Origin of the sequence: Pseudomonas sp. P7759, assembly GCF_013386445.1 — a bacterium.
In the GTDB taxonomy this organism is placed as follows: Bacteria; Pseudomonadota; Gammaproteobacteria; order Pseudomonadales; family Pseudomonadaceae; genus Aquipseudomonas; species Aquipseudomonas azotoformans_A.
On the sequence record NZ_JACART010000003.1, the window covers coordinates 629952 to 686947 of the forward strand.

Here is a 56996-nt window from a genome sequence, read left to right on the forward strand (position 1 = left end):
CGGTGGCCGAGTTCTACCCGGCACCGATGTTGCAACTCGAGGGCTGGACCGAGCCTCGGCCGCTGAGTGACATGTTGTATGAGAATGGGTGGGGAGTGAGTCAATGAGTGTGGCCTTGCTGTGTGTCGCTGCAGTCGCGCTGGATGCGCTGCTGGGCGAACCCAGGCGCTGGCATCCGCTGGTGGCGTTCGGCAATTTCGCCGGGCGCATCGAGCAACGTTTCAATACCGGTGGCCGCGGCTGGCGCAGCCATGGCGTGACCGCGTGGTTTATCGCCGTGGTGCCGCTGACCCTGCTGGCCACGGCGTTATCCTGGGCACCTTACATCGGCTGGGTATTGGAGATCCTGGCGCTGTATTGCGCCCTTGGCATGCGCAGTCTCGGTGAGCATGTGATCCCGGTGGCCCAGGCCTTGCGCAGTGATGACCTCGAGGAAGCACGCAAGCGCGTGAGCTACCTGGTGAGCCGTCAGACCAGTGAGCTGGACCGCACCGAAGTCGCCCGCGCCGCTACCGAGTCGGTGCTGGAAAACGGCAGCGATGCGGTGTTTGCTGCGATTTTCTGGTTTGTCGTCGCGGGTGTGCCAGGCGTGGTGCTTTACCGCCTGAGCAACACCCTCGACGCCATGTGGGGCTATCGCAACGAACGTTTCGAGCGCTTCGGCTGGGCGGCGGCAAAGATCGACGATGTGCTGAACTATATTCCTGCACGCCTGGTGGCGTTGACCTACGCCGCACTGGGCAAGACGCGCCTGGCGTTTAAATGCTGGCGCAGCCAGGGCCCGACCTGGGACAGCCCCAACGCGGGCCCGGTCATGGCGGCCGGTGCCGGTGCGCTTGGCGTGGAGTTGGGCGGTGCCGCGATCTATCACGGCGAAGTGCATCAGCGTCCGCAACTGGGCGAAGGCCCTCCGGCGGATGCCGATTCCATCGACCGAGGCTGGCAACTGGTGCAGCGCGGCGTATGGTTGTGGCTGCTGATCCTATGCGCGGGGGCGCAATTCTATGCTTGAGCACGGTGGCCGGCTGCGTAAGGCGGCGATTCAGTACGGGATTGCCGAGGCCGATTGGCTCGACCTGTCCAGCGGCCTCGCGCCCTGGCCCTGGCCGATCCCCGAGATTCCATTGCGGGCCTGGGCGCGCCTGCCAGAAACCGACGATGGTCTGGAGCAGGCCGCCAGCGAATACTACGGCGCTGCGCACCTGTTGCCGGTGCCCGGTTCCCAGGCGGCCATCCAGTTGCTGCCACGCCTGCGCCGCGCGGGCAAAGTCGGCGTGCTGTCGCCGTGTTATGCCGAACACGCCGAAGCCTGGCGTCGTGCCGGCTACGTGGTGCGCGAAGTGCAGGAGCAGGAAGTCGACTTCTTTCTTGAGGGTCTCGACGTGCTGGTGGTGGTCAACCCCAACAATCCCACCGGCCTGAGCCTGACCCCGCAACGCCTGCTGGACTGGCACTCGCGGCTGGCCCAGCGCGGCGGTTGGCTGGTGGTGGACGAAGCGTTCATGGACGTCACCCCCCAACTGAGCCTGGCGGGTCAGGCCCACCAGGTCGGCCTGATCGTGTTGCGCTCGTTCGGCAAATTCTTCGGCCTGGCCGGGGTGCGGCTGGGCTTTGTGTTGGCCGAGCGCAAGCTGCTCAAATTACTGGCCGAACAGGTCGGTCCTTGGGCAGTCAGCGGACCGACGCGGGTGTTGGGCCAGGTGTGCCTGCGCGACACGGCCGGGCATGTGCGGCAACGCACGCGGTGCATCGAGGCCGGCCAGCGGTTGTTCGCCTTGCTGGAGCGCCACGGCTTCCAGCCCCAGGGCGGCTGCGCGTTGTTTCAATGGCTGATCACGCCCCACGCCGAACGCATGCACGAATTCATGGCCCAGCGCGGCATCCTGCTGCGGCTGTTTGTCCACGACAGCAGCCTGCGCTTTGGCCTACCCGATACCGAAGCCGACTGGCTGCGCCTGGACCAAGCCCTGGTCGCCTATAAGGACGCCACATGAGTACGCTGATGGTGCAAGGCACCACCTCCGACGCCGGCAAAAGTACCTTGGTGACCGCGCTGTGCCGCTGGTTGGTCCGCCAGGGCGTGGCGGTGGCGCCGTTCAAGCCGCAGAACATGGCGCTCAACAGCGCCGTGACCGCCGAAGGCGGCGAGATCGGTCGTGCCCAGGCCGTGCAGGCCCAGGCCGCCCACCTGGCGCCGCACACCGACATGAACCCGGTGTTGCTCAAGCCCAACAGTGACACCGGCTCCCAAGTCATCATCCACGGCCGCGCCGTCACCAGCATGAACGCGGTGGCCTATCACGACTACAAAGCCATCGCGATGCAGGCGGTGCTGGCCTCCCACGCCCGGTTGAGCCAGGCCTACCCAGTGGTGATGGTCGAAGGCGCGGGCTCTCCGGCGGAGATCAACCTGCGCGCCAATGACATCGCCAACATGGGCTTCGCCGAGGCGGTGGATTGCCCGGTGTTGCTGATCGCCGATATCAATCGTGGCGGCGTGTTTGCCCATCTGGTCGGCACCCTGGAATTGCTGTCGCCCACGGAACAGGCGCGGGTCAAAGGCTTTATCATCAATCGTTTTCGCGGTGATATTGCGCTGTTGCAGCCCGGCCTGGACTGGCTGGAAGCGCGTACCGGCAAACCGGTGGTCGGCGTGTTGCCCTATGTGATGGACCTGCACCTGGAAGCCGAAGACGGTATCGACAGGCGCCAGATCGACAAGGCGGCCCAGGTACTCAAGGTGGTGGTGCCGGTGTTGCCGCGCATCAGCAACCACACGGATTTCGACCCACTGCGCCTGCATCCCCAAGTGGATCTGCAATTTATCGGGCCTGGCCAGTCGATCCCTGGCGCCGACCTGATCATCCTCCCTGGCTCGAAAAGCGTGCGCAGCGACTTGGCGTACTTGCGCGCCAACGGCTGGGACGCGGCCGTGGCGCGGCACTTGCGCTATGGCGGCAAGGTGCTGGGTATTTGCGGTGGCCTGCAGATGCTCGGTGAGCAGGTGCATGACCCGTTGGGCCTGGAAGGGGTTGCCGGTTCCAGCGATGGCCTTGGGCTGCTGGCGTTCAGCACTACGCTGGAAGAAGAGAAGCAGTTGCGTAATGTGCGTGGGCGTTTGGTGCTGGAGGATGCCGAAGTCAGCGGTTATGAGATTCATGCGGGCGTGACGACGGGGTATGCGTTGTCGAATGCTGCTGTGATCCTGGAAGACGGTCGCCGGGATGGCGCGCAAAGTGCTGATGGGCAAATTCTCGGGACCTATCTGCATGGTTTGTTTGAAAACCCGGCGGCGTGTAGCGCTTTGCTGCGTTGGGCGGGGTTGCAGGATGTGCAATCTGTGGATTACCACGCTTTGCGTGAGCGCGATATCGAGCGCTTGGCGGATTTGGTGGAGAACCACTTGGATACCGATTTGTTACGCAAGCTGTGTGGGGTTTGACGGTGAGTACGCGGTGCCAATGTGAGAGCGGGCTTGCCCGCGAAGGCGGCCTGATGGCCGATACATTTCAGCCAAATCAAGGTGCCATCCCATGCTTCAACTGATCCTTGGCGGTGCCCGTTCCGGCAAAAGTCGTCTCGCCGAAAAACTCGCCAGCGACAGTGGTTTGCCCGTCACTTACATCGCCACCAGCCAGCCGTTGGATGGTGAGATGAATGAGCGCGTCGCGCTGCATCGCCAGCGTCGACCCGAGCATTGGGGGCTCATCGAAGAACCCGTCGAACTGGCTCGCGTGCTGCGCGAAAACGCGGCGCCTGCGCAGTGTTTGCTGGTGGATTGCCTGACGCTGTGGCTGACCAATCTGCTGATGCTTGAAGACGCTAATCGCCTGGCGTCCGAACGCGATCAACTGCTGGAAACCCTGGCCACGCTGCCGGGTGAAATCATTTTTGTCAGCAACGAGACCGGTCTGGGTGTCGTGCCGCTGGGCGAATTGACTCGCCGCTATGTGGATGAAGCCGGTTGGCTGCATCAAGCCTTGGCCGAGCGCTGTCAGCGTGTTGTCCTGACGGTCGCCGGCCTGCCCCTGACTTTGAAAGGTACTGCGTTATGACTGACACCTGGTGGCTCAACCCTTGTAAGGCGATTGACGCTCAAGCGTACGAACACGCCCTGGCTCGCCAGCAGCAATTGACCAAGCCAGCCGGCTCCCTCGGGCAGTTGGAGGCGCTGGCGGTGCAATTGGCGGGCTTGCAGGGGCAGGTCAAACCGTTGGTGGATCACGTGTGGATCGCCATCTTTGCCGGTGACCATGGCGTGGTTGCCGAGGGCGTGTCGGCGTTTCCCCAGGAAGTCACCGGGCAGATGCTGCACAACTTTGTCAGCGGTGGCGCGGCCATCAGTGTGTTGGCGCGGCAGTTGGACGCGCAGTTGGAAGTGGTCGACCTCGGCACGGTCACGCCGTCTCTGGAGCTGCCCGGTGTGCGTCACCTGAGTATCGGCGCGGGCACCGCCAATTTCGTCAACGGCCCGGCGATGACTGAGGCCCAAGGGCAACTCGCCCTGCACGCCGGTCGCGACAGTGCGCGGCGTGCGTTGGCAGGTGGGGCGCAGCTGTTTATCGGCGGCGAGATGGGCATCGGCAACACCACCGCCGCCAGTGCGTTGGCGTGTGCTTTGCTCGATTGCCCGGTCAGTGACCTCACTGGGCCGGGGACGGGGTTGAATGCCCAGGGTGTCAGCCACAAAGTGGCTGTGATCGAGCGCGCCCTTGCGCTGCACGCCGGCCAGCGTGGTGATGCGTTGCAGACGCTGTTCAATCTGGGCGGCTTTGAAATTGCCGCGCTGGTGGGCGCGTACCTGGCCTGCGCCCAGGAAGGCATCGTGGTATTGGTGGATGGCTTTATCTGCAGCGTCGCGGCGCTGGTCGCGACACGCTTGAATCCGGCCTGCCGTGACTGGCTGGTGTTCGGCCATCGCGGCGCCGAGCCGGGGCATCGCCATGTGTTGCAAAGTCTCGACGCACAGCCGCTGCTGGAACTGGGCCTGCGCCTGGGCGAAGGCAGCGGCGCGGCGATGGCGGTTCCGTTGTTGCGTCTGGCTTGTGCATTACACGGGCAGATGGCGACCTTCGCCGAAGCCGCCGTGGCAGACCGCCCGGCATGACCTTGCGCCTGGACTTGCTGCGCCACGGTGAAACCGAGCTGGGCGGCGGACTGCGTGGCAGCCTGGACGATGCTCTCACCGCCAACGGCTGGGCGCAGATGCGCACGGCCGTGGTGGCGCAGGGGCCGTGGGACCGTCTGGTCAGCTCGCCGCTGCAACGCTGCGCGCGGTTTGCCGAGGAACTGGGGGCTCAACTCAAGCTGCCGGTGAGCCTGGAAAAAGATCTGCAAGAGCTGCACTTCGGTGCCTGGGAAGGGCACAGTGCGGCGGCCTTGATGGAGACCGACGCCGAAGGGCTGGGGTTGTTCTGGGCTGACCCCTACCGCTTTACACCACCGGAGGGCGAGCCTGTCAGCGCCTTTTCCGACCGGGTCTTGGGAGCTGTCGCACGCTTGCATCAGGCCTATGCCGGTGAGCGTGTGCTGTTGATCAGTCATGGCGGTGTGATGCGTCTGTTATTGGCGCGAGCGCGTGGTCTGCCGAGGGAGCAACTGTTGAATGTCGAAGTGGGCCATGGCGGGTTGTTCAGCCTGCACGTCGATGCTGACGGCACACTGACGGAAGGCGTGTAGACATGCTGCCCTTTTGGATCGCCCTGCAATTTCTCAGCAGCCTGCCGATTCGTCTGCCGGGTATGCCGCAGCCTCAGGAGTTGGGACGCTCACTGCTGTTTTATCCGTTGGTGGGTTTGTTGTTCGGCGTGCTGTTGTGGGGCTTGAATTCGGTATTGATGGCCGCCCCGTTGCTGCTGCATGCCGCATTGTTGCTGACGGCCTGGGTGTTGCTCAGTGGTGGCCTGCACCTGGATGGCTTGGCGGACAGCGCCGATGCCTGGCTCGGCGGTTTTGGCGACCGCGAGCGCACGCTGACGATCATGAAGGACCCCCGCAGCGGTCCGATTGCCGTGGTCACGCTCGGGTTGGTGCTGCTGCTCAAATTCACTGCGTTGGTGGCCTTGATCGAGCAGCATAACGGCGCCGCATTGATCCTGGCGCCGCTGATCGGCCGCGCATCGATGCTGGCGCTGTTTCTTACCACGCGCTATGTGCGTGCTGGTGGATTGGGCCAGGCATTGTCGGATCATTTACCGAGAATCGTCGGCCAACAGGTACTGATCCTCAGCGGTTTGGCCTGTATTCTTATCGGCGGCTTCAGCGGTGGGATGGCTGTATTGCTCGCTGCGATCTGCTTTATCGGGCTGCGCCAATTGATGGTCAACCGCCTGGGCGGCACCACGGGTGATACCGCTGGCGCCTTGCTGGAGCTGCTGGAAGTCGCGGTTCTGGTTGGCGTGGCGCTGTAACACTTTCTTGCATTCCCTCAATCGCGGGTATATACACCTTCCATGCTTGCCTCCCAATGTTTGTGTACCAACCTGCGACGTGCCGCCCGTGGCGTCAGCAGGCATTACGACGGCGCTCTTGATGGCTTCGGGATCAACGTCGCCCAGTATTCTTTGCTGTGTAACTTGCAGCGCCTTGATCAGCCGAGCATTTCCAGCCTGGCGGAAGCCATGGGCCTGGATCGCAGCACGTTGGGGCGTAACTTGCGGGTGCTGGAAGGCGAGGGCCTGGTGCGGTTGGTGGAAGGCGATGACCTGCGCAACCGTCTGGTGATGTTGACCGAGGACGGTGAAGCACGACTGGCCGCGGCATTACCTGCCTGGGAAGCGGCGCAGCAGAAATTGATCGATCAACTCGGCGCGGAAAAACGCGAAACCTTGTTGGCCTTGCTGGACGAACTCGCCTGAGCGCGGGTTGGTTCGAATACAAGCGGGTATATACCCGCGAGCGGAGAATAAGAAATGACCTCGATGTGGCGCACCAGTGGCTGGATTCTTGTAGGGAGTGCGCTGATCCTGGCGTTGTCGTTGGGCGTGCGGCACGGTTTTGGCCTGTTCCTGGCGCCGATGAGCAGCGAGTTCGGCTGGGGCCGTGAGACCTTCGCCTTTGCCATTGCCTTGCAGAATCTGATTTGGGGTCTGGCGCAGCCGTTCACCGGCGCCCTGGCCGACCGTTTTGGCGCGACTAAAGCGGTGTTTGTCGGCGGCGTCCTGTACGCGGCGGGCCTGGTGTTGATGGGCATGTCCGACTCGGCGTGGTCGTTGTCCCTCAGTGCCGGCTTGCTGATTGGTATCGGTCTGTCCGGCACCTCGTTCTCGGTGATTCTTGGCGTGGTGGGCCGGGCCGTGGCGCCGGAAAAACGCAGCATGGCGATGGGTATCGCGAGCGCTGCGGGTTCGTTTGGTCAGTTCGCCATGGTGCCGGGCACTCTGGGTTTGATCAGTTGGTTGGGCTGGTCCGCGGCACTGCTGGCACTGGGCCTGATGGTGGCGCTGATTCTGCCGCTGGTCGCCATGCTCAAGGATCGGCCATTGCCGGTACTGGCGGGCCAGCAAACCTTGCGTGAAGCCTTGAAGGAAGCCTGTTCCCATTCCGGTTTCTGGCTGTTGGCCTTCGGCTTTTTTGTCTGCGGTTTCCAGGTGGTGTTTATCGGCGTGCATTTGCCGGCCTACCTGGTGGACCAGCACTTGCCGGCCACCGTCGGTACCACGGTGCTGGCGCTGATTGGCCTGTTCAATATCTTCGGCACCTACACCGCCGGCTGGCTCGGTGGGCGCATGTCCAAACCGCGCTTGCTGACTGGGCTGTACCTGTTGCGGGCGGTGGTGATCGTATTGTTCCTATGGGCGCCGGTCACCGAAGTCACGGCCTACCTGTTCGGTATGGCGATGGGCTTCCTGTGGCTGTCCACCGTGCCGCTGACCAACGGTACCGTCGCAACGTTGTTTGGTGTACGAAACCTCTCCATGCTCGGTGGGATCGTGTTCCTTTTCCACCAGCTCGGTTCGTTCCTGGGCGGCTGGTTGGGCGGGGTGGTCTATGATCGAACCGGCAACTACGATTTGATCTGGCAGGTGGCGATCCTGTTGAGCCTGCTCGCTGCGGCCCTGAATTGGCCGGTACGCGAGCGGCCAGTGGCGCGATTGCAGGCGCAGATGGAGGCGGCATGAGCATAGCGGTACGCGGGTTGATACTCGCCGCAGTCTTGGTTTTGATGTTGCTGGCCTGGTGGGGCTGGCAAAACGGCGGGCTGGCATTGATGCAACTGGGCATGTCGATCTGTTAAGTTCGTGGTCTGAATAATTTCAAGGACACACGACATGCAGATGCGCTGGCTCGCTGTACCCGTCCTGATGGCCATTGGCACTGCCGCCTTGGCCGCCAGTTGCCCGCCGCTGTTGGAAGGCCAATTGCCCAAGCTGCGCGCCAAGGAATCCATCGACCTGTGCCAACGCTTCGCCGGCAAGCCACTGGTCATCGTCAACACCGCCAGCTTTTGCGGGTTCGCCCCACAGTTCAAAAGCCTCGAAGCCTTGTACCAGCGCTACAAGGGCGAAGGGCTGGAAGTGATCGGCGTGCCGTCAGATGACTTCAAGCAGGAAGCCAAGACCGGCGAAGAAACCGCCAAGGTCTGCTACGTGAATTACGGCGTGACCTTCACCATGACCGAGCCACAAAAGGTCAAGGGACCGGATGCGGTGAACCTGTTCAAGGTGTTGGCGCAGCAGACCGACGCGCCGCCGAAGTGGAATTTCTACAAGTACGTGGTGGATCGGCAGGGCAAGGTGATTGCCAATTTTTCCAGCCTTACCAAGCCGGACAGTCCGGACATGATCAAGGCAGTGGAAGAGGCGATAGCGTCCAAGCCTTGATCGTCTGCCATTAAAAAGCCCCGCTTCCTTTGCAGGAGAGCGGGGCTTTTTTACACCCGTCTGGATCAGAAGGTGTAAGTCATGCCCAGGCCGAAACCGTTGGCGCTGTTTTCATACTTGGCGCGGTAGCTGGCAGTGGAAGGTGGGTTGGCCGTGTTGTTGACCTTCACATCTTCTTCTTTCAGGTACGAGTAGGCCAGGTCGATGGTCATGTTATCCATGACTTTGTAGCCCAGGCCCACGCTGAAGATCGTGCGATCGCCAGTAGGAATGCGCGGCGAACGATCGGTGTTGTTGGTAGGCGACTGGTCGAAGGTCAGGCCGGTACGCAGTACCACTTGTTTGGTCAGCTGATACGAGGTACCCACGGCGTAGGCCCAGGTGTCGTGCCAGTCTTGTTTCTCGGTGATGGCACTGAGTTGGCTAGGTGCCAAAATGCCGCCCGCGCCGGTTACGCCGTCGTTGTTGACGGTGATTTCCTTCAGGCGGCTCCAGCGTGTCCAGGTTGCACCGCCATACAGTTTCCATGCGTCAGTCAGGTCTTGTGTCACCGACAGGTCATAGGATTCTGGAGTGTCGATTTTCAAGGAGGCGTCGTAACGGTTATTACGCAGGACCCCTTGAGTCTGGGCTGGGCCGCTGACGGTCGTGTGACCTTCCAGCTTGTACTTGACCTTCGAATGGTAGGTCAGGCCGACGCGGGTGGTATCAGTGGCCTGGACCAGCACGCCGATGTTGAAACCCAGCGCGGTGTCATCACCCTTGATCTTGACGTTGGTGTCGGAAAAACGAGGGTCGAGGGTTTTGTCCGATTCCAACACACCGGAAATCCGGTTGATGGTTGGGCCGAAACCGACCGATACGCGGTCGTTGAACGCATAGCTGACAGTTGGCTGGAAGGTCATGACCTTCACTTCGCTCTTGCTGCCGAAGCCACGGCCCTGGAAGCCGTTTTCATAGTCGGTCACCAGGCCAAACGGTGCGTAGACACCGAAGCCGATAGCCCACTGGTCATTGAGTTTGTTGGTGTAGAAACCAAATGGCACCGCGGTGAACGGAACCATGTCACCTTTGTTGGAGCCGCGAGAGTTGCCACCTGTGCTGCTGATGTCAGTCGAGGCGTCAATCGCTGCAACACCACCGGTGATTTGCTGGCCATTCAGGCGAGACATACCGGCAGGGTTACCGTAAACAGTGCTTGCATCATCGGCAGAAGAAGAGCGACCTGCGAAACCCGTACCCATCCCGCTGACGCTCTGTTCGTTCAGTGCAAAACCGCTTGCGAACAGGTGGGAGGATGCCATGGCAACGGCGAGGCTAAGTGTGGTCTTGAGCATTACTTTTTTCATTATTAGAACTCCGTGGTGATCACCGCTGCGGAAAGTAACAATAATTTTAAGATCGCGCTATAGGCTGTAATGTAGGAGATAGAGCGGTTTTGTAGGACAATCCGACCAAATTCCGGGGTTTTTGGCGAATCTTGCAAATTGCCCGGTTAGCAAACCACGTGATTCATGGGTGAAACACAGGTTTGCCAGGCTTGAGTGAAATCGCGCAGCCGTCCTTGTGGATGAAAAATTTCTTTCCAGATACGCGCCATGGCCAGCACGTCACCGGGCGGAGGCAGAGCGGGGGTGTGTTGTTCCACCAACAACCAGGCAATCGCGGTGGCGTAGCGCAAGTTGACGGTGAGCTCCAATTGCGGGGCGCTGAGGAACGCGTGCTGGCTCGCGAGCCCGCGTACCAGGCTGGCGCGCTCGGGGTCCAGCGCCAGGTAGTTATCCCATAAGGCGCGGTGGCGCGGTTCGGTGATGCTATACAGGCCATGCCCACGGCGGTCGTGCAGCGCGGAACCGAGTTCCGACTGGCTGGCGGCAATGCCCAGCAGCAGGGACTCGGCCGTCGGGTTATGGCGGCCGAGGTACATCAAGGTCGGCCGGATCACATAACGACACAATTCGCTGGCAGCGATACCCATACACGCCTCAATCCGTGAAAGTGGTCGACGAAGCCTGAGAAGGTGGGGGCTTGGCAGCAGTGGATCGGATCTCAGGCTCGCCGGAAGCGGATCATGCCGCTTGAGTTGAAGTGTAGTGTCATATTTGTGATGTAAAGGACTGTTTTTAAAACATCTTCTTCATTTAGTTATAACGTTTATATCTATTCGAACTTAGTACAAAAGCTCAATAGGCAAATTCCGGGCAATAAAAAACCCTGCTTTTTAAACAGGGTTTTTGTGTTTCAGCGACTCGGGTCGATCAGGCAGTCAGTGCCTGACGGGTACGCTCGATCACGGCCTGCAGCGGTTCTGCGCTGGAGTATTGATCGGGGTACAGGCGTTCGCTGTGACGAGCGATGCCGTGTTCGTTGACCAGGGTGAAGCTGAAGCAGCCTTTGCGAGCGGCCATGATCAGGCAGTTCATTGGAGCAAAAGCGTTGGTGAGGGTGCGAATGGCATCCTGAGTATGGATTTGAGCGTTCATAATTATTGGTGTTCCTACAAATGACACGGATAAGAACCGTGCCGTATTAAAACGTTCCAGCGACGTTGACCACGATTGATCGAACGAAGAAACCGACTGGAACAAAGCAGCCAGTTTGAAGCGCTGATAAGTTAGGCGCGCTTGGGCTGGCAGGTAGGTACTTAGGAGGGCAGGCAACACAACAGGGGCAAAGGTTCTGGGCCCGGGGTGAAGATCCTGATCAATTTGCAGGTTGGTTCGGTCAGAGTATGGAAACTTCGCGACACCCTTTGCTTGTTCAAAGGCCGTGTCGTCGCAAGTGATACCTGGAAACCATCGAGGTGGCCGATCCCGTGTTGGACAGGGGAGTTGTTCGACCAGAATTGACTTTCAGCTTGGTACTAACGCCGCGGATAGTAACGGATTGAAACAGGTAAGGGAAGTGTGTTAGCCAAAAAACTTTCATCAGCCGCCCAACAGGCCGCGATAGACCAGTACGGTGCTCGCGGCCGCCAGGGAGCAGCCCAGCCCGTAGGCGGCAAGCGTCAGGCGCAGGGATTGACCGGTTTCTACCACCTTCATCACGTCGCCCATGTCGTTTATCCGGCCTTCACCCAGTTCGATGCACAGGCTCACGGCCGTGAACGCCGCCGACAGCAGGATCGCGATGGCGAACAGCGCCCCATCCGGTGACGGCAGTGCGGCATTGATCCCCAAGGAAACGGCGCAGATGGCCAGCAGCAACACGGCGAATAACAGAATCCCTTTCATCAACCCACCCACCGTTGCGATGTAGGTGGGGGAGTGTGGCGAGCCGGGGAAGATTTGAAAAGTCCCCGCTTTGCCCTCGCGGTAACATTTTTGCAGCGAGTCGCTTCAAAAAAAGCCGGGGATATAACCATCGAATGGGTACTTGTGCACATTAGTTGCGGCGTGTGTAACCGCGCTGTCAACTGCACTGCGGGGCTGCCATTTGCCTGTAATGGAAATTTAAGTCAATGAAAAATCTGGCTTTTTTTTATTGGTGAAAAAATCGTCAGTTTGACTGCGGCCCCCATTCCATGGGGCTTTGCGCGAGTTAAAGGGGGGTTGTCCACTGAGTTATCCACAGCTTCTGTGGATTGTCCCGAGCGCTTGCTCTAGAACGGGCGTGCCGAGTTTTTTCAGCTTTACCTGTACGAAAAAAAGAGTAGAGTGGCGCGCCTTCCGTTCTGTCCCACAGTGCTTTATGAAGTTTCGCTCAGTATCACCTTCTGTTACCGACACCCCTCAAACTGTTACCGCCCCCAAGCGCTTCTCGTTGAAAGTTGCCTTGTGGTTGCTCGACAGTCCGCGCCTGGGTCACAACACCAACGTCAAGCACTTCGCCGGGCGTTTGCTCAAGCAGCCGGCCCGTGATGGTGTGGTTGCCGCGCAAAGCCGCCTGGGCCAACTGATGTGCCGCGAATGCGGGAATGCCCGCGACCGCCGCATCGGCCACGACCTGCTACGCCTGGCCGCCCGCGCCGGTGACCGCCGCGCCCAGCGCGAACTGGGCCAGGTCGAAGACTGAGCTGTCCTCAGGCCTTGTGCTCCGCTAACCTTGGTTTTTTTCGGTGATGGCAGACATGTCTATGGTTTTTGACTGGACCAGTATTGCCTTGGGCCTGGCTGGCGCAGCTGTGCCGTTAGTGGCCGTGTGCTGGCAGCTCCAGCGACGCCTGAGCGCACGCATGACTGGCTGGGAACTGCTTGAAGAGCGCTTGGCCACTGCACAGCTGGCTCAGGAAGGTCTGGCCGCTCAGCTGGATGCCAGCCGCGACGAGATCAGCGACTTGAGCCAGGCCAACGCCGCCAAACAGGCCGATCTTGCAGCAGTGCGCCGAGAAGTCGAGTTGCTGCAGATCGACCGTGACAATGCCCGCGACGCCGCCCACGCCTGGAACCTCGATCGTAGCGCCAAGGAAGTCGAGCTACGCCGCCTCGATGCCTTGTCGGCCGCCTTGCGCGCCGAACTGCGTGAACAACAGGACAGTCATCAACAACGCCTCACCGACCTGCAAGGCTCGCGTGATGAGCTGCGTGCGCAGTTCGCCGAGTTGGCCGGCAAGATCTTCGACGAGCGTGAACAGCGCTTCGCCGAAACCAGCCAAGAGCGCCTGGGTCAATTGCTCGACCCGCTGAAAGAGCGCATCCAGTCCTTCGAAAAACGCGTGGAAGAAAGCTATCAGAACGAGGCGCGTGAGCGTTTTTCACTGGCCAAGGAGCTGGAGCGCCTACAGCAGTTGAACCTGCGTCTGTCGGACGAAGCCACCAACCTGACCCGCGCGCTCAAGGGCCAGAAAACCCAGGGCAACTGGGGTGAGCTGATCCTTGAGCGGGTGCTGGAGCATGCCGGGCTGGAGAAGGGCCGTGAGTACCAGACCCAAGTCAGCCTCAAGGGCCCGGATGGCGAGCGGTTCCAGCCGGACGTGCTGATCATGTTGCCCGGCGACAAGCAGGTGGTGGTGGACTCCAAGGTCAGCCTCACCGCTTATCAACAGTATGTGGCGGCAGACGATGAAGTGATCGGCCAGGCGGCCCTGAAGCAGCACGTACTGTCGCTGCGCAACCACGTCAAAGGCTTGGCCGGCAAGGATTACAAGCGCCTGGAAGGCCTGCACAGCCTGGATTTCGTGTTGCTGTTCGTGCCGATCGAAGCGGCATTTTCCGCTGCGTTGCAGGCTGAGCCCAACCTGTTTCAGGAAGCATTCGACCGTCATATCGTGATCGTCAGCCCAACCACCTTGCTCGCGACGCTGCGCGTGATCGACAGCCTGTGGAAACAAGAACGCCAGAGCCAGAACGCCCGGGAAATCGCCGAGCGCGCCGGTTGGCTGTACGACAAGTTCGTGCTGTTTATCCAAGACCTGGATGAAGTGGGTAACCGTTTGCAGCAGTTGGATAAGGCTTACAGCGCGGCGCGGAACAAGCTGACAGATGGACGCGGAAATCTGGTCAGCCGGGTCGAGCAATTGAAGCTGCTCGGTGCTCGGGCCAGTAAGAGCCTGCCGGCCGATTTGTTGGAGCGCGCGATGACTGATTCAGACGGTGTGGCCCATCTACCTGAATAAACACAGACCAAAAATGTGGGAGCGGGCTTGCTCGCGAATGCGGTGCGTCAGTCAATGCATGTGCTGACTGATCCACCGCATTCGCGAGCAAGCCCGCTCCCACATTAGACCGAGTACAAACCATTTACAGCGGTAAATGCCGACTCAGCAACGCCCGCAACGCCGCCGGTTTCACCGGCTTGGCCAGGTAATCCAACCCCGCCGCATGCACTTCGGCCACCATCTCCGGGCGGCCGTCGGCGCTTATCACCACGCCGGGAATCGGCTCGGCCAGTTGTGCGCGCAGCCACCCCATCAGCTCAGTCCCGGTTTCGCCATGGTCCAGATGGTAGTCCACCAGGGCCAGCTGCGGACGCACGCCGTCGGCAAGCAACGCCGCGCATTGCGCCTGGTCGGTGGCGGTCCATACTTCGCAGCCCCAGCGGGTCAACAGGCTGCGCATGCCGATCAGGATGCTCTCTTCGTTATCCACACACAGCACCTGTGCGCCGCTCAACGGCAGGCCGGTTTCCTGTGGCGTCTTGACCTGCGGGCTGGCCTGGTTGCGCGCCAACGGCACGCGCACGCTGAATACGCTGCCTTTGCCTGGCCACGAGCGTACGCTCAACCGATGACCGAGTACGCGGCACAAGCCATCGGCGATTGCCAGGCCCAGCCCCAGGCCTTTCTCCGCGCGGGTCTGGTGGCTGTCCAGGCGTTTGAATTCTTCGAAGATCACCTTCTGTTTATCCAATGGGATGCCGGGGCCACGGTCCCACACTTCCAGGCACAGCTCGCCCTTGCGTCGGCGTACGCCAAGCAGCACCGGGCCGTCGGCATAACGGAAAGCGTTGGTGAGAAAATTCTGCAGGATGCGCCGCAGCAACTTGATATCGCTGTCGACGCGCAAGCGACTGCCGCGCAGGCGGAAACGCAAACCTTGCTCCTGGGCCAGCGCCTTGAACTCCGCGCCCAAGGTGTCGAACAGTTCGTTGAGTGCAAAGGGCTGGCGCTGCGGATTGATCTTGCCGTTTTCCAGGCGCGAGATATCCAGCAGGTCGCTGATCAGGTCTTCGGCGGAGCGCAACGAGCTGTCCAGGTGTTGCACCAGTTGCCGGGCTTCGGTGGAGAGGCCGTCGTTCTGGTGGGAGAGGGCGGCGGAAAACAGGCGCGCAGCATTCAAAGGTTGCATCAAGTCATGGCTGACGGCCGCCAGAAAGCGGGTCTTCGACTGGCTGGCGGACTCGGCCACGCCCTTGGCATCGGTGAGTGCCACATTGAGTTGGGACAGTTCATGGGTGCGCTCGGTCACCCGTTGTTCCAGGCCTTCGTTGGCCTCGGTGAGTGCCTGCTCGGCTTCGCGGAACGCGGTAATGTCAGTGAAGCTCATAACAAAACCGCCGCCCGGCATCGGGTTGCCGATCAACTCGATCACCCGCCCATTGGGGAATAAACGTTCGGACGTGTGCGCGCGGCCTTGGCGCATCCAGTGCAGGCGTCGCGCCACGTGCACTTCGGCCTCGCCCGGCCCGCACAGCCCGCGTTCGGCGTTGTAGCGGATGATGTCGGCAATCGGTCGGCCAACGCTGATCAGCCCGTCCGGGTAATTGAACAGCTCCAGATAACGCCGGTTCCAGGCCACCAGCTTGAGGGACTGGTCGACCACGCTGATGCCCTGGGTGATGTTCTCGATGGCGCCTTGCAGCAACGCGCGGTTGAACTGCAGCACTTCCGACGCTTCGTCAGCGATGCGGACTACGTCCTCCAGCTGCATTTCCCGACCTTCGATGGCGGCTTTTACCACCGCGCGTGTCGACGAGGCGCCCAGCACGCCGGCCAATAATCGCTCGGTGTGGGCAATCCAATCGTTGTCGGCATTCTGGTTGGGGTTGAAGCCTTTGCCCTGGCGATAGGCGAAACGGATAAAACTTTGCTGGGCGCGTTCTTCACCGACAAAGCGCGCTGCCAGGCTAAGCAAGTCGCTGATCTGCACCGACAACATCGAACGGGCGCTGGCACGTTGGCTGATTTCCTGGCCGATGAAACGCCCGGCTTGCCAGTGTTCGGACACGCGCGTGCGCGACAGCATCGACACCCACACAAACAGCGTGAAGTTGCCGGCCAGGGAAAACACGGTGCCCAAGGTCAATGAGGTGACGGACAACCCGAGCGGGTGGGAATGCATCCACGTCAGCCCTGGGAAGAGGCTGAGGGACCAGCCCAGGCTTTTCGCCGTCACCGGTAGGACCAAGGTGTAGAACCACAGGAAAGTACCGGCTGCCAGTCCGGCAAACACACCGCGTCGGTTGGCTTGTTTCCAATACAACGCACCGAGCATGGCGGGAGCCAGTTGGGTCACGGCGGCAAAGGCGATCTGGCCGATGGTCGCCAGGCTCGCGGTGGAGCCCAGCAGGCGATAGCTGACGTAGGCCAGCAACAGAATGATCACGATGCTTACGCGGCGTACCGAGAGCATCCAGTGGCGGAACACTTCGAACGGCCGCTCGGCGCTGGAGCGACGCAGCAGCCAGGGCAGCAGCATGTCGTTGGAGACCATGGTCGACAGGGCGATGCTCGCCACGATGACCATGCCGGTCGCAGCCGACGCGCCGCCGATGAAGGCCAGCACGGCCAGTGCCGGATGCGCTTCGGCCATGGGCAGGCTGATGACGTAGGAGTCCGGCAGTACCGAGCTGGGCAGCATCATCTTGCCGCCCAGGGCGATCGGTACTACAAACAGTGCGGCAAGAATCAGATAGGCGGGAAACACCCACTTGGCCAGGCGCAGGTCCTGGGGATCGATGTTTTCTACCACCGTGACATGGAACTGCCGGGGCAGGCAGATGATCGCCATCATGGCCACGCCGGTCTGCACCACCATGGAGGGCCAGTTGACGGTCTCTTTCCAGTATTCATCCAGGCGGGGGGCGAGCATGGCCTGGCTGAACAGATCACCGAAACCGTCGTACAGCCCGTAGGTCACAAACGCGCCGACCGCCAGAAACGCGAACAGTTTGACCAGAGATTCAAAGGCAATCGCCAGCACCATGCCCCGGTGGTGTTCCGTGGCATCGAGGTTGCGCGTACCAAACACAATGGTGAACAGCGCCAGCACCAGCGACACGATCAGCGCCGTGTCCTGAGCTCGGGTGCCCGTGGTGTCGGCGCCAGCGCCGATCAGCAGGTTGACGCCCAATACGATGCCTTTAAGTTGCAGGGCGATGTAAGGCAACACGCCGACCAGGCAGATCAGAGCGACCACCACGGCGAGGGATTGGGACTTGCCGTAGCGCGCCGCAATAAAGTCGGCGATGGAGGTGATGTTTTCCTGCTTGCTGATCAGGATCATCTTCTGCAGCACCCAAGGTGCCAACACCAGCAACAACACCGGTCCCAGGTAGATCGGTAAAAACGCCCACAACTGTTCGGCGGCCTGGCCTACGGCGCCGAAGAATGTCCAACTGGTGCAGTAAACGGCCAGCGACAGGCTGTACACCCAGGCACGCATACGCGGCGGCAGCGGCGCACGGCGGCGATCACCGTAGAAGGCGATGGCAAACATAATGGCCATATAGGCCAGGGCAACGGCGGCGATCAGCCCGCTGGACAACGTCATGGTAACTCCGCGCATAAGAACACCCGGGCATTCCAGGCCCGGTTGGACAGTCTCGCAGAATGCTTGGGGTTAGTCAGTGTCGACCAAGGTCTGAGCGCGACGTGATGTCGCGGCCTAACGGGGTGGCAGGGTTTTCTGGCGCAGGATGTAAATAGTCACCAGCACCGCACTGGTCAGCATGAAACCCTGCGCCCACGGCAGTGGCACCAGGTAACAGGACACGCCGATACTCAGCCACATCAAGCCGATGGCGTAGACCTTGGCTTTGAGAGGAATGCCATTGCCATCCAGGTAATCACGGATCCACGGTCCCAGGCGTGGGTGTTGCACCAGCCAATGGTAGAAACGTGGGGAGCTTCGGGCGAAGCAGGCGGCAGCGAGCAGCAGGAAGGGTGTCGTCGGCAATACCGGCAGGAAAATCCCGATCACCCCCAACGCCACACTGAGCCAGCCGATGGCCAGCAACAGGTAGCGCAGGAGCAGAGGACGATTGCCCATGGGTGTCACGGGCAAGCGACTCAGTGGTGACGTGGCTTGAGGATCGCCGGTTTTTCGTCAGGTGCGTTGCACAGCAGGTACAGCGCGGTCAGGGCTTCCGGGATCTGAACGATCATGTCGTCCATCAGGTTGGCGTCGGCGGCGATGTCGGCGAATTCAGGCTGGTCGTCGAACAGACCGGAACCGACCATGATTGGCAGCAGCATTTCGCTGACTTCTTCCTCGGCGGTTTCGAACCAGGCGGCTTCGCGCAGGAAAACGCCTTCCATGAAACCGATGCACCAGCCGCGCAGGTCGGAGTCATCCGGTTCTTCGCCCAGGTCCAGTTCGCACGGCAGCTCGAATTCCTCGTCGGAAGCCAGTTGGCGACCGATGTGGGCCTTGAGGGCCAGCAGGGTGGATTCGATTTCTTCGCGTTGGGCCGCGTCGGTGTAGTGCGGCTCTTCGGCGAACAGTGCATCGATCCATTCACGGTCGGGGACGACGTCGGAGCAGATCGACAGGGCGGTCAGGTAGCCGTGGGCGGCCACGTAGTCCAGCGCCTCGTCATGCAGCTCATCGGCGTCGAGGAAGGCTTGCAGGCGGGTTAGTTGCTCAGCGAAGGACATTGAAGGACTACCTTGGGAATAAACGATGCTGAATTCTAGGCTTTCTTGAGCGCACAGGCCAGCCGCACTGCATATTTGCCAGGTTTTAGATAGCGCCCGCTATTCGTCAGCGGCGCCCTTTGGCGGGTAACGCTCGGGTATACTGCCGCGTTTTGTGATGCCCTTGCAGGCCAAGCCCAGTGCGCGAAAACTTCGCTTACGGATTATTTCCCGTGAAGGCGGTTTTTTTCGGCCAGCCTGTACAGAGGGATTTCGGCACTATTTTGGAGTTTTACATGCTCGAGCAGGCACAACGCGTCCTCAAGGACATCTTCGGCTACGACAGTTTTCGTGGCCGCCAGGGTGCGATCATTGAGCGCGTGGCCAGTGGCGGTGACGCACTGGTCCTGATGCCTACCGGCGGCGGCAAGTCTTTGTGCTTTCAGGTGCCTGCGCTGTTGCGCAATGGCCTGGCCGTGGTGGTGTCGCCGCTGATCGCCCTGATGGACGACCAGGTGGCTACCCTTGAAGAACTCGGTGTCGCCGCCGCGTCGTTGAACTCCACCCTCAGTGCCGAGCAGCAGCGCGACCTGGCGGCGCGAATCAAGCGTGGTGAAGTGAAGATGCTGTACCTGGCCCCCGAGCGTCTGGTGCAGCCGCGCATGCTGGCTTTTTTGCAAAGCCTGGAAATCGCCCTGTTCGCCATCGACGAAGCCCACTGTGTCTCCCAATGGGGTCATGACTTCCGTCGCGAGTATTTGCAGCTCGGCCAATTGGCAGAGCTGTTTCCCGATGTGCCGCGCATTGCCCTGACCGCCACGGCCGACAAGCGCACCCGCGAAGAAATCGTCGAGCGCCTGCACCTGCAGAACGCCGAGCGCTTCCTGTCGAGCTTTGACCGTCCGAACATTTTCTATCGCATCGTGCCCAAGGAGCAGCCGCGCAAACAGTTGCTGGCGTTCCTCTCCGAGCGGCGCAGCGATGCGGGCATCGTCTATTGCCTGTCGCGCAAGAAGGTCGATGAGGTGGCCGCGTTTCTCTGTGAACAAGGCTACCCGGCGCTGCCGTATCACGCCGGCCTGCCCAACGAAACACGGTCAGCTCACCAGAAGCGCTTCCTCAACGAGGAAGGCCTGATCATGGTGGCCACTATCGCGTTCGGCATGGGCATCGACAAATCCAACGTGCGCTTCGTTGCGCACATGGACCTGCCCAAATCCCTCGAGGCCTACTACCAGGAAACCGGGCGCGCCGGCCGTGACGGTTTGCCGGCGGATGCGTGGATGGTCTACGGCCTGCAAGACGTGGTGATGCTCAAGCAGATGCTGCAGAACTCCGAGGGCGACGAGCGCCACAAGCGCCTGGAACAGCACAAACTCGACGCGATGCTCTCGCTGTGTGAAGAGACCCGCTGCCGTCGCCAGACTTTGCTGGCGTATTTTGACGAAGACATGCCCGAGCCGTGCGGCCACTGCGACAACTGCGTCGACGGCGTGCAGACCTGGGACGCCACTGAACCGGCGCGCCAGGGTTTGTCCGCCATCTATCGCACAGGCCAGCGTTATGGCGTCGGTCACTTGGTGGATGTGTTGCTGGGCAAGGACAACGAGAAGGTGCGCAGCTTCGGCCACGAAAAACTCTCGGTCTATGGTGTCGGCAAGGCCCGCGCCGAAGGCGAGTGGCGCTCGCTGTTCCGGCAGATGGTGGCGCGCGGCCTGGTGGACATCGACATCGAAGGCTATGGCGGCCTGCGCCTGAATGACAGCTGTCGGCCGTTGCTCAAGGGCGAAGTCAGCCTGGAGCTGCGCCGCGACCTCAAGCCGCAGACCACTGCCAAGAGCAGCACCAGCCAGGCCAGCCAGCTTGTGCGGGGCGAAGAACGCGAGCAGTGGGAAGCCTTGCGCACCCTGCGCCGCAAACTGGCGCAGGAACACAGCGTGCCGCCGTACGTTATTTTTCCCGACTCCACCCTGCTGGAAATGCTGCGCGAGCAACCCACCAGCATGGCCGAGATGGCGCGGGTCAGCGGTGTGGGCGCGCGCAAGCTGGAGCGTTACGGCCAGGCCTTCCTCGAAGTACTCGGCGGCCAGGCCGAAGCGCCGAAAGAAGTCGCCGATATCCGCCACGAACTGATCAGCCTGGCACGTGCTGGCATGACTCCGATCCAGATCGCCGGCCAGTTGCAATGCTCTGAAAAGAACGTCTACACCTTGCTCGCTGAATCCATCAGCAAGCAGCAGTTGTCGCTGGAGCAAGCCCTTGATTTACCCGAGGATCTGCTCGGCGAAATCCAGGATGCTTTCCTGGACGGAGAGGGCGAATTGCCACCTGTGGCGGAGATTGCCCCGCTGTTCACCGGACGCGTTCCTGAAGGTGTTTTGTACTGCGTGCGGGCGGCTTTGCAGTCTGAATTCGAAATTTAGTGCGCCAATTACGACAATGTAACGAATCAGTACATAGCAACTCTTGCCTACGGGCAAAGCTCATGCTTAGCTGACTAATAATTAGCCACACTTTATTTTCAGTCTAAAACATGAGTTTTTTATGCCGTTAACCGATCAACACCGATTTGGCATGCAATTGGCGCAAATGTCCCGTGGTTGGCGCGCCGAGCTGGATCGCCGTCTGGCTGGGCTTGGCCTGTCACAGGCGCGCTGGCTGGTGCTGCTGCACTTGGCCCGTTTTGAAGAGGCCCCCACCCAGCGTGAGTTGGCGCAGAGTGTGGGTGTAGAAGGGCCGACATTGGCCCGCCTGCTGGACAGCCTGGAAGGCCAGGGCCTGGTGCAACGCCAGGCCGTGGTGGAAGACCGTCGTGCCAAGCGCATTTTGCTATGTGACACCGCCCGCCCGTTGATCGAACAGATCGAAACCATTGCCACCGCCCTGCGCCATGAGCTGTTTGTAGGCGTGGACGAAGCCGACTTGAGCGTGTGCATGCGTGTGCATGCGCACATCCTGTCGAATCTGGAAAAGTCCTGAAGCAAACACCGGGCGGGCTTTCTGTGGCAAGCCCGCTCACCACAAAAGGGTTCTGTACAGGTCGTCAGAACGTCTGCCCCAGGTTCAGATACACCGCCTTCTGATTATCATCATTGAACCCATAGCTGAAATTCAGCGGCCCCAACGGTGTATCGAACCCCAGGAAAATACTCGCCGCGTTGATATACCCACTGTCGAACTCATTGTCGTTGTTCCACGCGCGGCCGCGTTCCAGTGACGCGCCCAGGTACAGCGGGAAATCCAGCGGCAGGTACGAACGCGGTGTGAGCCTGCGGTAGTACACCGCGCGCATCAGGCTGATGTTCTGCCCCGAGATAGCATCCTGGCGGAAGCCCGACAGCTGCCGCGCACCACCCAGCAGGAAGCTGGAAATCACCACGTCCGAATCATCCAGGGTGCGCCCGTAACGCCCGCCCAGCACCAGGGTGTCCGGGCCGTGGCTCATGGCCTTGTCGAGCTTGAACTCCCACTGGCGGTAGCGTTGGTCCGAGCCCAGCCCAGGTTCGAATTCGCGGTAGGCCAGGCCGATGTCTTCGCCGGTATGGGGGAAGTACACGTTGTCCAGGGAGTCGAAGGAGTACTTCAGTTCATAGAAGCCTTCGCTGAAACTCACGCTGGGCAGGTCCCGGTCGCCAATGCGCACATCTGCCTTGCCCCAGGCTTCGCCGACGCCGAAGCGGATTTCGCCGCTGTTGCCGATCTGCCGTCCGACGTTCAAGCCGAAACCGTAGCGCTCCAGTCGATACTCGGAGATGGGGTCGTTGTCCAGGATCAGCTCGACGTTCTGGGCCTGGGCGCTGATATACGGCGCGACAAAGTAACGCGACCCCGTGTCCATTGGCTGGTAGAACTCACTGTACAGCTCTTGTCGATCCCCAATCTGTACCCGCGTCAGCCATTCGGCGCCGAGGCGGTTGATGCCGTTCATGCGGTAGCTGGCGCCGAGGTTGAACGCGCTGTCGCCGCGCATGTCATCCGACAGGTTAAGGCCCAGGCGCAGGTAGTCGGTGCCGCTGCGTTTGCCGCGCGCGCTGATCACCAGGGTGTTGTCATGGCCCTTTTTCACCACGCGGTATTGCACCTGCTCGAAGTAATCCAGGCCGTACAAGGTGCCCATGTCGGTTTGCAGGCGCCCTAGGTTGAGCGGTTCGCCCAAGGGTTGGCGGATGTAGTAGCGGATCACGTCGTCGCTGACTTTCGAGTCGTTCTCCACGTTGATGGCAGTGATCACCGGCGTGCGTTCGCCGGGTGTACGGGCGGCCACCAGTTGTGGGTCGATCGGCTCGGCGGGGCGCAGGTGGGCCAGGCGCGCGTCGAGGGCGCGGGTGGCGCGATAGCCGGCATCGATCATGTCCTTGGCGCGGCCGAAGTCGGTCACGCCGTAGGCGGCGAGGGGTGGCTGGATCAGCACGTCCTTGGGGTGCAGGTCCTTGAGTTGTTCTTCGGAGTTGCGTCGGGTCATCAGGGTGATCGACTGGTTGAGCACGTCCACCACCGTCGCCAGTTGCTTGCGCGAGCGCAGTGGCGTGCCGATGTCCACGACAATGGCGATATCCACGCCCATGTCCCGCGCCACATCGAGCGGGATGTTATCGGTCATGCCGCCGTCCACCAGCAGCCGGCCGTCCAGTTCCACGGGTGCGAACACCGCCGGGATCGACATGCTGGCGCGGATCACCTGGGGCAGGTGGCCCTTGCGGAATACCACTTTCTCGCCGGTGGTGATATCGGTCGCCACCGCGCGGAAGGGGATCGGCAGCTTGTCGAAGTTACGCGTGTTGCTGCTATGGGCGAACATGCTTTCCAGCAGCAGCGCCAGGTTCTGGCCTTGGATCACGCCCAGTGGCAGGCCCAGGCTGCCGTCATCGCGAAAGCTGAGTTTCTGCTTGACCAGGAAATCCCGGTCATCCTGCTTGCGCCGGAACGGCACGTCTTCCCGCGGCGGTGCGTCAGACAGTGCCTGTTGCCAGTCGATGCTCAGCGCCAGTTTTTCCAACTCGTCGATCTTGTAGCCCGACGCGTACAGCCCGCCGATCACCGCGCCCATGCTGGTGCCGGCAATCGCATCGATCTGGATGCCTTGCTCTTCCAGCGCCTTGAGCACACCGATATGTGCCAGCCCACGGGCGGCGCCGCCGGACAGCACAAGGCCGATCTTCGGGCGTGGCGGTTCAATGGCGTCGGCGATAAGGGGGAGCAGGCACAGAAACAGGCAGGACAGCAGGCGGCGCATCATGAATCTCGAGGCTGGGCGATAAAGGCCGGTATTATAGCCACTCGATCCGCCGAGCCCGTTATGCCTGGAGCTTCTCAAATTATGTCTTCGATCAAACCCGAGATCGTCATCACCTATTGCACCCAGTGCCAGTGGCTACTGCGCGCCGCGTGGTTGGCGCAGGAACTGCTGAGTACGTTTGCTGATGATTTGGGCAAGGTGTCGCTGGAACCGGCCACGGGCGGCGCGTTTCGCATCACTTGCGACGGTGTGCAGATTTGGGAGCGCAAGGCGGACGGCGGTTTTCCCGAGGCCAAGGTGCTCAAGCAGCGCGTACGTGACCAGATCGACCCGCAGCGTGACCTGGGGCATAACGAGCGTAAGCCGTGAGGGTCACCGCCACTGAATGGCGGTGACCGAAGAGGTCACTTCGCGGCCATCTTCTGTTTGATGAAACCGACGATAAACGTCAGTACCAGGCCGCCCACACCACCGCCGGCGATATTGCTGCCCAGTGCCGCTACGTTCAGCGCGTCGCCGCCCGTGGTGCCGAAGATTGCCGCAAGAATCTGGCCCAGTACCAGGCCGCCCACGCCGCCGACCAATGAATTGAGACCGGTGCTCATGTTGGGCTTGATGGCCCCGGCCAGGTTGCCGCCGATGGCCCCGCTGATGATCTGCACCAATAAACTGATGAACATTTCCATGGTAAAAGCTCCCGCATCGCGTTGAGTTGTGACCACTCGCGTGCAGCAACTTCAGAACACACCCAGGCTGTCGTCGAGCTGTCGGTTATCCGTTGAACGACTGCAGACTGTTGCGGATGTTTAAAGTATAGATCAGGCCGTGGCTGCGGGCTGCTTGGCCTGGCTGGCACCGCCCATCAACCCTGACAGCACGATCGCGACGATGATCAACACACCGCCCAAGAGCATGCGCAGCGTCGGGGTTTCGGCAAACAGCAGCCAGGCCGCGGTGATGCCGTAGACCGGCTCCATGGCGAACACCACCGAAGCGGTACGCGCCTTGATCACCGCGAGGCTGGCAACAAACAGGCTATGGGCCAGGCCGGTGCAGAACACCCCGAGCAAACCGATCCACAACCAGTCGATTGCGCGCACCTCTGTCAGGCCGGGCGCCGCCACGGGCAACAAGCACACGGCGACCACCACGTTCTGGCACAGCGCTGCCTGCACCGCCGGGATACGTCCGGAACTGGCGCGGTTATTCAGTGACAGCAGGGAAAACAGCAACCCCGAGGCGATGCCCCAGAGCAGCCCGCCGGTGGCTTCGCTGGCGAGGTTGAAGTCCGGGGTAACCAACACCAGGCCGACGCTGACCAGCACGACCAGGACCACTTCGTTGGCGCGGATGCGCTCGCGGAAAATCAGCCCCTCGAGGATCACGGTAAAAGCTGGAAATGCGGTGAAGCCCAAGGTCGCAACCGCTACGCCGGCGACTTTCACGGCAATAAAGAAGGTCACCCAGTGCGCCGCCAACAATACGCCGCTGACCAGCAGTCGGCGCCAGTCGCGCAGTTCCAGGGTTTTCCAGGCGGTGCTGCTGGCGAACCGTGCGAATACCGCCAGGGCTACCACGGCAAACACGGCGCGACCAAAAACGATGATGGCCGGGGAGGCGGCCGCCAGTTTGCCGAATACGCCGGTGAGGCCAAACATCAATGCGCCGATATGCAGGGCGCCGAGGGCTGAGCGGGGAGTCATTGCGATCCTTGAGTCTTGGTGTGACAGAACCGCAGTCTAGTGGGTGGCCCGCATCGGTGTCTGTCGTCCGGCTCGCGATGTTTATCGCGAGACTCTTCCTACGGCTTACGCCTTAAAGCACCCGGCGAGGCGCCAAATTCCCGCAGCATTGCAGCGGCGAAGGCACTTTGCGAGGCGTAACCGACGCGATCGGCGATTTCACCGATAGGCAGCGGTGTTTTGCGCAACAGGTCCAGCGCCATGTGCAGGCGACGGCTACGGATGTAGTCCATGGGGGTTTGCCCGCATTCGGCCATGAACCGTGCGTGCAGGCGCGCCACTGACAAGTCAGCGATACGCGCCAGGTCAGCCACCTGCAACGGATGCGCAAGGTGCCGCTCGATATGTTGATTGAAGGCTGCGTACGGCAGGCGTCGGCCCGGCTGCGGTGGGGCCAGCGGATGATTGAGGCTGGCCAGCAACAGCACCGCGCCTTGCTGCACGATCAATGGGTCCTGCACCGGGCTGTGTGCCAGCCATTGCACCAGTTGGCTTTGCCGCGAGTCCAGGGTCAGCCGCGCGGGCTGGTCGAGCAGGCGGCGACTGGCATCGGCATGCTCGCCCAGCGATTGCAGCACCCAGTGCTCCGTCGGCACATCCAGCACCAGGCAACGACTGCCATCGCGACTGCCGCACGCATGGTGGGCCGAGAAGGGCAGCACCATCACGCTGCTTTCGCGCACCTGGCTGCCACGGCCGTCCACTTCCAGGTCCAGGTGTCCGGACAGGCCGAACACCAACTGCGCATGGTCATGGCTGTGGGCGAGGGGCGCTTCGACGTAGTGGCGTAGGGTGAGGGTGGGTCCCATTGCGGTCTCCTGGGCGGCAAGCTGGCAGTCTACAACGCTTTGCGGGCCGTGAGCGCTGTCATCAGACTGACGCACAGTTGTCATGGGCTATTAATCGCCAGGGCGCAAGCTCGCGAAAACACCGTCGAGGGATGCCCATGACCAGTGCCGAGTTCGCCAAGCCCAGCCGCAAGCAACGGGTTCGTACCCTGTGGATTTCCGATGTGCACCTGGGCACCCGGGATTGCCAGGCCGAACATTTGTCGCAGTTCCTCAAGGGCTATCACGCTGACAAGGTCTACCTGGTCGGTGACATCATCGACGGCTGGAAACTGCGAGGCGGCATGTATTGGCCCCAGGCCCACACCAACGTGATCCGTCGCCTGTTGACCATGGCCAAGCGTGGCACCGAGGTGATCTACGTCACCGGCAACCACGACGAATTCCTGCGTCGCTATTCCAAGCTGATCCTGGGCAATATCCAGCTGGTCGACGAAGCAATCCACGTGACTGCCGACGGCCGGCATCTGCTGGTGATCCACGGCGATCAGTTCGACGTGATCACCCGCTACCACCGCTGGCTGGCGTTCCTCGGTGACTCGGCCTACGAGTTCACCCTCACGCTGAACCGCTGGCTGAACCACTGGCGCGCGCGCTACGGTTATGGCTATTGGTCGCTGTCGGCGTACCTCAAGCACAAGGTCAAGACGGCGGTGAACTTCATCAGTGATTTTGAAGAAGCCATCGCCCATGAGGTGACCAAGCGCGAGTTGCATGGCGTGGTCTGCGGGCATATCCACCATGCGGAGATTCGCAAGGTGGGCGAGGTGGATTACCTCAACTGCGGGGATTGGGTGGAGTCGTGCACGGCGTTGATCGAACACTGGGATGGGAGCATCGAGTTGTATCGGTTGGCGGATGCGCAGGCCAAAGAGGCGCAGCTCAAGGCAGAGATGGTAGCGGGCTAGAGCCTGACTCGGTCGAAATGTGGGAGCGGGCTTGCTCGCGAATGCGGTAGGTCAGTCACCTGATGTGTCGGATGACACACCGCTTTCGCGAGCAAGCCCGCTCCCACAGTTTTGGTTCGGTTTCTTCAGTTGGAGACATCGGCAATGGCTTGAGCCAGCAACGTCAGGCGTGTCGCATCAATGCCCGCCACGTTGGCCCGCCCCGAACTCACCATATACACGCTGTGCTTTTCGCGCAGTTGCTTCACCTGCTCGGCACTCAAGCCGGTATAGGAAAACATCCCGCGCTGCGCCCCGATGTGCGCAAACCGCTGCGACAGACCGTGGGGCGCCAACGCCTCCACCAAGCCCGAACGCAGGTGTGCGATCCGTGAGCGCATGGCTTCGACCTCGTCGCTCCAGCGTTTTTTCAGCTCGGTATCCCCCAGGATGGTCGCCACTACCGCAGCACCATGGTCCGGCGGCGTCGACCACAGGTTGCGCGCCGTGTTGGCCAACTGGCTGCGCACATCCGTGAGCTTTTCGGCATCCGCCGCACACACGATCAACGCGCCGACGCGGTCGCTGTACAGGCCGAAGTTCTTCGAGCAGGAACTGGTGATCAGCACTTCCGGCAGCTCGGCTGCAAACAACCGCACGGCCCAGGCGTCCTGCTCCAAACCATCGCCAAAGCCTTGGTAAGCGAAGTCGATCAGCGGCAGCAACTGGCGCTCGCGCACGATCTGCAGCACCTGGCGCCAGTCGTCCTGGGACAGGTCGAAACCGGTCGGGTTATGGCAGCAGGCGTGCAGCAGCACCACGTCGCCCTTGGGCACGCTGGACAGGGTGGCGAGCATCGCTGCCACATCCAGGCGGTTGTCAGCACCCACGTAAGGGTAATGACTCACCGGGATCCCGGCCTTGGCAAAAATCGTTTCGTGGATCGGCCAGGTCGGGTTGCTCAGCCAGACGCTACGACCGGGCAGGTTGTGCGCAATGAAGTCAGCACTCAGGCGCAAGGCGCCGGTGCCGCCCGGGGTCTGGGTGGCGCCGGCACGGCGTTCGCGGATCAGCGCGGAGTCCGCGCCGAGCACCAGCTCGCTGATCAGCTTGCCGAACGCCGCATTGCCGTGGCCGCCGATGTAGGTCTTGGTGGTTTGCGTGTCCACCAGGCGCTGCTCGGCCAGCTTCACCGAGTGCGGAATCGGGGTCAGGCCCTGGTCATCTTTATAGACGCCCACGCCCAGGTCGAATTTATTCGGGTTGCTGTCCTGGGCGTACAGGTCCATCAGCCCGAGGATCGGGTCGCCGGGCACGCGGCCAATGGCATCGAAATGCATTACTTGCGGCCCTCGGCGTCCTTGGCCACTTCGTCGGTGCGCGCGGCCATGATGAAGTCGTTGCGGTGCAGGCCCTTGATGGAGTGGCTCCACCAGGTCACGGTGACCTTGCCCCACTCGGTGAGCAGGCCTGGGTGATGGCCTTCGGCTTCAGAGATGTCACCCATGGCGTTGGTGAAGGCCAGGGCGAATTTGAAGTTCTTGAACAGGAAAACCTTTTCCAGTTGCATCACGCCGTCGCGGACTTCGATGTTCCAGTCGGGGATCTGCTTGAGCAGTACCGGCAGTTCTTCGTCGCTGACTTGCGGGGCATCGGCACGGCAGGCTTCGCAGTGGGCTTGGTTCAAGGTGGTCATGAGGGTGTCCTGAATTCGAAGGTATGAAGATCAGTAGCGTCACCCTAAAGCAACGCGCGGCCAGGGAACAGACTCACCTGGCCACAAGATGTAAGGTTCAAGCCGCCTTGGGCTTGGGTGGAAACTTCGGTGCGTGCAGACCCAGCTGCATGCCACGTTCCACCATGCCCATGATGTCCTCCTGCGCGACTTCGAACAGGCGCTTGAGGTCTGGCAGCACGAAGTACAAAGGTTGCAGGATGTCGATGCGATACGGCGTGCGCATCGCCTCCAATGGGTCGAACACCTGATGCTCGGGCTCGGACGACAGGCTGTACACCGTCTCCTTGGGCGACGACAGAATGCCGCCACCGTAGATGCGTCGACCTTCGGGCGTGTCCACCAGGCCGAATTCGATGGTCATCCAGTACAGGCGCGCCAGGTACACGCGTTGCTCCTTGGTGGCTGCCAGGCCGAGCTTGCCGTAGGTGTGGGTGAATTCGGCGAACCAAGGGTTGGTCAGCAACGGGCAGTGGCCGAAGATCTCGTGAAAAATATCCGGTTCTTGCAGATAGTCGAGTTCTTCGCGGGTGCGGATAAACGTCGCCACAGGAAACTGCTTGTTGGCGAGTAATTCGAAAAAAGTCTGGAAGGGGATCAGCGCCGGCACGCGGGCGACCTGCCAGCCGGTGGTCTCGGCCAGCACTGTGTTGATTTCGCCCAGTTGCGGAATGCGGTCATGGGGCAGGCCGAGCTTGTCGATGCCGTCCAGGTATTCCTGGCAGGCGCGTCCCTCGATCACTTTCAATTGGCGAGTGATCAGGGTGTTCCACACCGCATGTTCTTCCGGCGTGTAGTGGATAAAACCTTGCGCATCGGGCTCGCGGGCCACGTACTGCGTCTGCTTCATACGGCTCTCCTGCTAGGCATTCGTTCTTGTTATGTCCTGCGATGCGCTTATTGATAACCCGTGCGCGGCCAGATTCCATCTGTTTAAAACGCTTTTACGTAGGAAAACTTACCAGTTTCCGTAAAGTATTCGTTACGCTTGTGAGGCTGTCCGCTGGCTTGGGCTGGGAAAAGCCCGCAAGCTGTCACATAATCTTGACGACTATCTGCGCCCAGCGACAAAAAGACGCGGCGCCTCCCCACTTTTCGGGCCTCTTCATGCGTATCAAAGTGCATTGCCAGAACCGCATCGGCATCCTGCGGGACATTCTCAACCTGCTGGTGGAATACGGTGTCAACGTCGCCAAGGGCGAGGTGGGCGGTGAGCATGGCAATGCCATCTACCTGTTTTGCCCGAACCTGGTGAACATGCAGTTCCAGGCGTTGCGCCCGCAGTTCGAGGCGATTGCCGGAGTATTCGGCGTCAAAAGGGTAGGGCTGATGCCCAGCGAGCGTCGGCATATGGAGCTCAATGCGTTGCTTGGCGCCCTGGAATTTCCGGTGCTGTCGATCGACATGGGCGGCTCGATCGTCGCCGCCAACCGCGCGGCGGCACAGCTGCTCGGGGTACGGGTGGATGAGGTGCCAGGCATTCCGTTGTCGCGGTATGCCGAGGACTTCGACTTGCCGGAACTGGTGCGCGCCAGCAAATCGCGGATCAACGGCCTGCGGGTCAAGGTCAAGGGTGACGTGTTCCTGGCGGACATTGCGCCGCTGCAATCCTCCGAACATGACGATAGCGAGGCCATGGCCGGCGCCGTGCTGACCCTGCATCGGGCCGACCGTGTCGGTGAGCGCATCTACAACGTGCGCAAGCAGGAACTGCGTGGCTTTGACAGCATTTTCCAAAGTTCCAAGGTCATGGCCGCCGTGGTGCGCGAAGCCCGGCGCATGGCGCCGCTGGACGCGCCTCTATTAATAGAAGGCGAAACCGGTACGGGCAAGGAGCTGTTGGCACGCGCCTGCCACCTGGCCAGCCCGCGTGGGCAATCGCCGTTGATGGCGCTTAACTGCGCGGGCCTGCCCGAGTCGATGGCCGAGACCGAGCTGTTCGGCTACGGCCCTGGCGCGTTCGAAGGTGCGCGTGCAGAGGGCAAATTGGGGCTGCTGGAGCTGACGGCGGGCGGTACGTTGTTTCTCGATGGAGTTGGGGAGATGAGCGCGCGATTGCAGGTGAAATTGCTGCGCTTTTTGCAGGACGGTTGCTTCCGTCGCGTAGGCAGCGATGAAGAGGTTTACCTGGACGTGCGGGTGATCTGCGCCACCCAGGTGGACTTGTCCGAGCTGTGCGCCCGTGGCGAATTCCGCCAGGACCTCTATCACCGTCTCAACGTGCTGTCCCTGCATATTCCACCGCTGCGTGAATGTCTCGACGGGCTTGCGCCGCTGGTTGAGCACTTTCTCGATCAGGCCAGTCGCCAGATCGGCTGCCCGTTGCCCAAGCTGGCGCCGGCCGCGATGGACCGCCTGAGCCACTACCACTGGCCGGGCAACGTGCGGCAGTTGGAAAACGTGCTGTTCCAGGCGGTGTCGTTGTGTGACGGCGGGACGGTCAAGGCCGAACATATTCGTCTGCCCGATTATGGCGTGCGTCAGCCGCTTGGCGATTTTTCCCTGGAGGGCGGCTTGGAAGAGATCGTCGGTCGATTCGAGAAGGCGGTGTTGGAAGCCTTGTACGCCGAGCACCCCAGCAGCCGACAACTGGGCAAGCGCCTGGGGGTGTCTCACACGACGATCGCTAATAAGTTACGTGAGTACGAAGTTATAAAGTCAGGCGGTACTCATTGAATATAAGGTGAATGTTGTGATTGTCTGAAAGGTAAGGAGAGCAGTTTGTTAAAGTAACAACCTGCTCCCGTTAAGGTTGGGGCATTAGTATCTTTTTATGATGGACGATTTGCCGAGTAGGCTGATTTGTTGGGTGATATTTCGTTGTCAGGATTAAAGTCATGATCTTGAACACGGAAACCTATAGGGTTTTCGCGAAAGTCGAAACGACCGAACCAGGGTTCTTTAGATCCATTCAAGCTTGGATGCGCATGTTCACGATCCAGTTCCACTGGCCAATCATCCTGGTCAACGTCCCTGGAGTGGTCGGTTTGAGGGGCTGGGTCGGCGTAACGGCTCAGCGGCCTAGGGGCCGAATCAACGCGGCTGTACTCCTCCCGCTGCTGGCGAAACGGCGTGTTGTAAGGGCTTGGCCCTTGATAGCGATCTTGAGTGGGTGCGCGACCCTGCTTCGAGCTGGCCGTTGCGTCTCCTTGACTGCTTTGCTCGTAGGCCGAGCGCCGGTTGTTATGATTTGTTTGCATATCAAAAAATTGATAAAGCGATCGGGAGCTATGGATCGAAAACATAGGTAAGTCTCCTGCAGTGTTTGATGGCGTGGCTCACTGTCTGTGAGTGTTTGGAATCTATACGCTGGATGCCGAATTACCAATGCGGTTGTTTCAAGTAAATGTGAGTAAATCAACCTGGATGTTTCAGTGCAGGGTTGAGTTTTACGGTGGTTTAATACGCAAGGTGAACACTCAGGTAGTTGGCGGCGCAGTGGTCTCCCCTTACCGGCGTTAAATCTGCTGAACTTGAAATGTGTTGGTGCAGATGAATATTTGGCGCCGATGAACTCGCGTGCCTTGCGGTATGCCTTGATCAAGGGAAGCAGGTACTGGGGCGGCAAGCCCTGAGCTTGCCGTAAGCGGCATAAGTCCGCCGTTTTTCCGACTCCGCCTAACGGCACGCTTCTCTATATCTGGCCGAAAACCCCCGCCCCGACTGGGTTTTACCTGGTTTTCAAAAGTTGGTTCGCAAATTGCTTAAGCCTCATCAGTACAGCGGTGGGCGGCAAGCGTCCGTCAGAAAGAGGAAAGAGCGTGGACAAGTACCTTTATGTGGCAATGACCGGCGCCAGCCAGAATGCTCTGGCGCAGAAGGCCCATGCCAACAACCTGGCGAACATTTCCACCAATGGTTTCCAGCGTGACCTTGAGCAGGCGCGTTCGATGCCGGTGTTCGGTGACAGCTTTCCGGCGCGGGCGTTTGCCTTGACTGAGCGTCCGGGCACCGACTTTTCTCCTGGCGCGATGATCGAGACCGGCCGTGACCTGGACGTTGCCGTCAGCGGCAATGGCTGGATGGCCGTGCAGACCCCGGACGGCAGCGAAGCCTACGTGCGCAGCGCGAGCATGAACGTCGATGCATTGGGCGTGCTGCGTGCCGGCAACGGTATGCCGATCATGGGCAACGGTGGTCCGATTGCCGTGCCGCCCCAGCAGAAAATCGAAGTGGGGGCTGATGGCACCATCAGCATCCGCGCCATGGGTGAAGGCCCACGCGTGATGGCGGAAGTGGACCGCATCAAGCTGGTCCAGCCGGACCTGAAGAACATGAATAAAGGCCTGGACGGCACCATCCACACCAAGGATGGCCAGCCGGCCCAGGCTGACGCGACGGTCACGCTGACCTCGGGCTTCCTGCAGGCGAGCAACGTCAATGCGGTGGAAGAAATGACCGCAGTGCTGGCGCTTTCCAAGCAGTTCGAGCTGCACATCAAGATGATGAACAGCGCCAAGGAAGACGACCAGGCCATGACCCGCGTCATGCAGATGAGCTGATTGCAGCCCACTAATTAATTTGTGATGTGGCGCCAACAAACAGGCGCGCAGAGGAGAACAGCATGCTTCCGGCTCTATGGGTTGCCAAAACCGGTTTGTCCGCCCAGGACACCAACCTGACCACCATTTCCAACAACTTGGCCAACGTGTCGACCACGGGTTTCAAACGTGACCGTGCCGAGTTCCAGGACTTGCTCTATCAGATCAAGAAGCAGCCAGGCGCCCAGTCGACCCAGGACAGCGAACTGCCGTCGGGCCTGCAATTGGGTACCGGTGTGCAGATCGTCGGCACCCAGAAGAACTTCAGCGCCGGTAACCTGCAACAGACCGGCCAGCCGCTGGACATGGCCATCAACGGCCGTGGTTTCTTCCAGATCCTGCAACCGGATGGCACTACTTCCTACACCCGTGACGGTACGTTCCACCTGGACTCCAACGGCCAGATCGTCACCGCCAACGGTTTTGCCCTGGAGCCGGCCGTGGTCGTTCCCGCCGACGCCAAGACCTTCACCGTCGGCAACGACGGCACCGTGTCCATCACCGTGGCCGGCAACCCCGCGTCGCAAGTGATCGGCAACCTGCAGACCGCCGACTTCATCAACCCGGCCGGTCTGCAAGCCATGGGCAACAACCTGTTCCTGGAAACCGCCTCCAGCGGCGCGCCGCAAATCGGCACCCCTGGCCTGAACGGTTTCGGCACCACGCTGCAAAGCACCCTGGAAACTTCCAACGTGAGCACGGTTGAGGAGATGGTCAACATGATCACCACCCAGCGCGCCTACGAGATGAACTCCAAGGTGATCTCCACCGCCGACCAGATGCTTTCGTTCGTAACGCAGAATCTGTAATCAAGTCTATGGGGCGCTCTTGAGGGCGCCTGCAACACCGTGAGGTAAGGGTCATGAATCGCTATGTTTCTGTTCTGGCATTGAGTGGGATTGCCGTGCTCGCGGGCTGTGTCGCCCCGACGCCAAAACCCAATGACCCGTACTACGCGCCGGTGTTGCCACGCACGCCGTTGCCGGCGGCTGCCAATAATGGCTCGATCTACCAGGCCGGTTTCGAACAGAACCTGTACAGCGACCGTAAGGCGTTCCGGGTCGGTGACATCATCACCATCACCCTGAACGAGAAGACCCAGGCCAGCAAGAATGCCAACTCGCAGATCGGCAAGACCAGCAAGGCCAGCATCGGCTTGACCTCGCTGTTCGGCGGCGTACCCAACACCAACAACCCGCTGGGCAGCGGTGACTTGAGCCTGGACGCCGGCTACAGCGGCGACCGCGCCACCAACGGCAAGAGCGCGGCAGGGCAGGGCAACAGCCTGACCGGTTCGATCACGGTGACCGTGGCCGATGTATTGCCCAACGGCATCATCGCCGTGCGCGGTGAAAAGTGGATGACCCTCAACACCGGCGACGAGCTGGTGCGCATTGCCGGCATGGTCCGCGCTGATGACATCTCCACCGACAACACCGTGCCGTCGACGCGAATCGCCGACGCACGCATTACCTACTCGGGTACGGGTTCGTTTGCTGACGCGAGCCAGCCGGGCTGGTTCGACCGTTTCTTCCTTAGCCCGCTGTTCCCTTTCTAGGTGGCCACTTTGAACTTCAAACAGCTGATGGCGGCCGCACTCCTGCTTTCCTTGAGCGCTGTCGCCCAGGCCGAACGCCTGAAGGACATCGCCAGCATCTCCGGCGTGCGTTCCAACCAGTTGATCGGCTACGGCCTGGTGGTGGGGCTCAACGGTACGGGTGACCAAACCACGCAGACCCCGTTCACCTTGCAGACCTTCAACAACATGCTTTCGCAGTTCGGCATCAAGGTGCCGGCGGGGTCGGGCAACGTGCAGCTGAAAAACGTCGCGGCGGTGTCGATCAGTGCTGACTTGCCGGCGTTCTCCAAGCCGGGCCAGGTAGTGGACATCACCGTGTCGTCGATCGGTAACTCCAAAAGCCTGCGCGGCGGCACCTTGCTGATGACGCCCCTCAAGGGTATCGACGGCAACGTCTACGCCATTGCCCAGGGCAACCTGGTGGTGGGCGGTTTTGACGCCGAAGGTCGCGACGGCTCGAAGATCACCGTCAACGTGCCGTCGGCCGGTCGAATCCCGGGTGGTGCCACCGTTGAGCGCACCGTGCCAAGCGGTTTCAACCAAGGCAACAGCCTGACCCTGAACCTCAACCGCTCCGACTTCACCACCGCCAAGCGCGTGGTCGACAAGATCAACGACATGCTCGGCCCTGGCGTGGCCCAGGCCATCGACGGCGGCTCGATCCGCGTGACCGCGCCACTGGACCCAAGCCAGCGTGTGGACTACCTGTCGATCCTGGAAAACCTTGAGGTCGACCCAGGCCAGGCCGTGGCCAAAGTCATCATCAACTCGCGGACCGGCACCATCGTGATCGGTCAGAACGTCAAGGTGTCGCCCGCTGCGGTGACCCACGGCAGCCTGACCGTGACCATCACCGAAGACCCGATCGTCAGCCAGCCTGGGCCTTTGTCCAACGGCCAGACGGCGGTGGTGCCGCGTTCGCGTGTGAATGCCCAGCAAGAAGCCAAGCCGATGTTCAAGTTCGGCCCCGGCACCACCCTGGATGAGATTGTCCGTGCGGTGAACCAGGTGGGCGCAGCGCCCGGCGACTTGATGGCGATCCTCGAAGCATTGAAACAGGCCGGCGCCTTGCAAGCCGACCTGATTGTGATCTGAGGCCATGGCCATGGATATGCGCAAGAGCGGCATCAGCAGCACGGCGGATTCGGGGTCCTACTCTGACCTGAACCGGCTTAACCAGCTCAAGGTCGGTGCCGACAAGAACAGCGAAAGCAACATGCGCAAGGTGGCGCAGGAGTTCGAATCGTTGTTCTTGAGCGAGATGCTCAAGTCCATGCGTTCGGCCACTGAGGCGTTGGGCAAGGACAACCCGATGAACACGCCGGCCGCCAAGCAGTATCAGGAAATGTATGACCAGCAACTGGCGGTCTCGATGTCCCGCGAAGGCGGTGGTATCGGCCTGGCCGACGTGCTGATGCGCCAGATGCAGAAGAACAAACCGGTGGAGGCCCAGGCCGCCACCTTGCAAGGCCCGGCGGCTGCGGAGCCTGCGAAAAAAGTGGATGTGCCGACCGAGATCGCGGCGGGCACCCAGGCAGACGGTCCGTTGGGCCGCTCCAACGGCCAGCGTCCGCTGTGGGCTTACCGCGTGGCTGAGCCACAGGCGGGCGCCCCGGCGGCCCATAGCAATGACATGGAATTGATGAACCAGCGGCGCATCGCCTTGCCGAGCAAGCTGACCGATCGCCTGCTCGCCGGCATTGTGCCAAACGCGCCGGTTGCTATCGATGCCAAAAGCGCGCCGCTGCGTAACAGCGTGGCCGACGACAACGTGATCAACAGCACCGCCCGCACCTTCGCCGTGCCGAGCGGGCGCATGCAGGTCTACGGCCGCGCCGTGGCCCAGCCACCGTTGGCGCCGGCAAAGAAAGCCTTCAGTTCACAGGATGAATTTGTCGCCACCATGTTGCCGATGGCCAAGGCGGCCGCCGCGCGGATTGGTGTCGATCCGAAGTACCTGGTGGCCCAGGCCGCCCTGGAAACCGGTTGGGGTAAATCGGTGATGCGCGCCGAAGACGGCAGCAGCAGCCACAACCTGTTCGGCATCAAGGCCGGCCAGAGTTGGCAGGGCGGCCAGGCTCGCGCGATCACCAGTGAGTTCCGCGATGGCGCGATGGTCAAGGAAACGGCGCAGTTCCGTTCCTACGACTCTTACCAGGACAGCTTCCACGACCTGGTGACGTTGCTGCAAAGCAATGATCGCTATAAAGAAGTTGTGAAGTCGGCCGACAACCCGGAACAGTTTGTTCGCGAGTTGCAAAAAGCCGGTTACGCAACCGACCCGGCCTATGCCAGCAAGATTTCGCAGATCGCCAAAACGATGGACAGTTACCAGAATTACGCTGCCGCTGGCGCAACCACACATTTATAAGGTCTGAACCATGAGTTTGCTCAGTATCGGGATGTCAGGGCTCAATTCCGCTCAAGGATCGTTGTCGGTCTTGAGTAATAACATTGCCAACGCCAACACCGCGGGTTACTCACGGCAGCAGACTACCCAGAATGCCAACGCGGCGAACCAATTCGGTGGTGTGTTCATCGGCAGCGGTACCACCCTGGCTGATGTGCGCCGGGTGTATAACGAGTTCCTCGACGCGGCGTACCAGAACAGCACCTCGCTCAACAGCGATGCCAAGGCTTATCTGGATCAGGTCAGTGCCGTCGACAAGACGCTGTCGGACAAGACCACCGGCATGTCGTCCGTGCTCAGCGCGTTCTTCGCGGCGGCCCAGACCGCCTCGGCCAACCCGAGCGATACGTCGGCCCGCCAGATTCTGCTCACCAGCGCCCAGACGTTAAGCAACCGGTTCAACTCGATCTCCAACCAGTTGAGCCAGCAGAAAGAAACCATCAACAGTCAGTTGACCTCCATGGCTGACCAGGTCAACCAATTGACCTCGTCGATTGCGTCCCTCAACAAGCAGATCAACCAGGTGCAGGGCGCGTCGAATACCACGCCGGCCAACCTGCTGGACGCGCGTGCCGAGGCGGTACGCTCGCTCAATGAGCTGATCGGCGTGACCGCCAGCGAGAAAAACGGTGTGTTCAGTGTCAGCACCGGCACGGGCCAATCCCTGGTACTGGGCGATCAGTCCAACTCGATTTCTGCCGTGCCTGGCAAGGACGATCCGACCCAGTACACCATTCAGATGAACATGCCGGGTAACACGGCGGTGGATATCGGCAATGTGATCAGTGGTGGCAGCATCGGCGGCTTGATGCGCTATCGCAGTGACGTGTTGATGCCGGCCATCAACGACCTGGGGCGCATCGCCATCGTCACCGCCGACACGATCAACAGCCAGCTGGGGCAGGGCATCGACCTGAACGGCGAGTTCGGCGCGTCGATGTTCAAGGACATCAATAGCGCAGCAGCAGTGGCTTTGCGCAGTGTGGCCGGTCAAGGCAACCAGGGCGCCGGTAGCCTGGGTGTGACGATCAAGGACACCAGCAAGCTGACCAACTACGATTACAAGGTTACCTTCAGCGACCCGACCAATCTCAATAAAGTGACGGTGCAGCGCTCCGATGGCAAAGCCATGGGTTCCTTTGATATCTCCGCCACACCGCCTTCGGTGATCGACGGCTTTACCCTTGAGCTCAAAAACGGCCCGATGTCGGCCGGTGACAGCTTCAAGGTCAGCCCGACCGCCAGCGGCGCGAAGGATATCGGCACAGTCCTCACAGACCCGAGCAAGATTGCCTTTGCCGCACCGCTCAAAGGCGAGGCCAGCAAAACCAACCAGGGCACCGGCAGCTTCACGCCGCCAACCCTGACCGTGCCGCTGGATCTCCAGGGCGGCGCCAATACCGCGCAACTGCGCATCGGCATTGAAAACTCGATGCCGGTGAAGATGGTATTTGGCAAGCCCGCCGCCGACGGCACTCAGAGTTACACGATCAACGACGCCAAGGGCGATCCGATCGGCACCGGCACCATCATTCCGGGGCAGTCCAACAAAATCAGCATCAACGTGCCAATGCGCGATGCCAGCGGCGCCCTGGTGGTGCCGGCCAAGAGCTTCAGCTTTGACACCTCGGTGGCCGGCTCGCCGACCGATGGCGACAGCACCACCTTTTCGTTCAACGCCAGCGGCAAGTCCGATAACCGCAACGCCCAGGAACTGCTGAACCTGCAAACCAAGGCAACGGTGGGTGTTGCCGCCGATGGCAGCGGCGGCACCAGCCTGGTCGGCGCCAATAGCAAGTTGGTGTCCACGGTCGGCGCCAAGGCCGCAGCGGCTACCACCGATACCACGGCCACCAACGCGTTACTGACGGCCAACAAAAATGCGCGCAACTCCGTGTCCCAGGTCAACCTGGATGAGGAAGCGGGCGACATGATCAAGTTCCAGCAGTACTACACAGCGTCGTCGCAGATCATCAAGGCTGCGCAAGAAACTTTCAGCACGCTGATCAATAGTCTTTAAGGGAGTCTGGGACGATGCGCATTTCTACACAGCAGTATTTCGACACCAGTGCCGCCAAGTACCAGAACAACTATGCCGGCGTAGTGCAGGCTCAGCAGCAGGCGAGTTCCGGCGTGCGTGTGCAGACCGCAGGGGATGATCCGGTGGCGGCGCAGCGTTTGCTGATGCTGCAGCAGCAGAAAGATATGCTGGCGCAGTTCAGCGGCAATATCTCAAACATCAACAGCTCGCTGACCAATGAAGAAAGCGTGCTGACGGCGATCAATGCAACCATCCAGGCCGCCAGCCAATTGGCGTTGAAGGCCGGTGGCGTGACCAGTGATGCCGACCGCAAATCCATCTCGGTCGAAGTGGGCGCCCTTGAAGACCAACTGCTGGGCTTGCTCAACAGCAAGGATGCGGCGGGCAACTACCTGTTCTCCGGCTCCAAGACCGATACGCCGCCGTACTCGCGCAACATCGACGGCACCTACAACTATCAGGGCGACGAAAATGAGTTGAGCCTGCAGGTGTCCGAAACGTTGACCGTACGCACGGGCGACACCGGCAAGACCATTCTGGAAGGTGCGGCCAACAACAGCCGCACTCAGACCAAGTACACCACGCCCGCGCCGGTGCCCCCGGCGACGACGCCGTCGCAGGTGGATGACCATAAAGTTGCCATTTCGGCCGGCCTGATAACCTCGAGTGTCGACTACAGCAAGTCGTTCGCCGACGGCCAGCCGTACAAGGTGACGTTCACCAGCAGTACCCAGTACGTGGTGACCGACAAGGACAACAACGACATTACCTCGCAACTCCCGGGTAATGGCACGTTCGACTCCACTAAGGAAGGCAGCGCCAGCATCAACGTGCGTGGGGTCAAGTTCGATATCAGCGTCGATCTCACGGACAAGGCCACTGGCCCTGATGCCGATGCCATGGTCAAGGGCCGCGAGTTCACCCTGGCCGCCAAGCCGGACACCTTTAACGTGTCCCGCACGGCAAGCAACACGTCGTCGACGCAGTTGACCAATGCCACGGTCAGCAATCCCGCTAAATATGCCAGCACCTTTCCGGCCAACAGCGGTGTGCTGGTCAAGTTCAGTGACACTGACTCGTCGGCCTTCCAGGTGTTTGCACAGCCCTACAACGCCAACAGCAAGCCGATTGATTCGGGCGTCATCGACACCACCACCACGCCGAGCTCGATCACAGTGGCCGGTGTGACCTTCGGCCTGAGCGGCGCGCCTAATGTGGGCGATCAGTTCGCGGTGGGCGCCAGCACCCAGAAGACCCAGAGTGCCCTCGACACCTTGAGCCAATTGCGCAAGGCCCTGGAACAACCGGCCGATGGCATTCCTGGCGCACGGGTGAAACTGCAGGATGCCCTCAACGCCGCCGTCAGCAACCTGACCAGCTCGGCGGACCAGGTGGACAACGTGCGCGGCTCCATCGGTGCGCGGCAGAATGCGCTCACCGTGCAGTCCAGCGAAAACGAAAGCGTCGGCCTGGCCAACAAATCCACCATGAGTGCCCTGGCGAACATCGACATGGGGGAAGCGGCAATCAATCTGACCCTGCAGCAAACCATGCTGGAAGCGTCGCAACTGGCCTTCGTGAAAATCTCGCAGTTGAGCCTGTTCAACAAGATGTAAGCGGCGCTACGTCAAGCGGCCCGCTCTGGAAACAGGGCGGGCCGTTGTCGTTTCTGGGATTTAATTGTTTGAAGGTTTTGCACAAAGCACACACAATTGAGTGACCTGTGAGTCATAAAGCGCATCTTCACTGTATCGTGTGAAAAGGATAAGTCGTCACAGGGTCCTTGCGAGGCGGCTTTCAGCGAGATTTTTATGGGGTTATCCCCTTTATTGTCAGCACTCCGGGCGCAGTCCCTGGGGTGTTCTCCAGCTATTTAGTATTGGGAAGCCACAATGATTGGCATAAAAAGCATCGCCAGTTACGTGCCGGCAGACGGTATCGATAACTACGCCCAGGGTGCCAAATTCGCCAAGGATGAAGAGTTCATCATTGGCAAGATCGGTTCGGCGTTCCTGCCACGCAAGGAAGCTGCGCAGGAAACCTCCGATCTGTGTGTCGAAGCGGTCAACGCTTTGTTTGCCAACAACCCGGATTTGAAGCGCGAGTCGATTGACGCGCTGATCGTCGTCACCCAGAACGGCGATGAAGAGGGCTTGCCGCATACGGCGGCCATCGTCCAGGACAAACTCGGCCTGCCGACCCACGTCGCTGCCTTCGATATTTCCCTGGGCTGCTCCGGTTACGTCTACGGCATCTATGCGATGAAGGGCTTCATGGAAGCCGCCGGCCTGAAAAACGGCCTGTTGATCACTGCCGATCCGTATTCGAAGATTGTCGACCCGGAAGACCGTAACACCACCATGCTGTTCGGCGATGCCGCGACCGCCACCTGGATGGGCGAAGACGCGCCGTGGTTGCTGGGCAAGTCGAAGTTCGGCACCGACGGTTCCGGTGCGCCGCACCTGAAGGTCAGTGATGGCGTGTTCTTCATGAACGGCCGCCAGGTCTTCAACTTCGCACTGCTCAAAGTGCCGGCGCATTTGCATGAGCTGCTCAATGAGTCGGACCTCAAGGCTGACGAGATTGATGCGTTCTGCATCCACCAGGGCAGTGCGGCGATTGTCGACGCCGTGGCGCGTCGCTTTGAAGATGCGCCCGTGGACAAGTTCATCAAGGACATGGTCGAGACCGGTAACACTGTGTCGTCGAGTATTCCGCTGTTGCTGGAAAAGCACGTGATGGACGCCACCTGGAAGCGTGTGGCCATCAGCGGTTTTGGTGTGGGCTTGTCGTGGGGCTCGGCGATTCTCTATCGCCCTTGACGCTTCAATAGTCTGAATAAAAAACGCCGATGATCGAGAGATCATCGGCGTTTTTTATTGTGGCGAGGGAGCTTGCTCCCGTTGGGCTGCGCAGCAGCCCTCAATCCTTTCAGTCGCCCCAAAAGCCCAATGAATACAGGGTCGTAAACCCTTGAATTGCAAGGGGTGGCACGGCGCCAGTAAAAAAATCAAAAAAAATCCTCAAGCAACCGGCTACCACGACGATAACTATTACGTAGGTTCTCAGGCCACACCCGGCGGTTGCCAGGGCCGGAAGCCGCAGTATCCATCCAACGAGGATTTCGTCATGGCTTTAACAGTAAACACCAACATTGCTTCCATCACTACTCAGGGCAACCTGAACAAAGCTGGCGGCGCCCTGGCCACTTCCATGCAGCGCCTGTCTTCCGGCCTGCGTATCAACAGCGCTAAAGACGACGCTGCCGGCCTGCAGATCGCTAACCGCCTGACCAGCCAAATCAACGGCCTGGGCCAAGCAGTCAAAAACGTGAACGATGGTATCTCCATCGCTCAGACCGCTGAAGGCGCGATGCAGGCTTCGACCGACATCCTGCAAAAAATGCGTACCCTGGCTCTGTCTTCCGCTACCGGTTCCCTGAGCGCTGACGACCGTAAATCGAACAACGACGAATACCAGGCTCTGACTTCGGAACTGACCCGTATCTCCAACACCACCACTTTCGGTGGCCAGAAGTTGCTGGACGGTTCGTACGGTACCAAAGCTATCCAGGTTGGCGCCAACGCCAACGAAACCATCAACCTGAGCCTGGAAAACGTTTCGGCCCAGAACATTGGTTCGCAGCAGATCAAGTCGAGCAAAATCGCACTGAACGCGACTGGCATTGCGGCAACTACTCTGAACGTTACCGGTAACGGCCAGACTGGCAAAGTTGATGTCAAGGTTGGCGACTCGGCCAAGACCATCGCTGCTGGCCTGAACGGCGCCATCGGTGGCCTCAGCGCTACTGCCAGCACTGAAGTCAAATTCTCGGTCAACGAGACTCTGACTAAGGGCGATCCAACTACACTTCCAACTCCAACCGCTGGCGTACCTGCCAACTTCGAACTGACCGTGGGTAAAGCCACTGTTAAATTTGTAGGTGTGACCGACACCGCTGGTTTGGCTGACCAACTGAAATCCAACGCTGCAAAATTGGGCATCAGCGTCAACTATGATGAAGCTAAAGGCACCCTGGAAGTCAAATCTGACACCGGCGAAAACCTGTCCTTCAAGAGCGACACCGGCGGCGCCGCGATCTCCGTAAACGTTAAAGACGGTAACGGCAAGTACGCAATGAACGCTGGTGGCACTGCTGAAGCGCCAACTGCTCTGTCGGGCACCGTGGGTACTGTTACTGTTGCTACTGGCCAAGTTTCGCTGGATTCGTCCAAAGGCTACGCCATTGCCGATGCAAGCGCGACTCCACTGTTCGGCGCAGCTGACGTGTCTTCCCAGAAGACCACCGTTGCTGAAACCGACGTGACTGACGCTTACAACGCGCAAAACGCCCTGTCCGTTATCGACAAGGCCATCGGCACCATCGACAGCGTGCGTTCGGGCCTGGGTGCTACCCAGAACCGTCTGACTACCACTGCAGACAACCTGCAGAACATTCAGAAGAACTCCACCGCTGCACGTTCCACCGTTCAGGACGTCGACTTCGCTTCCGAAACCGCCGAACTGACCAAGCAACAAACCCTGCAATCGGCTTCCACCGCGATCCTGTCGCAGGCTAACCAGCTGCCATCCGCTGTACTGAAGCTGCTTCAGTAATCCCGGCGCTTGGTAACTAACGGAAGGGCGCGTCTACGTGCCCTTCCGTTTTTTCGGTTTAGAGGAGATTGGACATGGACATGAGTGTGAAGCTGAACCAGTCTTATCCGCCGGTTGCACCTCAAAGCGCACCAGCACCGGTAACTGCCGACAAAAGCATCAACAACGTCCAGGAAACACCCGCCATTGGCAAACAGCCTGAGCGCGCGGACCTGGAAAAAGCAGTCACGGATATTCGCGAATTCGTACAAGCTGCCCAGCGCAGCCTGGATTTTTCCATTGATGATTCCACCCACCGTGTGGTGGTCAAGGTCATCAATACCGACAATGGTGAAGTGATTCGCCAGATTCCGTCGGAAACCGCATTGAAACTGGCGCAGAGCCTTTCCAGCGCAAGCAACGTGTTGTTTGACGACAAAGCGTGAGCTGGCATGAAACTTGTTGCTGTCTGGTCTTGATGCGTCAACAGTCAAGATAACGGCAGCCACCGAACAGGAGATAGATGATGGCGGGTTCAACGGTAAGTGGTATCGGTTCGAACATCGATACGCAAGCGATCGTGAAGTCCTTGGTGGACGCCGAAAAGGTGCCCAAGCAGACGCAGATCAATACCGCGTCCCAGAAGGCGACCACCACGCTGTCTTCGATCGGCAAGATTCAGGCGGCGCTGGATGCCTTCCGCGGCGCGCTGGACAACATGACGGCCAACTCCAGTTTCAGCGGTTTGACGGGTTCGTCCTCGGATGAAAAAGTTGCGACCATGACGGCTAGCAACACGGCGTCCAACGGCAGCTTCCGGCTGGTGGTCAACCAGTTGGCCCAGGCGTCCAAGTTGTCGACGAAGAATTTCGCTGGTGGCACGTCGACGGTGGTGAACGCTACTGACAAGCCGACGACGCTGACGATCTCGCAATCGGGCAAGGATTACGACGTAAACATCCCTGCGGGCGCGACCCTGCAGCAAGTGCGTGACTCGATCAACACGCAGTTCGGCACGTCCGGCTTGAGTGCTAACATCCAGACCGACTCCAACGGCTCGCGGCTGATCCTGACTTCTACCACCATGGGTACGGGTTCGGACCTTAAGTTGTCGGGCAACTCGGGTTTGGATGCCGGGTCTACGGTCGTTGATAAGCCGTTGGACGCGCTATACACAATCGATGGCGTTGCGTCTGTGTCCAAGACCAACAACATCGAAGGTGCTCTTAGTGGTGTGAATATCAAGTTGGTGTCGGTGTCCGCGCTGAAAACCGCTGGCGATACCGCTGTAAATCCCGAGCGAAATGCCACGCTTATCACGGTCAGCACCAATAACGCTGCGCTGAAGTCCGGAGTCAAAGGTTTCATCGATACCTATAACGCTCTGATTACTGCGATGAATGCCGAAACCAAGGTCACCAAGAACCTGGATGGCAGCACCACGCCTGCAGCCCTGACAGGCGATTCGACCATGCGTTCGCTGCAGGCTGCCATTCGCAATGAGTTCAACACGTTGTCGGGGACCGGTACATTCAAATCCTTGGCTCAATTCGGTGTGAGTACCAGCTCCACCACCGGTTTGTTGACCATTGATGATAAAAAGTGGGATGCGGCGGTTAAAACCAATGCGGCCGACATTAACAGTATGTTCAGTGGCAAGAACGGCATGCTGGCGCGCATGAAAAGCGCGACCGATGACTTCGCCAAGGCAACCACGGGCGTCTTGGCCACGCGTTCTACCTCGCTGTCTGACAGCTTGAAAGACCTGGGCAAGCAGCAGGAAACCTTGAACGAGCGCATGGACCTGCTGACCAAGAGCCTGTCCGACAAGTACAATGCCATGGACACACTGGTCGCCCAATTGCGCCAACAAAGCACCAGCGTCATGACCACGCTCAACGCCTTGAACAACCCCAAAACCAACAGTTGATTCCAACTGACGCAAAAGGCCAGGCAACCTGCCTGGCCTTTTTGTATCGGAGGACGACTGGCGCTAAAGCTTTTTGCGACCCAGTCGACATATTGGTTACTGAAACCCTTTTCGCTGTCGCCTGTCACGAGGTAGAAACATGAATCCCATGAGAGCCCTTCGCCAATACCAGAAGGTCAATTCCCATGCTCAGATCTCCGAAGCCAGCCCTCATCGTCTGGTGCAGATGCTGATGGAAGGCGGCCTCGACCGCATGGCCCAGGCCAAAGGCGCTTTGGCGCGCGGCGACATCGCGACCAAGGGCCTGATGCTCGGCAAGGCAATCGACATCGTGATCGGCCTGCGTGACGGCCTGGATGCGGAAAAGAGTGACAACCCGGCTTACGTCCAGCAACTGGAGAGTCTGTACGCGTACATGACCAACCGTCTTATGGAAGCCAACCTGCACAACGACGCCGACATGATCGACGAAGTGGCGCGTTTGATGATTACCGTAAAAGAAGGCTGGGATGCCATCGGCGCGCCACAAGGCGCAGCAGAGTAAGGCCATCGGCCTTGAGGAATACGTCATGAGCCAAGCATTGCAACGCATTGATGAAACCCGTGAGGCGCTGATGGGCGCGCTGGCGGACCGTAACTGGGACGCCATCGGCGAGCTGGACATGGGCTGTCGCGACGTCATCGAGCAGGTGCTCAGTGAAGCGCCGGTCGATGAGGATGCGTTGCGTGAAAAGCTTGAGAGCTTGCTGGCGGTTTATCAGCAGTTGCTTGAGGTGACGACTGGCGAACGCCAGGCGATTTTCGAAGAGATGTCGCAGATCAACCAAGCGAAAAATGCGTCAAAGGTTTACCATCTGTTCGGCTGAAAAGCGTCAGTTGGTCCGATCGGTGCGTCATATATTTGACTGTGCCAGCATTTTTGACTTAACTAGTGCTGTTTTCAGATTTCAGACGTCTAGTAAGTAATTAATCTTACAAGTGTCTCGATTGCCCGCATTCCTGGGCAGGAAGTTTTACTAGGGAAGTTGCTATTGCATGTGGCGTGAAACCAAAATTCTGCTGATTGATGACGATAGCGTCCGCCGCCGCGATTTAGCGGTGATTTTGAATTTTCTTGGCGAAGAAAATCTGCCCTGCGGCAGCCATGATTGGCAGCAGGCGGTCAGCTCATTGTCATCGAGCCGTGAAGTCATTTGTGTGCTGATCGGGACGGTAAACGCTCCTGGCGCTGTTTTGGGCTTGTTAAAGACACTGTCAACCTGGGATGAGTTCCTTCCCGTGTTGCTGATGGGCGATATTTCTTCCGTCGACCTGCCCGAAGACCAGCGCCGCCGGGTACTTTCCACCCTGGAAATGCCGCCCAGCTACAGCAAATTGCTCGACTCCCTGCACCGTGCCCAGGTCTACCGCGAGATGTACGACCAAGCCCGCGAGCGCGGTCGCCATCGCGAACCCAACCTGTTCCGCAGCCTGGTCGGCACCAGCCGCGCCATCCAGCACGTGCGTCAGATGATGCAGCAAGTGGCCGACACCGACGCCAGCGTGCTGATCCTCGGCGAGTCCGGCACCGGCAAGGAAGTGGTCGCGCGCAACCTGCATTACCACTCCAAGCGCCGCGACGGGCCATTTGTGCCGGTCAACTGCGGGGCGATCCCGGCAGAACTGCTGGAAAGCGAACTGTTCGGCCACGAGAAGGGTGCCTTCACCGGCGCGATCACCAGCCGTGCCGGTCGTTTCGAGTTGGCCAACGGCGGCACGCTGTTCCTCGACGAAATCGGCGACATGCCGCTGCCGATGCAGGTCAAGCTGCTGCGTGTGCTGCAGGAGCGTACCTTCGAGCGCGTGGGCAGCAACAAGACCCAGAGTGTCGACGTACGCATCATCGCGGCCACCCACAAGAACCTCGAAAGCATGATCGAGGTCGGCAGCTTCCGCGAAGACCTGTACTACCGCCTCAACGTATTCCCGATCGAGATGGCCCCGCTGCGCGAGCGCGTGGAAGACATCCCGCTGCTGATGAACGAACTGATCTCGCGCATGGAGCACGAGAAGCGCGGTTCGATCCGCTTCAACTCCGCCGCGATCATGTCCCTGTGCCGCCACGGCTGGCCGGGCAACGTGCGCGAGCTGGCCAACCTGGTGGAGCGCATGGCGATCATGCACCCCTACGGTGTAATCGGCGTGGTCGAACTGCCAAAAAAATTCCGTTATGTCGACGACGAAGACGAGCAACTGGTCGACAGCCTGCGCAGTGACATGGAAGAACGGGTGGCCATCAATGGTCATGCTCCGGACTTCAGCAACACGGCCATGTTGCCGCCTGAAGGCCTGGACCTGAAGGACTACCTCGGCAACCTGGAACAAGGCCTGATCCAACAGGCCCTGGACGACGCCAACGGCATCGTCGCCCGTGCCGCCGAGCGCCTGCGTATTCGTCGCACCACCCTGGTGGAGAAGATGCGCAAGTACGGTATGAGCCGCAAAGAAGGTGATGAACAGGCGGATGATTGACGCCTGTTTTTCAACTGACTGAAAACTAAGCCTATTTTTTTAGGCACGGGTATTGCTACAGCCCTCGCAACGTTCCGTTTAACTGACGGTCAGCCAAGCGAGAGAGCATGATGCCCCACGCCGCCCAACATTCTTCCAGTCCTGCCATTGCGGGGCTGGTTCCTTCTGTAGAACAGCAAAGTCGCCAGGGCCTGGAACAGGCCTTTTCGCTGTTCAACCAGATGTCCAGCCAATTGACCGATTCCTACAGCCTGCTTGAAGCCCGGGTGTCCGAGCTGAAAGGCGAGTTGGCGGTGGTCAGTGCCCAGCGCATGGAAGAGCTGGCCGAGAAAGAGCGCCTGGCCAACCGTCTGCAAAATCTGCTGTCACTGCTGCCTGGCGGTGTGATTGTCATCGACGAAGAAGGCCGTGTGCGCGAAGCCAACCCGGCTGCCTGCGACATGCTTGGCCTGCCGCTGGAAGGCGAGCTGTGGCGGCATGTCATCACCCGCTGCTTTGCGCCCCGTGAAGATGACGGTCACGAAATCTCCCTGAAGGATGGCCGCCGTTTGTCCATCGCCACCCGTTCCCTAGACGCGGAGCCGGGCCAACTGGTGCTGCTCAACGACCTGACTGAAACCCGTCACCTGCAAGACCAGTTGGCGCGGCATGAGCGTTTGTCTTCCCTGGGGCGCATGGTCGCTTCTTTGGCGCATCAGATCCGCACGCCGCTGTCGGCTGCCCTGATCTACGCCAGTCATTTGACTGATGAGCAATTGCCCGCGGCCACCCATCAACGGTTTGCCGGTCGCCTCAAGGAGCGCCTGCATGAGTTGGAGCACCAGGTGCGCGACATGCTGGTGTTTGCCCGTGGCGAATTGCCGCTCACCGACCGCATCACGCCGTCCGCGTTGATGCAGGCCCTGCAAGCGGCCGCCGCCACCCATATCCAGGACGTCCAGGTGCGCTGGCAGTGCGACAGCCATCTCGGTGAGTTGCTGTGCAACCGCGACACGCTGGTGGGTTCGCTACTCAACCTGATCGAAAACGCCACCCAGGCCAGCGGCCCCGGCGCGCGGCTCAAGGTGCACCTGTACAACCGTGGGCAAAACCTGCGCCTGTGCATCAGCGACAGCGGCAGTGGTATCGAGCCCGCTGTGTTGCAGCGCCTGGGCGAACCGTTTTTCACCACCAAGACCAACGGTACGGGCCTGGGCCTGACCGTGGTCAAGGCAGTGGCACGTGCCCATCAGGGAGAATTGCAACTGCATTCCCGCGTTGGGCGTGGCACCTGTGCATTGATGACCTTGCCGCTGTTTTCCAGCGCGGCAAGCGCGGAGTAGAAAGGTTATGGCTATCAAGGTTCTGTTGGTGGAAGACGATCGCGCCCTGCGTGAAGCATTGGCTGACACGCTGCTGTTGGCGGGCCATGACTACCGGGCGGTCGGTTCTGCCGAGGACGCCTTGGAGGCGGTGGAGCAGGAGTCCTTCAGCCTGGTGGTCAGTGACGTCAACATGCCCGGCATGGACGGCCACCAGTTGCTCGGCCTGCTGCGTGCGCGTCAGCCGCAGTTGCCGGTGTTGCTGATGACTGCCCATGGCGCCGTTGAGCGTGCGGTCGACGCCATGCGTCAAGGTGCGGCGGATTACCTGGTCAAACCCTTCGAACCTAAAGCGCTGATCGAACTGGTCGCGCGGCATGCCTTGGGCGTGATCTCGGCCAGTGAAGGCGAAGGCCCGATTGCCTTCGAGCCGGCCAGCGCACAATTGCTGGAGCTGGCGGCCCGCGTGGCGCGCAGCGATTCCACTGTGTTGATTTCCGGCGAGTCCGGCACCGGCAAGGAGGTGCTGGCGCGTTATATCCACCAGCAATCGACCCGCGCCAAGCAGCCGTTTATCGCGATCAATTGCGCGGCGATCCCCGACAACATGCTTGAAGCCACGCTGTTCGGCCATGAAAAGGGCTCCTTCACCGGCGCCATCGCGGCCCAGGCAGGCAAGTTTGAACAGGCCGACGGCGGCACCATCCTGCTCGATGAGATTTCGGAAATGCCCCTGGGCCTGCAAGCCAAGTTGCTGCGGGTGCTGCAGGAGCGTGAGGTTGAGCGCGTCGGCGCGCGTAAGCCGATCCAGTTGGATATCCGCGTGGTCGCCACCACCAACCGCGACCTGGCGGGCGAAGTGGCGGCGGGGCGTTTCCGTGAAGACTTGTTCTACCGGCTCTCGGTGTTCCCGCTGGCCTGGCGCCCGTTGCGCGAGCGCCCGGCAGATATCATTCCGCTGGCCGAGCGCCTGCTGAACAACCACGTCAAAAAAATGAAGCATGCCCAGGCGCGCCTGTCGGCCGAGGCTCAGGCGTGCCTGATCGGCTATCCGTGGCCCGGTAACGTGCGGGAATTGGACAACGCCATCCAGCGCGCGCTGATCCTGCAACAGGGCGGGCTGATCCAGCCCCAGGATTTTTGCTTGGCCATGGGCAGTGGTGCTGCGCCGCTGCCGACCTTGGCGCCGGCGCCCGGGGTGGTCGAAACCGAGACCGCTGGCGCCCTGGGCGACGACCTGCGTCGCCGTGAATTTCAAATGATCATCGACACCCTGCGCTCTGAGCGCGGTCGTCGCAAAGAGGCTGCCGAACGCTTAGGGATAAGCCCGCGCACCTTGCGCTACAAGCTGGCGCAGATGCGCGATGCCGGGATGGATGTGGAAGCGTATCTGTTCGCCACATAACCGGTAACAAGGTCGACAAGGTTTGTCGCCTTTTCTTACGAGTTGGTACAGAGCTGGCACCCTTGTTGCTACCTCCCCTAGTAATTGCGGCGTAGCGTCAAAAAACATGCGGGTTGTCGGAGAGAGAAGTTCATGAGCCAGGGTATTGAGTTCAATCGGTTGATGTTGGATATGCGCTCCATGCAAATGGATGCCATGGCTCAGCCGAAATCCGTCGCGCCAGCGCCGGAATTGGGCCAAAGCAGCTTTGCCGACATGCTCGGCCAGGCCATCAACAAAGTCAGTGACACCCAGCAAGCCTCCAGCCAGTTGGCCAACGCCTTTGAAATCGGCAAAAGCGGCGTGGACCTCACCGATGTGATGGTCGCCTCGCAAAAAGCCAGCGTTTCCTTCCAGGCCCTGACCCAAGTGCGTAACAAGCTGGTTCAGGCCTACCAAGACATCATGCAGATGCCGGTTTAAGGACGAGATTTAAGTCATGGCAGAAGCAGTCGTGGACAACGCACCCGCCAAGGCAGACGGCAAGCCGCCGCTGTTTGGCCTGTCGTTCCTGGAAAACCTCTCCGAAATGACCATGCTGCGTCAGGTGGGCCTGATGGTCGGCCTGGCGGCCAGCGTGGCGATTGGTTTTGCCGTGGTGTTGTGGTCGCAGCAACCTGATTACCGGCCGCTGTACGGCAGCCTGGCGGGCATGGATTCCAAGCAGATCATGGAAACCCTGGCCGCCGCCGACATCGCCTACACCGTGGAACCCAACTCCGGGGCCCTGCTGGTCAAGGCCGACGACGTGGCCCGTGCGCGCATGAAACTCGCCGCCGCCGGCGTGACCCCGTCCGACAGCAACATCGGTTTCGAGATCCTCGACAAGGACCAGGGCCTGGGCACCAGCCAGTTCATGGAAGCCACCCGCTACCGTCGTGGCCTGGAAGGCGAACTGGCGCGCACCATCTCCAGCCTGAACAACGTCAAGGGTGCCCGCGTGCACCTGGCCATTCCGAAAAGCTCGGTATTTGTGCGCGACGAGCGCAAGCCAAGCGCTTCGGTCTTGGTTGAGCTGTTTGCCGGCCGCTCCCTGGAGCCTGGTCAGGTCCTGGCGATCGTCAACCTGGTCGCTACCAGCGTGCCAGAACTCAGCAAGTCGCAGATCACGGTGGTCGACCAGAAGGGCAACCTGCTGTCCGATCAGGGCGAAAACTCCGCGCTGACTCAAGCCGGCAAGCAGTTTGACTACAGCCGCCGCGTCGAAAGCATGCTCACCCAGCGTGTGCACAACATCCTGCAACCGGTGCTGGGCAACGATCGCTACAAGGCTGAAGTGTCGGCCGATGTGGATTTCAGCGCCGTCGAGTCGACCTCCGAGCAGTTCAATCCGGACCAGCCTGCTTTGCGCAGCGAACAGTCCACCAGCGAACAACGCACCGCCGCCAATGGCCCGCCGCAAGGTGTGCCGGGTGCCCTGAGCAACCAGCCGCCAGCCCCGGCCTCTGCGCCGCAAACCACCGGTGGCGCTACTGCCAGCGCTGGCGCGATCCAGCCAGGCCAGCCATTGTTGGACGCCAACGGCCAGCAGATCATGGACCCGGCCACCGGCCAGCCGATGCTGGCCCCGTACCCGGCGGACAAGCGTAACCAGTCCACCAAGAACTTCGAACTCGACCGCTCCATCAGCCACACCAAGCAGCAACAGGGTCGCGTCAATCGCCTGTCGGTGTCGGTGGTGGTGGATGACCAAGTCAAGGTCAATGCCGCTGACGGCGCCGTTACCCGTGCCCCCTGGACCGCCGACGAATTGGCGCGCTTCACTCGCCTGGTGCAGGACGCTGTGGGTTTTGACGCCAGTCGGGGTGACAGCGTCAGCGTGATCAACATGCCGTTCTCCGCCGAGCGTGGCGAAGTGATCGCTGAACCGTCGTTCTACTCGCAGCCGTGGTTCTGGGACATCGTCAAGCAAGTGTTGGGCGTGTTGTTCATCCTGGTGCTGGTGTTTGGCGTACTGCGCCCGGTGCTCAACAACATCACCGGCAACGGCAAGAAACAGCTGGCCCTGGCCGGTGGCGACGTGGAATTGGGTGGCATGGGCGGCCTGGACGGCGAACTGGCCAACGACCGCGTGAGCCTCGGCGGCCCGCAAAGCATCCTGTTGCCAAGCCCGAGCGAGGGTTACGACGCTCAGCTGAACGCAATCAAGAGTCTGGTGGCAGAAGACCCGGGCCGTGTGGCCCAGGTCGTGAAAGAGTGGATCAACGCAGATGAGTGATAATCGAGCCGCTGTTGCCAAGCTCACCAAGGTCGACAAAGCCGCAGTCTTGCTACTGTCCCTGGGTGAAACCGACGCCGCCCAAGTGCTGCGCCACATGGGCCCTAAAGAGGTTCAGCGTGTCGGCGTGGCCATGGCGCAGATGCGCAATGTGCACCGCGAGCAAGTCGAGCAGGTGATGAGCGAGTTCGTCGAGATCGTCGGCGACCAGACCAGCCTGGGCGTCGGCTCCGACAGCTACATCCGCAAGATGCTCACCTCGGCCCTGGGCGAAGACAAGGCCAACGGCCTGATCGACCGCATCTTACTGGGTGGCAATACCAGCGGCCTCGACAGCCTGAAATGGATGGAACCGCGCGCCGTGGCCGACGTGATCCGCTACGAGCACCCGCAGATCCAGGCGATCGTGGTGGCTTACCTCGACCCGGACCAGGCCGGTGAAGTGCTCGGCCACTTCGACCATAAAGTGCGCCTGGACATCATCCTGCGCGTGTCGTCGCTTAACACCGTGCAGCCGGCGGCCCTGAAAGAACTCAACACGATTCTGGAGAAGCAGTTCTCCGGCAACTCGAATGCCTCGCGCACCACCCTGGGCGGTATCAAGCGCGCGGCCGACATCATGAACTTCCTCGACAGCTCGGTCGAAGGCCAGTTGATGGACTCGATCCGCGAGATCGACGACACCCTGTCCGGCCAGATCGAAGACCTCATGTTCGTGTTCAACAACCTCTCCGATGTCGACGACCGTGGCATCCAGGCGTTGCTGCGCGAAGTGTCCTCCGACGTGCTGGTGCTGGCCCTCAAGGGGTCGGACGAAGGCGTCAAGGAAAAGATCTTCAAGAACATGTCCAAGCGTGCCTCGGAACTGTTGCGCGACGACCTGGAAGCCAAAGGCCCGGTACGCGTCAGCGACGTGGAAACCGCGCAGAAAGAAATCCTCACCATTGCCCGCCGTATGGCCGAAGCCGGAGAAATCGTTCTCGGCGGGAAGGGCGGCGAAGAAATGATCTAAGGCGCCTCTCATGTCGAACAAAGATGAGGCGCCCAGCGATCTGATTCGCGCACGGGACGTCGGTGGGTTCGACATCTGGTCGTTGCCCAGCTTCGATCCGCATGTGCCCGAGCCCGAGCCTGAACCGGTTGAAGAGCCACCGGCGGAAATGGAAGAAGTGCCGCTGGATGAAGTCCAGCCACTGACCCTGGAAGAGTTGGAAGCGATCCGCCAGGAGGCTTACAACGAGGGCTTCGCGGCGGGTGAAAAAGATGGTTTTCGCAGCACCACCCTCAAGGTCCGCCAGGAAGCCGAGGAGGCGCTGAGCGTCAAGTTGGCCAGCCTGGAGCGCTTGATGGGCGGGCTGTTCGACCCCATCGGCGAGCAGGACTCGCAGATCGAAAAAGCCATGGTCGAGTTGGTGCAGCACATCGCCCGCCAGGTGATCCAACGCGAGTTGGTGCTGGACTCCAGCCATATCGAAAGCGTGATGCGCGAAGCTCTCAAGCTGCTGCCCCTGGGCGTCGGCAATGTACGGCTGTACATCAATCCGCAGGATTTCGAACAGGTCAAAGCCCTGCGCGAGCGCCATGAAGAAACCTGGCGCATCGTCGAGGACGCGTCGCTGCAACCCGGTGGTTGCCGCGTCGAGACCGAGCACAGTCGTATTGATGCCACGGTGGAAACCCGCATAAGCCAGATCATGGCCAAGCTGCTGGACCAGGCCCACGAGCAGGTATTGAACCCGGCAGAGCCGGACCTCAGCCTGGACCTGGACGCCCCTGATGCGCCTTGATCGCACCAGCTTCGCCAAGCGCCTGAGTGGTTACGCCGAAGCCACCGAGTTGCCTGGCCAGCCGATCCTTGAAGGACGCCTGCTGCGCATGGTCGGCCTGACCCTCGAAGCCGAGGGCCTGCGCGCCGCCATGGGCAGCCGCTGCATGGTGATCAACGACGACAGCTATCACCCGGTGCAGGTCGAAGCCGAGGTAATGGGCTTTTCCGGCAGCAAGATTTTCCTGATGCCCGTGGGCAGTTTGGCGGGCATTGCCCCCGGCGCCCGCGTGGTGCCCTTGGCCGACACCGGCCGCCTGCCGATGGGCATGAGCATGCTCGGCCGCGTGCTTGACGGCGCCGGTCGCGCGCTGGATGGCAAAGGTGGCATGAAAGCCGAAGACTGGGTGCCGATGGACGGCCCCACCATCAACCCGCTCAACCGTAACCCCATCAGCGTGCCGCTGGACGTGGGCATTCGCAGCATCAACGGATTATTGACGGTCGGCCGTGGCCAGCGTCTGGGCCTGTTTGCCGGTACCGGCGTAGGTAAATCAGTACTGCTGGGCATGATGACGCGTTTTACCGAGGCCGACATCATCGTGGTCGGGCTGATCGGTGAGCGGGGCCGCGAGGTGAAGGAATTCATCGAGCACAGCCTGGGTGAAGAAGGCCTCAAGCGCTCGGTCGTCGTCGCGTCTCCAGCGGACGATGCACCGCTGATGCGCCTGCGCGCCGCCATGTACTGCACGCGCATCGCCGAATATTTCCGCGACAAGGGCAAGAACGTCCTGTTGCTGATGGACTCGCTCACACGTTTCGCCCAGGCCCAGCGGGAAATTGCCCTGGCCATCGGTGAGCCGCCGGCCACCAAGGGCTATCCGCCGTCGGTGTTCGCCAAGCTGCCCAAACTGGTGGAGCGTGCCGGTAACGCCGAAGCCGGGGGCGGCTCGATCACCGCGTTCTATACCGTGCTGTCCGAAGGCGATGACCAGCAGGACCCGATTGCCGACTCGGCGCGGGGCGTGCTCGACGGTCACATCGTGCTGTCGCGGCGCTTGGCTGAAGAAGGGCACTATCCGGCCATCGATATCGAAGCGTCCATCAGCCGGGTGATGCCGGCGGTGGTGACGCCGGAACACATGATCCGCGCACA

Annotated in this window: 54 protein-coding genes (2 of these 54 cut by a window edge); 39 read left to right on the plus strand and 15 right to left on the minus strand. The window is 60.6% G+C overall.

Annotated elements, in window-relative coordinates; translation table 11 throughout:
• From bluB to HX823_RS03760, 11 genes are all read left to right on the plus strand, one after another.
• Window positions 1-107, plus strand: the end of a protein-coding gene (gene bluB, locus HX823_RS03710; RefSeq protein ID WP_177074146.1) for a 5,6-dimethylbenzimidazole synthase. It extends 544 nt beyond the left edge of the window; only the last 107 of its 651 coding nucleotides appear in the window; its start codon lies off the left edge, out of view; its stop codon occupies window positions 105-107.
• Window positions 104-1012 carry an adenosylcobinamide-phosphate synthase CbiB gene (gene cbiB, locus HX823_RS03715; protein WP_038847927.1) on the plus strand — a complete coding sequence of 303 codons (909 nt, stop codon included), beginning with the start codon at window positions 104-106 and terminating at the stop codon, window positions 1010-1012. Before bluB ends, cbiB begins: the two co-directional genes overlap by 4 nt.
• Window positions 1005-1994, plus strand: coding sequence for a threonine-phosphate decarboxylase CobD (gene cobD / locus HX823_RS03720; RefSeq protein ID WP_038847929.1), 990 nt, complete (start codon window positions 1005-1007; stop codon window positions 1992-1994). Before cbiB ends, cobD begins: the two co-directional genes overlap by 8 nt.
• Window positions 1991-3442 carry a cobyric acid synthase gene (locus tag HX823_RS03725; protein WP_177074147.1) on the plus strand — a complete coding sequence of 484 codons (1452 nt, stop codon included), beginning with the start codon at window positions 1991-1993 and terminating at the stop codon, window positions 3440-3442. Before cobD ends, HX823_RS03725 begins: the two co-directional genes overlap by 4 nt.
• A 91-nt stretch (window positions 3443-3533) precedes the next feature.
• Window positions 3534-4055 carry a bifunctional adenosylcobinamide kinase/adenosylcobinamide-phosphate guanylyltransferase gene (gene cobU, locus HX823_RS03730; protein ID WP_177052481.1) on the plus strand — a complete coding sequence of 174 codons (522 nt, stop codon included), beginning with the start codon at window positions 3534-3536 and terminating at the stop codon, window positions 4053-4055.
• Window positions 4052-5107, plus strand: a complete 1056-nt coding sequence (gene cobT, locus HX823_RS03735; protein ID WP_177074148.1) for a nicotinate-nucleotide--dimethylbenzimidazole phosphoribosyltransferase — start codon at window positions 4052-4054, stop codon at window positions 5105-5107. The genes cobU and cobT overlap by 4 nt, the downstream gene beginning before the upstream one ends.
• Window positions 5104-5679 (plus strand): alpha-ribazole phosphatase family protein, encoded by a 576-nt coding sequence (cobC, locus tag HX823_RS03740; RefSeq protein ID WP_177074149.1) that lies wholly within the window; start codon window positions 5104-5106, stop codon window positions 5677-5679. The genes cobT and cobC overlap by 4 nt, the downstream gene beginning before the upstream one ends.
• 2 nt (window positions 5680-5681) lie before the next feature.
• The gene (locus HX823_RS03745) at window positions 5682-6410 is read left to right on the plus strand and encodes an adenosylcobinamide-GDP ribazoletransferase (RefSeq protein WP_177074150.1); all 729 of its coding nucleotides are present in this window, start codon (window positions 5682-5684) and stop codon (window positions 6408-6410) included.
• Window positions 6411-6452: 42 nt separating this feature from the next.
• The gene (locus tag HX823_RS03750; protein WP_038847945.1) at window positions 6453-6857 is read left to right on the plus strand and encodes a MarR family winged helix-turn-helix transcriptional regulator; all 405 of its coding nucleotides are present in this window, start codon (window positions 6453-6455) and stop codon (window positions 6855-6857) included.
• Window positions 6858-6920: 63 nt separating this feature from the next.
• The gene (locus HX823_RS03755; protein ID WP_161630248.1) at window positions 6921-8120 is read left to right on the plus strand and encodes an MFS transporter; all 1200 of its coding nucleotides are present in this window, start codon (window positions 6921-6923) and stop codon (window positions 8118-8120) included.
• A 150-nt stretch (window positions 8121-8270) separates the two neighbouring features.
• On the plus strand, window positions 8271-8822 hold the full coding sequence (locus HX823_RS03760; protein ID WP_177074151.1) for a glutathione peroxidase: 552 nt from the start codon (window positions 8271-8273) through the stop codon (window positions 8820-8822).
• A gap of 65 nt (window positions 8823-8887) precedes the next feature.
• Here the strand turns inward: HX823_RS03760 and HX823_RS03765 are convergent, their stop codons facing one another.
• The 4 genes from HX823_RS03765 to HX823_RS03780 all read right to left on the minus strand — a co-directional run bounded on the left by HX823_RS03765 (window position 8888) and on the right by HX823_RS03780 (window position 12055).
• Window positions 8888-10171: an OmpP1/FadL family transporter gene (locus tag HX823_RS03765; protein ID WP_038847948.1), complete on the minus strand. Its 1284-nt coding sequence runs from the start codon at window positions 10169-10171 to the stop codon at window positions 8888-8890.
• 146 nt (window positions 10172-10317) lie between these two features.
• A complete protein-coding gene (locus HX823_RS03770) occupies window positions 10318-10800 on the minus strand; it encodes a hypothetical protein (RefSeq protein ID WP_177074152.1) in 483 nt (160 codons plus the stop codon).
• A gap of 280 nt (window positions 10801-11080) precedes the next feature.
• Window positions 11081-11305, minus strand: a complete 225-nt coding sequence (locus HX823_RS03775; RefSeq protein ID WP_005790139.1) for a hypothetical protein — start codon at window positions 11303-11305, stop codon at window positions 11081-11083.
• Window positions 11306-11749: 444 nt separating this feature from the next.
• Window positions 11750-12055 carry a hypothetical protein gene (locus tag HX823_RS03780; RefSeq protein ID WP_038847951.1) on the minus strand — a complete coding sequence of 102 codons (306 nt, stop codon included), beginning with the start codon at window positions 12053-12055 and terminating at the stop codon, window positions 11750-11752.
• Between the two features lie 457 nt (window positions 12056-12512).
• Here HX823_RS03780 and HX823_RS03785 point away from each other — a divergent pair, with 457 nt between their 5' ends.
• Together HX823_RS03785 and rmuC are read left to right on the plus strand one after the other, a co-directional pair.
• Complete coding sequence (locus HX823_RS03785) at window positions 12513-12836, plus strand: sel1 repeat family protein (RefSeq protein WP_124526543.1); 324 nt, start codon at window positions 12513-12515, stop codon at window positions 12834-12836.
• 175 nt (window positions 12837-13011) lie between these two features.
• Window positions 13012-14376: a DNA recombination protein RmuC gene (gene rmuC, locus HX823_RS03790; protein ID WP_177074184.1), complete on the plus strand. Its 1365-nt coding sequence runs from the start codon at window positions 13012-13014 to the stop codon at window positions 14374-14376.
• 124 nt (window positions 14377-14500) lie between these two features.
• Here rmuC and HX823_RS03795 read toward each other — a convergent pair whose 3' ends face one another.
• The 3 genes from HX823_RS03795 to HX823_RS03805 all read right to left on the minus strand — a co-directional run bounded on the left by HX823_RS03795 (window position 14501) and on the right by HX823_RS03805 (window position 19077).
• On the minus strand, window positions 14501-17971 hold the full coding sequence (locus tag HX823_RS03795; protein ID WP_038849154.1) for a PAS domain-containing hybrid sensor histidine kinase/response regulator: 3471 nt from the start codon (window positions 17969-17971) through the stop codon (window positions 14501-14503).
• A 114-nt stretch (window positions 17972-18085) separates the two neighbouring features.
• The gene (locus HX823_RS03800) at window positions 18086-18469 is read right to left on the minus strand and encodes a YbaN family protein (RefSeq protein WP_177074153.1); all 384 of its coding nucleotides are present in this window, start codon (window positions 18467-18469) and stop codon (window positions 18086-18088) included.
• A gap of 20 nt (window positions 18470-18489) precedes the next feature.
• On the minus strand, window positions 18490-19077 hold the full coding sequence (locus HX823_RS03805) for a YecA family protein (RefSeq protein ID WP_016976541.1): 588 nt from the start codon (window positions 19075-19077) through the stop codon (window positions 18490-18492).
• A 275-nt stretch (window positions 19078-19352) separates the two neighbouring features.
• On the opposite strand from HX823_RS03805, the gene recQ reads away from it, so the two are divergent.
• Complete coding sequence (gene recQ, locus HX823_RS03810; protein ID WP_177074154.1) at window positions 19353-21479, plus strand: DNA helicase RecQ; 2127 nt, start codon at window positions 19353-19355, stop codon at window positions 21477-21479.
• A 121-nt stretch (window positions 21480-21600) separates the two neighbouring features.
• The gene (locus HX823_RS03815) at window positions 21601-22035 is read left to right on the plus strand and encodes a MarR family transcriptional regulator (RefSeq protein ID WP_010208708.1); all 435 of its coding nucleotides are present in this window, start codon (window positions 21601-21603) and stop codon (window positions 22033-22035) included.
• Between the two features lie 64 nt (window positions 22036-22099).
• Here the strand turns inward: HX823_RS03815 and HX823_RS03820 are convergent, their stop codons facing one another.
• Window positions 22100-24289: a patatin-like phospholipase family protein gene (locus HX823_RS03820; protein ID WP_177074185.1), complete on the minus strand. Its 2190-nt coding sequence runs from the start codon at window positions 24287-24289 to the stop codon at window positions 22100-22102.
• A gap of 84 nt (window positions 24290-24373) precedes the next feature.
• Between HX823_RS03820 and HX823_RS03825 the strand changes: the two genes are divergently transcribed.
• On the plus strand, window positions 24374-24661 hold the full coding sequence (locus tag HX823_RS03825) for a SelT/SelW/SelH family protein (RefSeq protein ID WP_177074155.1): 288 nt from the start codon (window positions 24374-24376) through the stop codon (window positions 24659-24661).
• A 35-nt stretch (window positions 24662-24696) separates the two neighbouring features.
• On the opposite strand, the gene HX823_RS03830 is transcribed toward HX823_RS03825, so the two are convergent.
• From HX823_RS03830 to HX823_RS03840, 3 genes are all read right to left on the minus strand, one after another.
• Entirely contained in the window at window positions 24697-24978 is a 282-nt protein-coding gene (locus HX823_RS03830) for a hypothetical protein (RefSeq protein ID WP_177074156.1), read from the minus strand.
• 132 nt (window positions 24979-25110) lie between these two features.
• Window positions 25111-25995, minus strand: coding sequence for a DMT family transporter (locus HX823_RS03835; protein WP_038849164.1), 885 nt, complete (start codon window positions 25993-25995; stop codon window positions 25111-25113).
• Between the two features lie 98 nt (window positions 25996-26093).
• Window positions 26094-26843 (minus strand): AraC family transcriptional regulator, encoded by a 750-nt coding sequence (locus tag HX823_RS03840; protein ID WP_177074157.1) that lies wholly within the window; start codon window positions 26841-26843, stop codon window positions 26094-26096.
• A gap of 137 nt (window positions 26844-26980) precedes the next feature.
• Between HX823_RS03840 and HX823_RS03845 the strand changes: the two genes are divergently transcribed.
• Window positions 26981-27790 (plus strand): UDP-2,3-diacylglucosamine diphosphatase, encoded by an 810-nt coding sequence (locus HX823_RS03845; RefSeq protein WP_033900731.1) that lies wholly within the window; start codon window positions 26981-26983, stop codon window positions 27788-27790.
• Between the two features lie 125 nt (window positions 27791-27915).
• Here the strand turns inward: HX823_RS03845 and HX823_RS03850 are convergent, their stop codons facing one another.
• The 3 genes from HX823_RS03850 to phhA form a co-directional block, all read right to left on the minus strand.
• Window positions 27916-29109 (minus strand): amino acid aminotransferase, encoded by a 1194-nt coding sequence (locus tag HX823_RS03850; RefSeq protein ID WP_177074158.1) that lies wholly within the window; start codon window positions 29107-29109, stop codon window positions 27916-27918.
• The gene (locus HX823_RS03855) at window positions 29109-29465 is read right to left on the minus strand and encodes a 4a-hydroxytetrahydrobiopterin dehydratase (protein WP_016976549.1); all 357 of its coding nucleotides are present in this window, start codon (window positions 29463-29465) and stop codon (window positions 29109-29111) included. Before HX823_RS03855 ends, HX823_RS03850 begins: the two co-directional genes overlap by 1 nt.
• A 97-nt stretch (window positions 29466-29562) precedes the next feature.
• On the minus strand, window positions 29563-30354 hold the full coding sequence (phhA, locus tag HX823_RS03860; protein ID WP_177074159.1) for a phenylalanine 4-monooxygenase: 792 nt from the start codon (window positions 30352-30354) through the stop codon (window positions 29563-29565).
• A 257-nt stretch (window positions 30355-30611) separates the two neighbouring features.
• On the opposite strand from phhA, the gene HX823_RS03865 reads away from it, so the two are divergent.
• Window positions 30612-32180 carry a sigma-54-dependent phenylalanine hydroxylase transcriptional regulator PhhR gene (locus tag HX823_RS03865; protein WP_038847722.1) on the plus strand — a complete coding sequence of 523 codons (1569 nt, stop codon included), beginning with the start codon at window positions 30612-30614 and terminating at the stop codon, window positions 32178-32180.
• Window positions 32181-32275: 95 nt separating this feature from the next.
• Here HX823_RS03865 and HX823_RS03870 read toward each other — a convergent pair whose 3' ends face one another.
• Complete coding sequence (locus HX823_RS03870) at window positions 32276-32749, minus strand: hypothetical protein (RefSeq protein ID WP_152514731.1); 474 nt, start codon at window positions 32747-32749, stop codon at window positions 32276-32278.
• 516 nt (window positions 32750-33265) lie between these two features.
• Here HX823_RS03870 and HX823_RS03875 point away from each other — a divergent pair.
• The 21 genes from HX823_RS03875 to fliI all read left to right on the plus strand — a co-directional run.
• On the plus strand, window positions 33266-34006 hold the full coding sequence (locus tag HX823_RS03875) for a flagellar basal body rod protein FlgF (RefSeq protein ID WP_015885209.1): 741 nt from the start codon (window positions 33266-33268) through the stop codon (window positions 34004-34006).
• Between the two features lie 62 nt (window positions 34007-34068).
• Entirely contained in the window at window positions 34069-34854 is a 786-nt protein-coding gene (gene flgG, locus HX823_RS03880; protein WP_005790105.1) for a flagellar basal-body rod protein FlgG, read from the plus strand.
• A gap of 53 nt (window positions 34855-34907) precedes the next feature.
• On the plus strand, window positions 34908-35603 hold the full coding sequence (gene flgH, locus HX823_RS03885) for a flagellar basal body L-ring protein FlgH (RefSeq protein ID WP_038847728.1): 696 nt from the start codon (window positions 34908-34910) through the stop codon (window positions 35601-35603).
• A gap of 27 nt (window positions 35604-35630) precedes the next feature.
• Window positions 35631-36719, plus strand: coding sequence for a flagellar basal body P-ring protein FlgI (locus tag HX823_RS03890; RefSeq protein ID WP_033901075.1), 1089 nt, complete (start codon window positions 35631-35633; stop codon window positions 36717-36719).
• Window positions 36720-36723: 4 nt separating this feature from the next.
• The gene (gene flgJ, locus HX823_RS03895; RefSeq protein WP_177074160.1) at window positions 36724-37995 is read left to right on the plus strand and encodes a flagellar assembly peptidoglycan hydrolase FlgJ; all 1272 of its coding nucleotides are present in this window, start codon (window positions 36724-36726) and stop codon (window positions 37993-37995) included.
• A gap of 10 nt (window positions 37996-38005) precedes the next feature.
• The gene (gene flgK / locus HX823_RS03900; protein WP_177074161.1) at window positions 38006-40054 is read left to right on the plus strand and encodes a flagellar hook-associated protein FlgK; all 2049 of its coding nucleotides are present in this window, start codon (window positions 38006-38008) and stop codon (window positions 40052-40054) included.
• Window positions 40055-40068: 14 nt separating this feature from the next.
• Window positions 40069-41691: a flagellar hook-associated protein 3 gene (locus HX823_RS03905; RefSeq protein WP_177074162.1), complete on the plus strand. Its 1623-nt coding sequence runs from the start codon at window positions 40069-40071 to the stop codon at window positions 41689-41691.
• Between the two features lie 276 nt (window positions 41692-41967).
• Entirely contained in the window at window positions 41968-42897 is a 930-nt protein-coding gene (locus tag HX823_RS03910; RefSeq protein WP_010208730.1) for a ketoacyl-ACP synthase III, read from the plus strand.
• A gap of 307 nt (window positions 42898-43204) precedes the next feature.
• Complete coding sequence (locus HX823_RS03915) at window positions 43205-44692, plus strand: flagellin (protein ID WP_177074163.1); 1488 nt, start codon at window positions 43205-43207, stop codon at window positions 44690-44692.
• 74 nt (window positions 44693-44766) lie between these two features.
• Window positions 44767-45117 carry a flagellar protein FlaG gene (locus HX823_RS03920; RefSeq protein WP_177074164.1) on the plus strand — a complete coding sequence of 117 codons (351 nt, stop codon included), beginning with the start codon at window positions 44767-44769 and terminating at the stop codon, window positions 45115-45117.
• Between the two features lie 80 nt (window positions 45118-45197).
• On the plus strand, window positions 45198-46601 hold the full coding sequence (fliD, locus tag HX823_RS03925; protein ID WP_177074165.1) for a flagellar filament capping protein FliD: 1404 nt from the start codon (window positions 45198-45200) through the stop codon (window positions 46599-46601).
• A 139-nt stretch (window positions 46602-46740) separates the two neighbouring features.
• Window positions 46741-47145 (plus strand): flagellar export chaperone FliS, encoded by a 405-nt coding sequence (fliS, locus tag HX823_RS03930; protein ID WP_021490843.1) that lies wholly within the window; start codon window positions 46741-46743, stop codon window positions 47143-47145.
• 25 nt (window positions 47146-47170) lie between these two features.
• Entirely contained in the window at window positions 47171-47467 is a 297-nt protein-coding gene (gene fliT / locus HX823_RS03935) for a flagellar protein FliT (protein WP_028617332.1), read from the plus strand.
• A 169-nt stretch (window positions 47468-47636) separates the two neighbouring features.
• Complete coding sequence (locus HX823_RS03940; protein ID WP_016975634.1) at window positions 47637-49112, plus strand: sigma-54 dependent transcriptional regulator; 1476 nt, start codon at window positions 47637-47639, stop codon at window positions 49110-49112.
• Window positions 49113-49222: 110 nt separating this feature from the next.
• Window positions 49223-50434: a PAS domain-containing sensor histidine kinase gene (locus HX823_RS03945; protein ID WP_061449498.1), complete on the plus strand. Its 1212-nt coding sequence runs from the start codon at window positions 49223-49225 to the stop codon at window positions 50432-50434.
• Between the two features lie 7 nt (window positions 50435-50441).
• Complete coding sequence (locus HX823_RS03950; protein ID WP_177074166.1) at window positions 50442-51818, plus strand: sigma-54 dependent transcriptional regulator; 1377 nt, start codon at window positions 50442-50444, stop codon at window positions 51816-51818.
• A 132-nt stretch (window positions 51819-51950) separates the two neighbouring features.
• Entirely contained in the window at window positions 51951-52280 is a 330-nt protein-coding gene (gene fliE / locus HX823_RS03955; RefSeq protein ID WP_015885194.1) for a flagellar hook-basal body complex protein FliE, read from the plus strand.
• 16 nt (window positions 52281-52296) lie between these two features.
• On the plus strand, window positions 52297-54075 hold the full coding sequence (gene fliF, locus HX823_RS03960; protein ID WP_028617328.1) for a flagellar basal-body MS-ring/collar protein FliF: 1779 nt from the start codon (window positions 52297-52299) through the stop codon (window positions 54073-54075).
• Window positions 54068-55087, plus strand: coding sequence for a flagellar motor switch protein FliG (fliG, locus tag HX823_RS03965; protein WP_010563975.1), 1020 nt, complete (start codon window positions 54068-54070; stop codon window positions 55085-55087). The genes fliF and fliG overlap by 8 nt, the downstream gene beginning before the upstream one ends.
• A gap of 10 nt (window positions 55088-55097) precedes the next feature.
• Window positions 55098-55862, plus strand: a complete 765-nt coding sequence (gene fliH / locus HX823_RS03970; RefSeq protein ID WP_177074167.1) for a flagellar assembly protein FliH — start codon at window positions 55098-55100, stop codon at window positions 55860-55862.
• Window positions 55852-56996, plus strand: the 5' portion of a protein-coding gene (fliI, locus tag HX823_RS03975; protein WP_038847746.1) for a flagellar protein export ATPase FliI. Its footprint extends 214 nt past the window's final position; the window shows 1145 of its 1359 coding nt (coding positions 1-1145); the start codon lies at window positions 55852-55854; its stop codon lies off the right edge, out of view. The genes fliH and fliI overlap by 11 nt, the downstream gene beginning before the upstream one ends.

Coding starts and splice junctions, on each gene's coding strand:
- HX823_RS03795 (WP_038849154.1), bottom strand. CDS start 17,971: ATGACGTTGTCCAGCGGGCTGATCGCCGCCGTTGCCCTGGCCTATATG.
- HX823_RS03915 (WP_177074163.1), top strand. CDS start 43,205: ATGGCTTTAACAGTAAACACCAACATTGCTTCCATCACTACTCAGGGC.
- flgG (WP_005790105.1), top strand. CDS start 34,069: ATGCTTCCGGCTCTATGGGTTGCCAAAACCGGTTTGTCCGCCCAGGAC.
- HX823_RS03820 (WP_177074185.1), bottom strand. CDS start 24,289: ATGCGCCGCCTGCTGTCCTGCCTGTTTCTGTGCCTGCTCCCCCTTATC.
- cobD (WP_038847929.1), top strand. CDS start 1,005: ATGCTTGAGCACGGTGGCCGGCTGCGTAAGGCGGCGATTCAGTACGGG.
- fliS (WP_021490843.1), top strand. CDS start 46,741: ATGAATCCCATGAGAGCCCTTCGCCAATACCAGAAGGTCAATTCCCAT.
- fliT (WP_028617332.1), top strand. CDS start 47,171: ATGAGCCAAGCATTGCAACGCATTGATGAAACCCGTGAGGCGCTGATG.
- HX823_RS03750 (WP_038847945.1), top strand. CDS start 6,453: ATGCTTGCCTCCCAATGTTTGTGTACCAACCTGCGACGTGCCGCCCGT.
- HX823_RS03805 (WP_016976541.1), bottom strand. CDS start 19,077: ATGTCCTTCGCTGAGCAACTAACCCGCCTGCAAGCCTTCCTCGACGCC.
- HX823_RS03780 (WP_038847951.1), bottom strand. CDS start 12,055: ATGAAAGGGATTCTGTTATTCGCCGTGTTGCTGCTGGCCATCTGCGCC.
- HX823_RS03920 (WP_177074164.1), top strand. CDS start 44,767: ATGGACATGAGTGTGAAGCTGAACCAGTCTTATCCGCCGGTTGCACCT.
- HX823_RS03765 (WP_038847948.1), bottom strand. CDS start 10,171: ATGAAAAAAGTAATGCTCAAGACCACACTTAGCCTCGCCGTTGCCATG.
- HX823_RS03850 (WP_177074158.1), bottom strand. CDS start 29,109: ATGCATTTCGATGCCATTGGCCGCGTGCCCGGCGACCCGATCCTCGGG.
- HX823_RS03815 (WP_010208708.1), top strand. CDS start 21,601: ATGCCGTTAACCGATCAACACCGATTTGGCATGCAATTGGCGCAAATG.
- phhA (WP_177074159.1), bottom strand. CDS start 30,354: ATGAAGCAGACGCAGTACGTGGCCCGCGAGCCCGATGCGCAAGGTTTT.
- HX823_RS03910 (WP_010208730.1), top strand. CDS start 41,968: ATGATTGGCATAAAAAGCATCGCCAGTTACGTGCCGGCAGACGGTATC.
- HX823_RS03830 (WP_177074156.1), bottom strand. CDS start 24,978: ATGGAAATGTTCATCAGTTTATTGGTGCAGATCATCAGCGGGGCCATC.
- HX823_RS03950 (WP_177074166.1), top strand. CDS start 50,442: ATGGCTATCAAGGTTCTGTTGGTGGAAGACGATCGCGCCCTGCGTGAA.
- HX823_RS03775 (WP_005790139.1), bottom strand. CDS start 11,305: ATGAACGCTCAAATCCATACTCAGGATGCCATTCGCACCCTCACCAAC.
- cobT (WP_177074148.1), top strand. CDS start 4,052: ATGACTGACACCTGGTGGCTCAACCCTTGTAAGGCGATTGACGCTCAA.
- HX823_RS03785 (WP_124526543.1), top strand. CDS start 12,513: ATGAAGTTTCGCTCAGTATCACCTTCTGTTACCGACACCCCTCAAACT.
- flgK (WP_177074161.1), top strand. CDS start 38,006: ATGAGTTTGCTCAGTATCGGGATGTCAGGGCTCAATTCCGCTCAAGGA.
- HX823_RS03770 (WP_177074152.1), bottom strand. CDS start 10,800: ATGGGTATCGCTGCCAGCGAATTGTGTCGTTATGTGATCCGGCCGACC.
- cobC (WP_177074149.1), top strand. CDS start 5,104: ATGACCTTGCGCCTGGACTTGCTGCGCCACGGTGAAACCGAGCTGGGC.
- HX823_RS03800 (WP_177074153.1), bottom strand. CDS start 18,469: ATGGGCAATCGTCCTCTGCTCCTGCGCTACCTGTTGCTGGCCATCGGC.
- HX823_RS03755 (WP_161630248.1), top strand. CDS start 6,921: ATGTGGCGCACCAGTGGCTGGATTCTTGTAGGGAGTGCGCTGATCCTG.
- HX823_RS03825 (WP_177074155.1), top strand. CDS start 24,374: ATGTCTTCGATCAAACCCGAGATCGTCATCACCTATTGCACCCAGTGC.
- fliE (WP_015885194.1), top strand. CDS start 51,951: ATGAGCCAGGGTATTGAGTTCAATCGGTTGATGTTGGATATGCGCTCC.
- HX823_RS03725 (WP_177074147.1), top strand. CDS start 1,991: ATGAGTACGCTGATGGTGCAAGGCACCACCTCCGACGCCGGCAAAAGT.
- fliH (WP_177074167.1), top strand. CDS start 55,098: ATGTCGAACAAAGATGAGGCGCCCAGCGATCTGATTCGCGCACGGGAC.
- HX823_RS03845 (WP_033900731.1), top strand. CDS start 26,981: ATGACCAGTGCCGAGTTCGCCAAGCCCAGCCGCAAGCAACGGGTTCGT.
- HX823_RS03855 (WP_016976549.1), bottom strand. CDS start 29,465: ATGACCACCTTGAACCAAGCCCACTGCGAAGCCTGCCGTGCCGATGCC.
- HX823_RS03940 (WP_016975634.1), top strand. CDS start 47,637: ATGTGGCGTGAAACCAAAATTCTGCTGATTGATGACGATAGCGTCCGC.
- HX823_RS03945 (WP_061449498.1), top strand. CDS start 49,223: ATGCCCCACGCCGCCCAACATTCTTCCAGTCCTGCCATTGCGGGGCTG.
- fliF (WP_028617328.1), top strand. CDS start 52,297: ATGGCAGAAGCAGTCGTGGACAACGCACCCGCCAAGGCAGACGGCAAG.
- flgJ (WP_177074160.1), top strand. CDS start 36,724: ATGGCCATGGATATGCGCAAGAGCGGCATCAGCAGCACGGCGGATTCG.
- cbiB (WP_038847927.1), top strand. CDS start 104: ATGAGTGTGGCCTTGCTGTGTGTCGCTGCAGTCGCGCTGGATGCGCTG.
- recQ (WP_177074154.1), top strand. CDS start 19,353: ATGCTCGAGCAGGCACAACGCGTCCTCAAGGACATCTTCGGCTACGAC.
- HX823_RS03890 (WP_033901075.1), top strand. CDS start 35,631: ATGGCGGCCGCACTCCTGCTTTCCTTGAGCGCTGTCGCCCAGGCCGAA.
- HX823_RS03865 (WP_038847722.1), top strand. CDS start 30,612: ATGCGTATCAAAGTGCATTGCCAGAACCGCATCGGCATCCTGCGGGAC.
- cobU (WP_177052481.1), top strand. CDS start 3,534: ATGCTTCAACTGATCCTTGGCGGTGCCCGTTCCGGCAAAAGTCGTCTC.
- HX823_RS03905 (WP_177074162.1), top strand. CDS start 40,069: ATGCGCATTTCTACACAGCAGTATTTCGACACCAGTGCCGCCAAGTAC.
- fliD (WP_177074165.1), top strand. CDS start 45,198: ATGGCGGGTTCAACGGTAAGTGGTATCGGTTCGAACATCGATACGCAA.
- fliG (WP_010563975.1), top strand. CDS start 54,068: ATGAGTGATAATCGAGCCGCTGTTGCCAAGCTCACCAAGGTCGACAAA.
- HX823_RS03745 (WP_177074150.1), top strand. CDS start 5,682: ATGCTGCCCTTTTGGATCGCCCTGCAATTTCTCAGCAGCCTGCCGATT.
- HX823_RS03835 (WP_038849164.1), bottom strand. CDS start 25,995: ATGACTCCCCGCTCAGCCCTCGGCGCCCTGCATATCGGCGCATTGATG.
- HX823_RS03840 (WP_177074157.1), bottom strand. CDS start 26,843: ATGGGACCCACCCTCACCCTACGCCACTACGTCGAAGCGCCCCTCGCC.
- flgH (WP_038847728.1), top strand. CDS start 34,908: ATGAATCGCTATGTTTCTGTTCTGGCATTGAGTGGGATTGCCGTGCTC.
- HX823_RS03760 (WP_177074151.1), top strand. CDS start 8,271: ATGCAGATGCGCTGGCTCGCTGTACCCGTCCTGATGGCCATTGGCACT.
- HX823_RS03870 (WP_152514731.1), bottom strand. CDS start 32,749: ATGTTTTCGATCCATAGCTCCCGATCGCTTTATCAATTTTTTGATATG.